The following is a 56,724-nucleotide window of genomic DNA, read 5'->3' as shown; positions in this document are numbered from 1 at the left end:
ATAAGCATGCAGTTCACAACGACGGCCCGCAGGGGGATGGTCGCGATGGCCGTTGCGGTCGGACTGGCCATCGGAGTGGTCGGCTGCGGCGGAGGCGGAGACGATGACAAGAAGCCGGAGGCTTCGGCTTCTGCTTCTGAAAAGGGCGGTTCGGACCCGAGCGCCCAGGAAGGCCAAGCAGAAGCGCCATTGGCGGAGCTGAAGGGGCCAGACGGCCTACTGCTTCAAGTTACCTCCGCTGAGCGCGATTCTGGGGGGTTCGTCACGGTCAGCGGGAATCTCAAGAACGATGGCTCAGAGCGAGTTGTTGTGCCGCCCGTTGTCCGCGGGAACGAGAGGGAGGTCATCCGAAACGGCATGTCCTTGGGTGGTGCCACCCTGGTGGACAGCACGAGTAAGAAGCGCTACTACGTGCTGCGCGACACAGACGGCCGCCCGTTGACCACAACTGGCTTTTCGATCATCAAGGCAGGCGACAGCATTTCTGTCTTCATGCAGTTCCCGTCCCCGCCTGAGGACTCTTCCGAAGTCACCTTCCAACTGCCGACATTCGCCAGCGGCACCATCCAGATCTCCGGCTGAGGCAGAGCATGACTCACAACCGCCTGCTGCTCATCGGAACCGTAGCCGCCCTCCTGGCTGTCAGCCCCGGAGTGGCCCACGCCGACGACGGCCCCAGCGTGCCTCCCGGCACCGAAGCCACCGCTTCGGCCCCCGTCGAGCTCGACCCCAACGACCCCGACCTCAAGCTCCCGGACGGCGCCACCCTCGCGGAGCCGAAGGTCCTCGACATCAAACAGGTCGTCGAAGACCAAAGCGGCGACGAACGCCGCGAGGACACCAACTCCGACGTCAAGTTCGCCCTGCAGGCCGAGGTGCTGTTCGGCAAGGACAGTGCCAAGCTCGGCGGGGAGGCGAAGTCCCGTATCGCCGCCATCGCGGAGGAGATCAAGACGCAGAACGCGACGAGGATCCGCGTCTTCGGCTTCACGGACAACCTCGGCTCGTCCGCCCACGGCGACGTCCTGTCCCGTCAGCGCGCCAACGCCGTACACGGAGTGCTGGTGCAGGAGTTGAGCGACTCCAACGTCACGTACGAGGTCCGTGGCTACGGCGAGCAGTACCCGATCGCCGACAACTCCACGGAGGCCGGCCGCAAGAAGAACCGGAGGGTGGAGATCTCCTTCCCGCGCACGGAGAGCTGATCACTCGGCGCCGAGCTGGTGATCGGCCCAGACGTAGCTCGCGGGCAGCAGGTCGGTGATGGGCACGGTCCGGAGGTCGTCGCCGTTGCCGACGATGACTTTCACCGCCGGGAAGTAGTCGAGAAGGACCTGACGGCACCGACCGCATGGCGGAACCACCCCGCGGTCGCGGTCGCCCACGGCCACGATGGTCTCCAGCTCGTAGGCGCCCTGGGCGGCTGCCGCGCCGATGAGGACCAGTTCGGCACAGGGGCCTCCCGTGAAGTGGTAGGCGTTCACTGCGGTGATGATCCGACCGTCCCGGACCCGCGCCGCGGCTGCCATGGTGTGGTTGTCGCCCCGGCAGCGCGTGCGGGCGACGTGGGCCGCGGCTTGGACGAGTTCGTCGTCGACGGGCTGGCTGTGCGAGGTCATCGTTCTCTCAGAGCAGGTGGTCGGCCTTGCCTGCCTTGATCTCCAGGATCATGGTGCGCAGGGCCTCTCTGCTGTCGGTGAGGGGGGTGTCTTCCTGGCCGGCGAGGGCGATGTAGGCGTTGCCCGCCCTGTCCGTGCCTATGCGGAAGCAGTTGGCTCCCTCGGCGCAGAAGGGCTCTTCCCACGTGATGTCCGTCATCAAAGGCTCCTCAGAGGTCGGTGGCCAGGCTGTGCATATAGTCCCGCGATTCGGTCGATGAGAGTGACGCGCTCTCCATCCAGTCCAGGTGTGCGCGGTACTTGTCCAGCTGTGAAGTCCCGTGGAGGAATTCGGGGCCGTGGGCGGAATCCAGCTCTGCTGTGTCCAGTTGCGGTACGGCTGCCTCCGCGTACGTCAGGGCCTGTCCGGCGCCGGGGAAGGCGCCCGCTTTGAACGGGATGACCCTCACGTCGATGTTCTGGTGATCGGACAGTTCGCAGAGCCGTTCCAGCTGCGCCCGCATGATCTTTGCGCCGCCGAACTCGACCCGTAGAGCGGCCTCATGGACGTACCCCATGTAGGTGATCGGGTTCTCACGGTGCAACGCCTGCTGGCGCTGCATGCGGTGCGCCACGCGTAGCTCGACCTCAGCCGGTGAGAGTACCGGCAGGGAGGCGTTGAACAACGCGCGGGCATACGCATCGGTCTGCAGCAGGCCGGGGACGTGCATGGCCAGACCGGCGCGCACCTTGCGTGCGTTCCACTCCATCTCCGCGATGTCCAGCAGCCCGGCGGGGAGCTGCCCGCGATAGGCCTCCCACCATCCCCGGGTGCGGTCGCCTGCCATGTTCACGAGCGCGCTGATGTACGCCTCGTCGCGGCACTCGTAGTTGCAGGCGAGGGTGCGGAGGCGTTCCGGCGTGATGGTCCGGATCCCGGCTTCGATGTTGGAGATCTTCGTGCGGTCTATGCCGAGCAGGCCGGCTGCGTACTCCGTGGACACCTGCGCTGCGAGCCGCATCTTGCGCAGCTCCGCGCCCAGTCGCTTCTGGCGTTCAGTGGGCGTTGCCCTCGGCGGCATGGGTGGGTACCTCCAGTTGTCGCGGTGTCAGTCTGCCCCTCGCCCACGCCATCGGTCCACCCATAAGGGTGGAAATATCGATGGCTAGGTGGCAAAGTGCCACAGCTTCAGTCTAGCGTCGGCGACGGCTCAACGGAGCCGCAAGCCACCGCCCACGCAAGGGAGTTGTCATGCCCGTACTCGCGAACCTCTGTCACGTCTCCGCGCCCGCCGACCTCCCGCCGGCCCCGCCCGCGCCCGGCACCCTCTCCTACAGCTTCACCCTCCCCGCGGCCCCGCACAGCCCCGCGATCGCCCGTGCCGCGACCCGGATGATCCTGAGGGTGCACGGACTCGACGACGTGACGGACGCGGCGGTACAGACCGTCGGTGAACTGGCGGCCTGCGCCTACCGCTTGGCACCCGCCACCGAGGTGTACGTGTCCCTCCGCTACCGCGACGACTCCCTGCGCGTGATCCTCTACGACGCCCACCCCCGCCACACGCACCCTCGCCTGGCCACGGCCTGCGACGGTCGACGGCGGGCCGCGCTCAGGGTGCTGGCCTGCGTGGTGAAGGCCTGCGGTGGTGACTGGGGGTTCGGTGACGCGCGGGAGCCGGGTGGTGGGACGCGGATGTGGGCCGTCCTGCCGAGGGAGGGCGCGCGCGGTTACACCGCATCGGCCGCAGGCCCAGGCCCTCGGTGAGCGATCTCCTCGACGATCCGGGTGGCCGCCGCGCGGCCTTCGGGGGTGGGCGTGAGCGGATACACGTGCACCGCGCCCTCGCAGACGGTCACGCCGACCCCGGCCCCTTCGGCGAGCGCGCGGCGTCCCAACTCCCGTACGTCGGGAAGGCACAGGTCGCGGGTGCCGACGTACACGTCGACCGGGGCCAGGCCCGCGAGGGGACCGTTGATCGGGCTCAGCCGGGGGTCGGTCGGGTCGTCGCCGTCCGCCCAGACCCGGCCCAACTCGGCCAGCCCGACCGGGGACAGCCAGGGATCGCGGCGTGCGACGGCCGGTATCTCCGGGTTGCCGAGGGTGAGGTCGAGCCAGGGGGCGATCAGTACCAGTCGGCGTGGCTGCGGAAGCCCGACCGCAGGCAGGGTCTGGGCGAAGCCCAGGGCGAGACCGGCACCGGCGGAGTCACCGGCAAGGGTGATCTCGGACGCGGGCGTGGAGCTCAGCAACTCCCGGTAGACCTCCGTGACCAGGGGATACGCCTCGCGGTACGTGTGCTGGGGCGCGAGGCCGTACAGCGGGACCTCGACGCGTACGCCCGCGTCGGCGAGCGCGCCGATCAGCGTCCAGTGCTGCTTGGCGATCTCGCTGACGTACGCCCCGCCGTGCAGGTAGACGACGGCACGGGACGCCTCCCGTCCGCGCGGGGCCACCGTCCGGCACACGAACCCGCCCACCTGCCGGGCGGAGACGTCATGACGCCGGTGCAACGCGGCCGGCGGCTGCGCGGACCCCTTCGGTGCGGCCAGCCGCCGTCGGGCCCGGGAGACACTCGACGAACGCGGCTTCATCCTCAGCCGTGCGTACAGCGCGACCACGCGCATGGCCAGACTCACGGATTCTCCAAGGTGGGATGGGGACACAGGTCTCACTTCGTGACGCGTGGCGCGCCCGCCTTCAGGGTGCCGTCGTCGCCCACCTCCCAGACAGTCACGGCCGCGCCCGACGGGCAGCAACTGGGATCCCCCGACCGGTGCCAGTTCTCGCGGGCCGTGACCCGTCCGTTCGCCAGGTCGATGGCCTCGAAGCTGCTGGCATTACCGCCCTCGTACTTCTGCGGGGTGACCGTGCCCACGAGGCGCAGTCGCCGTTCCTCGCTGGTGAAGACCACGTAGGCCCAGACGAGTCGGCCGCTGCCGGTCTGGCCGCCGGTGTCGCACCCCACGAGCAGGGCGGCCTCGACCCGGGCGTCCCCGACGACATCGCCGTAGACCACGCCATCCGGGTACTGCTCGGCATGGACGGTCCCCCACCTCTCGGACCGCACCGTCGCCTCGCCGGAGGTGAAGCTGATCAGGCCCGGTACGTGACAGTAGTCGCCCGGGACCGCGGTGCGCGCCCAGTCCATCTGCCGCAGGTCCTCGGGAGCACCGCCCAACGCGTCGGCGGCCGGGGACGGGGTCGAGGACGGCGGGTCGGACGTCTCCGTGTACGGGGGCTGGGAGGCGGGGGGTACCTTCGCGTCCGGTTCGGGGGACGAGCACCCCACGCCGAGGGTGAGCACGAGCGCGGTCATGCAGAGCAACGTCCTGTGGTGCACGGGGGCCTCCTGTGCGTACGGCGGGCCGGGCGGGAAGGGAGGGTCCGTGCTACGCGCACGGGGGGTCGTAGGGGCGGTCGGGGAGGTACTGCTTCCACTGGGACTCGGTGATCGGCTCCGACTCGGAGCACAGCCGCCCCAGGACGGCGTCGATGTCCGTACGCCACAACTGCGTGCTGTCGCCCGCGGACACGGCGATCAGGCCCCCGTCGGGGCTGAAGGCGACCCCGGTCGTGGAGTGGCGCTGGTGGGTGGCGAGCAGGGCCACCTCCCGGGGCGCCGACGCGTCGGCGATGTCCCACAGCCGTACGACGCCCTGGTCGTCCGCGCCGGCCAGCAGGGGCCGTACGGGATCCGCCGCGAGGTGGGTCACCTCGCCCGAGTGCCGCTGGGCGGAGCCCCTGGCCCTGGCCTCGCGCGGGTCGGTGATGTCCCAGACGGTGAGCGTGCCCTGCGAGTCCCCGACGTACAGGGTGTTCCCGTCCGGGCTCGTGGCCAGGGCGGTGACACGGTCGGCGGACCGGACCGGGATGACGTCCGTGCGTACGGGGTCGTACCGGCGGCCGGTGCGGCGGAGGTCCCACAGCTGGACGGCTTCGTGGTCCCCGCTGATCACGGCCAGGAGATCACGTTCTCCGGCGAAGGCGAGGGGCGCGGCTCCCGTTGGAACCCCCGAGGGGGACCCGGTACCGGACAGGGTGCCGAGGTCCCGTGGGCGCTCCGGATCGCCGACTTCCCACAGGCGCACGGGACCGAACGGTTCGGCGGCGGCGAGGACCGTACCGTCCGGTCCGTACACGACCGCTTCCGGGTCCTCGGTCTCCGTGAAGCGATCCCGCTCGCGCGGCCGTGCGGGATCGGTCACGTCCCACAGGCCCAGGGGGTGTCCGGCCGCGAGGGTGTGTCCGTCCGGGCTGAAGGCGTACATCTGGCCGCCGCTGCGGAAGGACGGGAGCGTGGCCAGGTGCCGGGGTTCCGCTGCCCCGCCCACCCGGTAGAGGGCGCCCGGCCGGCCGGTGGCGAGGAGACGGCCGTCGGGGCCGAAGGGCTGGGCGGCCAGATGATCGGAGGGCAGGGAGGCGTAGGCCGACGAACTGCGGGAGCCGTGCACGTTCCACACCCGTACGGAGCCCCTGGCCCGGCGTTCCCCGGACGGGTCGCCGGCATTGCCCGAGGCCACGACCGCGAGGGTCCGGCCGTCGGGGGCGAAGGTGAGGGAGGTGACGGAGCCCGCGTGCCCGGCGAGACGGTCGCCCTGGAGGGGACGACCCGGGTCGGACACGTCCCACAACTGGACGGCCCCGCCGCCCGCGGCGACGGCCAGTGTTCTTCCGTCGTCGGTGAAGGCCACCGGAGTGATCCACGAGTTCTGGCCGTTCAGCGCCGTACGCCGTACCGGGTTCCGGGGATCCGAGATGTCCCACAGGGCGGCGTTCCCGTCCTCACCGGCGGTGGCGAGGAGGTGACCGGCGGGACTGAACACCACCGAGGAGGAGGGTGTGTCGAGGGTGCTGAGGGACGACAGCCGTCCGGCCGGGGACAGCCGCATGATGCGCACACGGTCGTCTCCCGCGCCCGTCGCGACCAGCGTTCCGTCCGGGCTCGCGTCGGCGCCGAAACCGAGTCCCGAGGCGAATGCGGAGGAGCGGTCGGCCACTTCGGGCCGGCGCGGGTCGTGGACGTCGAGGACGACCACACGCAGACCGTTCCCCACCGTCAGCAGGGGTGACGTACCGGCGAAGGACAAGTCGTCCACGTTGCTGACGGGCCGCGCCGAGCCCAGCAGCTCGGGCCGCCGCCCGTCCGACACGTCCCACAGGCGCACCCGCCCGGCCGAGTCGCCTGCCGCCAGCAGATCGCCGTCCGCGGTGAAGGCGACCGCGGTGAAGGCGACCGCCCCCGCGCCCTCCCGCTGCCCCGGGAGGGTGGAGACGACACGTCCCGTCAGTGCGTCGAACAGCTCCACGCCACCATCGGAAGCGGCGGCCAGCAGCCGTCCCCGCGGACTGAACGCGACGGCACGTGCGGTGCCGTCGGTGTGCAGCTCCCGTGGCATGCTCCCGCTGCCCAGCAGCGCGCCGACCGCCTGCTCCGTGTGCGACAGCCGGTAGGCCTGCACGAGGAGCTGACGCGCCAGGCCGGGGCGGTCGTACTGGAGGGACGTGGCCTCGGCGACCAACTGGCGGGAGGTGGCGGCTCGTTGGCGTTCCGTCGCCACGTCGCGCTGGCGGTCTGCCGTCAGGCCCAGCCCCGTCGCCGCGGCCAGCAGCGCACCGAGGGTCACGAACGTCGCCGCGACCAGCCGGTTCCGGCGCTTGCGCAGCCGCAGGTGGTGCCCGATCAGCTCGGACTTCGACCGGCCCTGGATCGGTGCGACGAACTCCGCCACGTCCGCGAGGAGCCGGGGATCGTTCGCGGGAACGGAGCCGCGCTCGTCGATCTGGGCGCGCAGCCACCTCAGGTCCACCCACCGGGGCGCCCCGGGCGTAGCGGCCAGGGCCCTGCGCATCTGCTCGCGGGGCAGGGCGTCCGTCCTGGACCAGTCGAAGTCCTGCGCCTGCGGACTCCACTCCAGCCGCCCGTCGGTCCACGCCAGCAGCATGCGCCCGGCGCCCTTGTGCGCCACCCACCAGTCGATCTCGGCGCGGACCCAGGGGGACGCGGCGGCCAGGGGAGAGGCCATCACGACGAGCCAGCCCGAACGGGCCAGCGCGTCCTCGATGTCGCCCCGCAGGTCGGGGCTGGCGCTGAGATGCGTCATGTCCCGGAACACCCGCAGGTGCACGGGTCGGTACCAGGGGCGCCCGAAGTTCTCCATGCCCCGCTGGAACACCGTCGCGACCTCGCGGTCGAGATGCTGGCTGTAGGAGACGAACACGTCGTAGCGCGGGTCGCCGTCCGTCCGCGCCGTGGACCCCGCAGGGCCCGTCACGAGGTGACGCGGGTGGTGCCGGGCGCCAGCCGGTCGCCTTCGCGCAGCCACTCGGTGGTGGCGTCACCGCTGGGGCAGCAGTGGGCGTCGTTGGTGCGGAACCACTTCTCGTGCACGATGATCCGGCCGGGCGCGAACTCCGCGCTCGTGAGCAGCGTGGGATACGCGCCGTCCTTGCGCCGGGGGGTGATCGAGCCGAGGACCGCGAGGTCGTCGCCCACCCGCGCGTACACCACATAGCCCGAGGTGATCTGCGCGTTCATGGTCACCGTGTCACGACAGCCGACGTAGACGGCGGCCTCGTCACGCCCGTCGCCGTCGGTGTCCCCGTACGCGAACCGCTCGCTGCGGAAGACCCGTACCGTCCCCCACGTCGTGGACGTGGCCCTGACCTCGTTCCCGGAGCCGAAGCGCAGGAGCTCCGGTACGCCGCAGAACTCGCCCGGGGTGGGGACCTCCGCCCAGTTCACCTCGCGCAGGTCCTCCGGTGCGGGCCCGACCACCAGCGGGCCGGCCGCCGACCGCGCGGTGGTGGACGGGCTCGGGGACGTCGAGCCGGCCGGGTCCCCGGAGGGCTGCCCGACGGGTGGGGCGGGACTCGGACTGTCGCAGCCGCCCGCCAGGGGCAGCACCGCCAGGAGCAGCGCGGTGAGTACGGCGACGCGCGGAGAGCGTGCAGCCATGAACTCCTCCATTCACGGGTCGGGCGTGGGGCGCCGGGCGGGGTGTCAGGCGCAGGGCGGGTCGTAGGGGCGGTCCGGGAGGTACTGCGCCCACTGGTCGCGGCTGATCGCGGTGGACTCCGCGCACAGCCGCGGGAGAACGGCGGCCGGGTCCACGGTCCACAGCCGCAGGCCGCGGTCCCCGCCGACCGCCAGCAGACCGCCGTCCGGGCTGAAGACCATGCCGGCGCCGGGGTAGAAGCCGCCGTTGCTCAGCGACACCGTCTCGGCGGGGCGTGCGGGGTCGGCCACGTTCCACAGGCGGACGCGGCCGTCCCGGCCGGTGGTGGCCGCGAGTTCGCCGCCGGGGTGGACCGTGATGCCGCCGATGCTGCCGGTGTGCCGGGCGGAGAACCCCTGGCGCACGGGGCGGGTGGGGCGCGAGACGTCCCAGAGGGTGAGGGTGCCGCTCTCGTCGCCCAGCAGCAGTGTGCGGCGGTCGGGGGTGAACGCCAGCGCGGAGGCCGGGCTGCGATCCGTCGGGACCTCGCCCACCCGTGTCGGCGGGGCGTCTCCGGTCACCTTCCAGAGCCGTACGGACCCGCCGTCCTCGGTCGGTGCCGCGAGCAGGTCCCCGTCGGAGCTGAAGGCCAGGGCATGGATGAAGGTGTCCACCCCGTCGAGGGCGCCGAGCCGTTCGGGCCGCTCCCGGTCGGCGACGTTCCACAGTTCCACGGCATCGCCGGACCGGTCGGCCACGGCGAGAAGCGGGAGTTTCGGGTTGACCTCGACGCTGTGCGCACCCCAGGTGCGCCGGGTGTCCGGGACGAGGTCGCGCGGGTGCGCCGGATCGGTGAGGTCCCACGCCTTCACGGGCAGGCCCGAGAACAGGGTCCGCCCGTCGGGGCCGAAGGACGCGGCCTGGCCGGTCACCCGGACGGTCTCCACGGCGGCCGCCGGGCGTGGCGTGCCCGGGCCCTCCACCTGCCACACGGTGGTGGGGTCGCCGCCCGCCGCCAGCAGCCGGCCGTCCGGGCTGAAGGACGGCTCGAAGGATCCGGACGTCGGCAGCACGGTGAACGCGGAGGTCCGCTCGGTGCCCGACACGGCCCACAGACGCACGACGCCGGTCTCCGTGCTCTCCTCGCCGACGGAGGCGAGCGTGTGCCCGTCGGGGCTGAAGGACAGTCCGCTCACCGTCCCCATGTGGCCGGTCATCCGGGCGCCCGGCCGGGGACGCAGCGGATCGGAGACGTCCCACAGGGCGATGGTGCCGTCGCTGTCCCCGGCGGCCAGGGCGGTCGCGTCGGGGGAGAAGGCCACGGCACGGATGCCGTCGCGGCTCTGCGCGTAGAGCTCGGGCCGGGCGACCGGACGGGCCGGGTCCGAGACGTCCCACAGGCGCACCCGGCTGTCCCGGCCCGCCACGGCGAGGGTCTGCCCGTCGGGGCTGAACACCGCGCGCTGCGGGTCGCGTTCCATACCGCCGGGCGGCGCGGTGACCGTGGCGACCGGGCGCGGGCGGCCGGAGCCGGACAGGTCCCACAGCCGCAGCCGCCCGTCCGCGCGTGCCGTGGCCATCAGAGCGCCGTCCGGGCTCGCCGCCACCGAGGCCTCGGGCACCTCCGCGACGGTCCTCGGACGCGCGGGGTCCCCGACGCCGAGGACGGCACCGCCCTTCTCGGTCATGACGACCAGCCGCCCGGAGGAGGTGAGGACCAGGGTGACGATCTCCGTCCGGCCCGCCGGTGCCGGCACCGTGGCGAGCAGGCGGGACCGGCCGTCGTCCCCCGCCTCCAGCAGGCGTACCCGGCCGTCGGCCGAACCGAGTGCCAGCAGAGTGCCGTCCGGGCTGAACGCGACGGCCGTCACCCGCTCCTGCCCCGAGTCGAGCGTCACCGGCCGGTCCATGCGCGAAGGCGCGAACATCCGGACGGTCGCGTCGGCCACCACCAGCACGCCCCGGCCGCTGTACGCGGCCGCGCGGACGGAGCCGCGGGAGGGGACGGCCCGGGGCATCGCCCGGCTCTCCACCAGCGCGCCGAGCGCCTCGGCCGTCGGGGCGAACCGGTAGGCCTGCACCAGCAGTTGGCGGGCCAGGTCGGGGTGGGTGTCACTGATGGACGACGCCTCGGCGACGAGCTGCCGGGACTGCGCGACCAGGGTCTGCGCGCGGGCCCGGTCGCGCTGCTCGTAGGCGGTGATCCCCGCGGCCACGGCGGTCAGGAGCAGCGCGGTGAGGACGGAGACCGTCGCCTGCAACCAGCGGCGGGTCCGCCGGCGCTGGCGTACGTGGTCGCCGATCAGGTCGTCCTTCGACCTGCCCGTGAGAGGGGCGACGAACTGCGCCACGCTGTCGAGCAGGCGCGGATCCGACCTGGTCTGCTCGGGGTCGCGCAGCCAGCGCAGATCGACCCAGCGGGGTTGCTCGGCGAACGCGGTGGCCAGCACCTCGCGCGGCAGCGCGTCGGTCCTCGCCCAGTCGAACGACGCCCGCTCGCGGTCCCAGACCAGGGTGCCGTCGGTCAGCGCGAGGAGCAGGGTGTCCGCCGACCGGTGGGTGAGCCACCAGCCGATCTCCTGGCGCACCCACGGCGAGGCGGCGGCCGACGGGCTCGCCATCACCACCAGCCACCGGGACCGGCGCAGCCCCTGCTCGATGTCCCGCCACAGATGCGGACTCGCCGTCAGATTGGTCTCGTCACGGAACAGCCGCAGGCTGCGCGGCCGGTACCACGGACGGCCGAAGCCCTGCAGGGCGCGCTGCAGGGCCTGCGCGACGTCCCTGTCCCAGGCGTGGCTGTACGAGATGAAGGCGTCGTACTCGACCGCCCGCTCCTCGCGCTCTCCGCCCCGCGCACGGCCGGGCCGTAAGGCGGGCAGCATCAACGGGTACTCATCCGCTCGTCCACTCCCCCGTGCGTCCGTGCCGCGTGGCTCTCGGCCACCTGTCCGTAACGGTCCGTTCCCGTCCTGGGGCGAGGAAGAAACATAGCGGCCAGGGAGATCGGGCGGAGCTGATGTGAGAACAGTTCACTCCTCAGTACGCTGCCGTCGCCGTACCGGCCGGGTTTCCCGCCGGCGCGGGAAGGGCAGTGCAGTCCAGTGCGGTACACGGGCAACGCCGGCGAGAGGACACGAGGGTGACGGTACGTCGGAGGCGGGACGCCGGGGCCGTGTTACGCACGGTGGCGAGGGCGGCCCTGGCCGCGGTGGCGGGCGCGGTCGTCGGCGTCGCCGCCTACTCCATCAGCCGCACGGGCGGGCAGCTCCTCTCCGTCGTGGTCGGCGCGGTGCTCGGCCTGCTCCTGGTCCTCGGGGCCGATCTGTACCGCAGGTCCGTGCAGTTGACGGAGGTCAGGCTCGTACTGCCGGGCAGCGAGATGACGTTCAAGACCAACACGGACATGCGGCAGGCGGCGCAGCGCATGTTCTTCCAGGCCGCGACCCGCGTGGCGACCAGGCCGCTGGACGACGGAAGCGGCAACCTGCGCGAGGCCCTCACCTCCCTCAAGACGCTGTTCGACATGTACCGCGAACCGCTGGAGTCCGGAGACGCCCCGCCCCCACCCGCGGACGGGGACTCCGTCCACGAACTGGTGCTGGACATCCTCAACTTCGAACTCGCGCCGTTCCTTGCCGCCTGGCATCCGCGGCTGCGGGCCTTCGAGGAGGCGCACCCCGGCGAGGACGAGTCGGCCTGGGCCGACAACGCGGAGTTCCGGCAGGCCCTGCGGGAACTCCAGCAGAGCCTGCGGCCGTACGTCATCGGGCTGGGGGAGATCGCCGGCATCCGCGACCCCGAACGCCATCTGAACCGGTCCGGGTGGCGCGACGCCCGCACCACGGCGCCCGTCCCCGTCCCGGGGCAGAGTGCGTCACCCCCGCTATGACGTCCCGTCCCCGTCCCGCACCACCTGCACCTCCACCTCCACCCGCGCCCCCGCCCGCAACCCCCACCCCTCCATCGCCCCCGCCTCCGCCTCCAGCACATGCCGGGCCCGGAGCCGGGGCAGCCCCAGCCGCCCCGGCGGCATGGTGCGAACGGTGAGGACCCGGAGCCGCCGGTCGAGGTAGGCGACGTCGATGGGCATCCGCATGCGGAAGGTGTGGACGCTGTTGGCGGGGGAGAGCAGCAGGGCCCCGTCGAGGGAGTCCCGTCCCAACAGCCCTCTCGTACGGGCCCGGTAGGAGGCGGCGATCTCCAGGGGAACGCGCACGGCGGGCCCCCCGTCACCGTCCCCCCGCACGGTCAGCTCCCCCCGCCCGTCCCGCCAGCGCCCCATCACCGACCGACCCCCTCCGCCCGAGCATCACGTCCCGCTGAAGGTATCTCCCACCGGGCGCCTGGCATCAGTACGTGCGCAGTTGCGAGGCCAGGGCGGCGAGGGCCTGTGCCGTCCCGGCGAGGCTCGCCACGGCGGTCTCCAGCTCCGAGGCGAGACGGGGAGCCATCGGAGCGGCGCCGGCGGAGGCGGGGCCGGCCGGGGTGCCGCGATAGCCGATGGGGCCTTCGTCGTAGCGCTGGTAGTAGCCGGTGAACGCCTGCCCGGTGGGAGTCCCGGCGAAGGCGACCCGGGCCAGCTGGGTCGAGTCCGCGCCGGAGTTGCGGGTGATGTCGAGACGGAAGTGACGGTAGGCAGGAGTGACGGCGCGCAGAAAGAACTCCCGCGTCTCGTGACGCCCGGCGAAGGTCTCACCGGCGCGCGAGTCCAGCGGCTTCCAGGTCTGGCCGTCGTCGGAGCCGTACAGCGTCCAGTCGCGGGGGTCGCGGTCGGGGAAGTCGTTCGCCGCCATCAGGGAGTACGAGGCGACGGCGGCGGGGCCGGCGAGGGTGAAGTCGAGCCGGGCGGTGGCGTCGCCGGCCAGCCATTTGGTGCGGCGGTCGTCGAGGAGGTTCGCGGCCACCTCGCGCCGCGCGGTGTACTCGTCGCTCGCCTTCACGCCGGTCACCACGACGTCGGTCACGGCCGCGTGCAGCACCGCGACTCCGGAATTGCCCCGCTGGTCGCGCCAGTTCACCCGCTCGACGGGCGCCACGCCGCCGTCGTCCACCAGCAGCCGCAGCTCGTGGGAGGTGTGCCACCCGCCGCCCCAGCCCTCCTCCGTGCGGAAGCGGTGCAGGGTGGACGCGGAGAGGTTCTCCGTCTCCTGCTCCGTGAACGGCCGGCGGTCGAGGAGACGGCCCCGGTACTCGTACGCCGTACCGTCCGCCGCGCGGTGACAGCCGTGGAAGTCCGACATGTTCGACTGGAAGCTGATGGCGGACTCCGCTCCGTCCGCCGTACGCCAGCCGAGCTGCCCCGGCAGGGACCGCTCGCCCCGGTCGACGTGGAACAGCAGTCGCGGTGCCGCCTGCCAGGAGGCGGAGGGGGAGTGGGCGAGGCGGCGTTCCGTACGGTAGGAGAACACCGAGTCACGGGCGGCGTCGGCCGTCCGTGCCCGCTCCGAGCGGCCACGCTCCCATACGGGGTCCAGGGTGACCCGGTACAGCCAGAGAGCGCTGCGGGCCTTGGCCGAGGAACGTATCTCCAGGATGTTGGTGCCCGGCTTGAGCAGGTGTCCGGGCACGGCGAAAACGTTGTCCTGCGGAAGGTCACCGCCGCCCGGCACGACGAGATCCTCGGCCAGCGGCTCGCCCTCCAGCAGTACGTCCATCGGGGCGTACCCCAGCGATCCCCCGAGCTTGGAGACCAGCGCGGTGACGGTGAGCGTCGCCTGCGGAACGTCCTCCGGGTCCGCCACCTCGAACCGCAGCCGCACACTCCCGCCCGCGTCCAGCTCCAGCTGCGACCCGGCGGACCGGGCCCGCTGCCGCTCGACCTCGACATTGGCCAGCCGGTCCGGGGTGGCGGAGAAGTCCGCGTAGGTGACGTCGAAACCCATGGGGGTCGCTCCATGTCCTCGGCAACGCAACGGTCAGGGACAGCCGACGCGGCACGGTGTGCGCCGACCGTGCTCACGGACCCTAGTGCGCCTCACCGACAACGCCGTTCGCGGCGACGGGCGTTCGGCCGCCCGACGGGTGTTTGGGTGCCGCTTTGGGCCCACGGGCCCATGCCCTGACATGCGCCTCTCCCTATCCTCGGGCCGTGCCGTGAACCAAACACGGCTCGAATCGGGGGACTTGAGGAGGATCGGGCATGGCCTGGATCGGGGGAGGGGCCGGAGCCCGGCCGGCGCCGGTGGGCGGGAGCGGGGGCGGGCGGCAGGGCATGCCCCGGCCGCTGTCCCGGGCCCTGCTGCTCGTGCACGCGCTGTTCGCGTTCACCGTGCTCGGTGGCGTCGGTCTGCTCCTCACCGCCGCGTCGCTCGACGCGGTCGACGGTGAACTGCTCGCCCAGTTGGGTTACGCCGCCGCTCCCGGTGTGCTCGGCTGGTGGCTGGCCCGGCGCACCTGGCAGGGCGGAGCCGCCGTCTGGCTCGGACTGATCGCCGTACAGGCGTGGCTGGTCCTCGGCTCGATATCCAACCTGGCCGACGGGTCGGCCCGCGGGATCGCCCAACTCCTCCTTCCCCTCCTCGTCCTCTTCCTGCTCACCCGCCCGGACAGCCGCGACTGGTACCGCCTCGCCGCACCCCGCCGGCGTGAACGCCGCCCCTTCTCCCTCGCCCGGATGATCCGCTGGCGCCGGGACGAGGACGGTCAGACGGCGGTGGAGTACGCCGGTCTGATCGCCGTCGTCGCGGCGATCATCGCCGCCCTCGTCCTCACCGGCCTGGGCGGGCAGATCCTCACCGAGGTCCAGGCCCAGGTGTGCCGCGTCACCGGGGCGGCCTGCCCCGCGCCGGGCGGCGGCGGTGACGGTGACGGCCAGGTCACGGCGGAGGACGGCGACCAGGACGGCGACCAGGGCGGTGACCAGGGCGGTGACGGCGCCGGGGACACGGACCCCGGCGACCCAGGCGGCGACGCGGGCGACGCGGACCCCGGTGACCCCGGCGGCGGGACAGGAGACGCGGACTCCGGTGACCCCGGCTCCGGCGACTCCGCCGCCACCCCGCCCGGCGACCCCTCCGTCGTGGACCCCGTGGCCGCCGCGGACGAGATCGACGAGCCGCCCTACGAGGACCCGACCGCCACCGCCGACGACGAGGACGCGGACGGGGGCGGGGGCGACGAGGGGTGCTTCTCCGGTGTCGGTGCGTTCTTCGGCTGCGCGGGGGACCAGCTGGGCCAGGTCGGCACGGGCCTGTTCGTCGACGGCGTCTGGGGTGACCTCACCGGCATCTGGGACGTGGTGACCAACCCCGTCGACACCTGGAACGGCCTGATGGACTACGGCAGTTCCCTCGGCGACACCTGGATGGACGACACCGCCGACGCCCGCGAGATGTGGGACGACGGCGACTACCTCGGCGCGATCCTCGACTGGGGCGGAGCCTCGCTCGGCACCGGCGGAACCGTCCTGTTCGACTCCTTCGTCGGCGACGACGTCGTGGAACAGTGGGACAACGGCAACGAGACCCGGGCCGTCACCACCGTCATCTGGAACGTCGGCTCCCTCTTCATCCCCGGCTACGGCGAAGTGAAGATCGCCGAGAAGATCGGCTCCCTCGGCCGGCTCAGCCGGGTCGTCGACGACGCCACCGAGGCAGCCCAGGACGCCCGGCGAGCGGCCGAGGCGGGCGACCTCGACGCGCTGGAGGACGCCGCCCGCCGCGCCGACGAAGCGGCCGACGAGGCCGAGGACACCGCCCGCCGCAGCGGCTGCACCCTCTCCGCACCCACCCGCGAGGTCCCGTACGGCGACAGCCCGCACCCCGGCCTCGACGGCGGACCCGGCACCGGCACCACCGTGCTCGCCGCCGGCCCCGTGGCGGACGGCCCGTACGTCATCCTGGCGGAGGGCGGCTGTGACGAGGAGGCCAGGGAACAGGCGGAGGAGGCCCGCGCCGCCGAACGCCAGGCCTACCTGGAACGCAAGCGCGCCGAGGAACCGGACCGCGCCCGGGAGGCACTGGAGAACAGGAAGCAGTACCCCGAACCCGCGCACGGCGACCAGAACGACCCGCGCAACTACAACCCGCCCGCCTGGGCCGACGACCTGAACAGCCGCGAGTACGGCGACGCGGACGGCGGCGACGGCTTCTGGGCGAGCCGCGACCGCAACCCCAGCCCCAGCTGGCGCAACGAGTCATGGCTGCGCTACCAGGAACAGGTCACCGGCACCCAGCGCGGCTACGAGTACGTCGTGCCGCACCCGAACCCCGACGTGCCGGACGTCGAGTTCGACGGCTGGGACTCCTCCCGGCAGACCTTCCTGGAGGCCAAGAACGGCTACGACAGCTTCCTGACCTCCGACCGTACGAGCCTCACCCCGTCCGGCACCGAACGGCTGCTGACCGAGGCGCGCCGGCAGGTGAGCGCGGCGAACGGCAAGGGCATCGAGTGGCACTTCTCCAACCAGGAGGTCGCCGACGCGGCCCGGGACGCCTTCGAGGACGCCGGCCTGGACATCGAGGTCGTCCACACCGCTCCCGACCGGATCGCGGGCGACAGGAAACCCGAGGCGTTCGACTGACGGGGCACCGGACGGCCCGCGCCCTAAGGTGGTCGCGGCAGTGGGCGTGGGTGAGAGGCGAGAGAAGAGGGACGGGAGACGGGACATGCGACGCGTGGTGCGGGGCTTCTGGGGGCCCCGGCAGGAGTCGGCGGAGGAACTCGCCGCACGGTGGAGCACGATGCTGGAGCGGTTCGCCGCCCTGCTGCCGGAGGCGGCGGCGGGCGGCGGCCCCGGGGCGGGGCAGTGGCGTACGGCCCCGGCGTCCGGGCCCGCCGAGACCGTACGGGCGGACCGGGCCGCGCTGTTCGGCGCGCTGCGCACGGCCCGTGAGGCGGACCCCTGGGCGGCGGCGAACGGCACCTCGCTGCGGCTGCTCGCCGCCGATCCCGCGCCCGGCTGGAAGGTCGAGGTCGCCGGGCTGGCGGGCGGAACACCCGACTCCCTGCTCCAGTCGCTGATCGCCACCATCACCTCCCCCGACGGGGCCGGCCTCCCCGACGCGGCGCTCCTCACCGCCGTCGCGGAGGCCTGGGACCCGGACCACGGGGACGTCGGCGACCGGGCCGTCACCGCCGCCCTGAAGAAGGAGGCCGGCTTCAGGATCGGCACACCGTCGGTCGGCTGGATCGGCTACCTGTCCGCGGGCAGGGCCGCCCGCGTCCCCGCCGGCCTGACCGCCGACCGCACCGAACTCCCCACCGAGGGGCTGCTCCTGACCCTCGCCTCCCCCGGGGACACCGCGGCCGTCGTCGCGGCGTACAGGGCGCTGAAGGAGTCCGGCGCGCTGGAGCCGCTGCCCCGCCCGATGAACAGGCCCGCCCTGTGACAGCCCGCGCGGGCGAGCCCTTCGACCGGCAACGGGCGCTGTCCGGCATCGAGTCCGCCCTCTCCGCCCCTCTCCCGGACTCCGGCCCCACCGCGAACGAGGGCGAGCCGGTCACGGGGGAGTGGGTGTCGACCCGGGGCGAGGGGTTCCTGCTGTTCCCCCTCTGGGAGAGCGAGACCCTCACGGGGGTGTACGGCCGTGAATGGAACGACGCGGAGACGGCGGCCGAGGCCAACCTGGCCGCACTGGTCACCGCACTGGACGCCCGCTGGGGGCCGCACCGGACGCTGACCATGGGCGAACCGCTGCTCCGGCGCCCGGACGGGGAACCCTTCCGCACGCTCGTCGCCAAGGACTGCAACGGCGACCTGACCCTCTGGGGGCCGCTGCCCGGTCCCGCCCCCCGCTGGGTCGCCGTCTCCCTCAACCAGTCCGACGGCGACGCTCCCCTGATCCTCACCGCACTGGTGACCGACCGGCCGCTCACGTCCGTATGAGGGGGAGGAAGGGACCATGACGACACTCGGCGCGGTCTTCCGACCCCAACTCGCCCCCGAACGGCTCCGTTCCGTCGCGCGCACCGCGGACGAGGCCGGACTCGAGGAGCTCTGGCTGTGGGAGGACTGCTTCCTGGAGGGCGGTATCTCGACCGGGGCCGCCGCGCTCGCCTGGACCGAGCGCGTACGGGTCGGGATCGGGCTGCTCCCCGTGCCACTGCGGAACGTGGCCGTCACCGCGATGGAGGTCGCGAGCCTGCACCGGATGTTCCCCGGGCGCGCGATCCTCGGCGTCGGACACGGGGTGCAGGACTGGATGGGGCAGGTCGGGGCGCGGGCCGAGTCACCGGTGACGCTGCTGCGGGAGTACCTGGTCGCGCTGCGGGCCCTGTTGGGCGGGGAGCGGGTGACGACCGAGGGGCGGTACGTCCGGCTCGACGGTGTCGCCCTCGACTGGCCGCCGCACGGCCCGGCCGCGGTGCTCGCCGGCGCCACCGGCCCCCGTACCGTGCGGCTCACCGGAGAGGCCGCCGACGGGACCATCCTGACCGCCTCCACCTCGCCCGACGGAGTGCGGCGGGCGCGCCGGCTGATCGAGGAGGGGCGGGCCGCGGCCGGCCGGACCGGCACCTCCCACACGGTGGTCGCCTACCTGCTCGCCGCCACCGGAAGCGGCGCACACGAGCGACTGCGGGCCGAGCTGGCCGCGGAAGGGGCCGAGGCGGAAGCGGGCCTCGGGGCGGCCGGGGACGCGAAGGCCGTGGCCGAGGCGGTCCGGCGGCTGGCCGAGGCCGGGGCCGACTCGGTGATCCTCCAGCCGACCGCCGACGAACCCGACCCCGAGGGCTTCGTCCGGTTCGTGGCGGAGGAGGTCCGGCCCCTGGTGCCGTGACCCGCCGGCCGGCCGGCGCCTGCCGTGCCGGTGTCCGCATCGTTATCGGCCGCGGCTGGCCTTCGGGACGCCCTCTCACGTAAGTTCGGACCAAGGTAATTCGCGTAAGCAAAGCTGCGCGGGGTGGTACCGCGCAGTGGAGGGGGCTGCGCGGTGCCCGGACCACAGGAGCCCCGGACGCCGCCCCGGGTCAAGCGGGCGTTGCCGCCGGGGTCACCCGTCAGAGGGATGACCGGAAGGGTGGTCTCTGCGGCGGCGTGTCGTTGTCACCACCTGCACACGGTCCCCTCAACCCTCGGATTTCCCCAGGACATGGCCCGGTTCCGGCCATGCGGGACCCGCGAACGGCCCCTTTCCGGGCCCTCGGGGCGTCGCCGGACGGTTTCGGAGAGTAGTTGTGGCCCGCCAATGCGCGCAGCATCCCTCACGAAGGGTTATGGTGGAAACCCCCCCTCGGGCCGGTCCGTCTCCCCCCCCACGGACCGGCCCGTTTTTTCTTGGCGCACCGACCGCGCCCTCCCCGGACGCCTCCTGGCTAGAGTCCAGGCATGTCGAACGAGCAGCCGGCACCCCAGCAGCAGCCCCCCGGACAGCCCGGACCGCCGGGCGCCTACGGCCCACCCGCCGCGTGCGGCGGACAGGGCCAGCAGGGCCCGTACGCCCAGCAGAGCCCGTACGGCGCCTACGGACACCAGGGCCCGTACGCCGCCCACGGACAGCAGGGCCCGTACGGGCAGCCCCCGCAGCCCGGCGCCCACCCCCATCCCGGCGTCCAGCCGCATCCCGGCGCCCACCCCCATCCCGGCGTCCAGCCGCACGGATGGGCGGCCGGCGTTCCGCCGTACCCCTACGACCCGTCCCAGCCCCTGGGCATGCCCGGCCCCGTGCGCGCCGCGCAGATCGTGATCTTCGCGACGTTCGGGTTCGGCGTGCTGCTCACCGTCGCGGTCGCCGCCACCGCCGGCCCCGAGGAGGCGGGGCGGTTCTTCAGTACGTATCTGATGACTCTGGTGCTGTGCGTCCTGGCGCTCCAGTACCGCAAGGCCGGCAACGGCGTGCGCGTCGCCTCCATCGTGCTGGCCTCGGTGCAGATCCTGTTCGCGCTCAGTGCGACCGCCCAGGGCATCGCCCTGGGCATCGTGCCGCTCGGCTCCGCCGTCGCGGTCATCGCCCTGCTCAGCCAGGGGACGTCCGGGCAGTGGTTCCGGCGGCGGCACATGAACGGCATGCCGCCCCACGCGCCGTAGGGGCGGGCAAACGCACCACCCCGGGCTTTGGGGACCCCCGCCCCGGCAGGGGTACGCTTCGCCCTCGGGGACCGCCATGAGGACAGGGACCGCCCGCGGCCGAGACCGGGCCGCTTGCCGCACGAGGCGGCGGGGCGCCGTGCCTGTCCGATCCGTACGGAGGGGCTGACGATCACGTGAACCTGCGCGACAAGCTGCGCGGCCTGCTGGTCGGGCTGTACGCACGCCGGGTGGAAGGCCACCTGGACACCGCTCAGGTGCCGGAACACATCGGCGTCATCATGGACGGCAACCGCCGGTGGGCGAAGGCCGCGGGTTCCAGCACCGTCCACGGCCACCGGGCCGGCGCCGACAAGATCGAGGAGTTCCTCGGCTGGTGCAGCGAGACGGACGTCAAGGTCGTCACCCTCTGGCTGCTGTCGACCGACAACTTCGACCGGCCCGAGGAAGAACTCGTCCCGCTGCTCGGCATCATCGAGGACGTGGTGCGCCGCCTCGCCGCCGACGGACGCTGGCGGGTCCACCACGTCGGCACGCCCGATCTGCTCCCCTCCGGCATGCAGACCACCCTCAAGGAGGCCGAGGCGGCCACGGCGCAGGTCACCGGAATAGTGGTCAACGTCGCCATCGGGTACGGCGGGCGCCAGGAGATCGCCGACGCCGTACGGTCCATGCTCGTCGACGCCCACGAGAAGGGCACCTCGATGGAGGAGCTCGCCGAGGCCGTCGACGTCGACATGATCGGACGTCACCTCTACACCCGCGCCCAGCCCGACCCGGACCTCGTCATCCGCACCAGCGGCGAGCAGCGGCTGTCCGGGTTCATGCTCTGGCAGACCGCGCATTCCGAGTACTACTTCTGCGAGGTCTTCTGGCCGGCCTTCCGCAAGGTCGACTTCCTGCGGGCACTGCGCGACTACGCCGCCCGCCACCGGCGCTACGGCGGCTGAACCGCTCTCCGCACCGCCCCCCCGGAACCGCCGGTCACGCACTGTTCACCGGCCCGCCGTCATATGCCGTGGCATGGTCGCGCTCGGATGAGGGAATAAGCCAGGCAGGCCGACGCCCGAACCACGGGGGTCGGATCTCAGCGGGCGGCACGGGAGCCGTCCGCCCGGGAGGCCCTTTTGCAGCAGCCCGACCGTGCGGTCACGGCACGGACGAAGCAGCGGAGGGCCGGTTCCCGGCCCGCTGCGCACGGGGATGCGCATGGGGGCCGTCGACCGGCCCAGCTCCGCTCCGTCGCTCCCCGACCTCATCCGAGGGGGTACGTCCTTCCGTGGTGACCAGCGCAAAGCGCCACAAGCCCGACCGGCGCACCTATGTTCTCGACACCAGCGTCCTGCTGGCCGATCCCAACGCTCCGAGCCGCTTCGACGAGCACGAGGTCGTGCTCCCCGTCGTCGTGGTGACGGAACTGGAGGCCAAGCGGAACCACCCCGAACTCGGCTACTTCGCCCGGCAGGCACTCCGCCTGCTGGACGACTACCGGGTCCGGTACGGCCGTCTCGACGCCCCCATCCCGACCGGGGACCTCGGCGGGACGGTGCGGGTCGAGCTCAACCACTCGGACCCCAGTGTGCTGCCCAGCGGCTACCGCCTGGGGGACAACGACTCCCGCATCCTCGCGGTCGCCCGCAACCTGCAGGCCGAGGGGTTCGACGTCACCGTGGTGTCGAAGGACCTCCCGCTCAGGATCAAGGCGTCCTCCGTCGGACTCCTCGCCGAGGAGTACCGCGCGGAACTCGCCATCACGGACTCCTCCGGCTGGACCGGAATGTCCGAACTGACCCTGCCCGGCGAGCAGGTGGACATCCTCTTCGAGGAAGGGCGCGTGTACGTGCCCGAGGCGTCCTCCCTTCCCGTGCACACCGGCCTGACCATCCAGTCCGAGCGCGGCAGGGCGCTGGGACGCGTCACCGCCGACGGCAACGTCCGGCTGGTGCGCGGCGACCGGGACGTGTTCGGCATCAAGGGCCGCAGCGCCGAGCAGCGCATCGCGCTCGACCTGCTGCTCGACCCGGACGTCGGGATCGTGTCCATGGGCGGCCGGGCCGGCACCGGCAAGTCGGCGCTGGCGCTGTGCGCGGGCCTCGAGGCGGTCCTGGAGCGCCGGCAGCACCAGAAGGTGATGGTCTTCCGCCCGCTGTACGCGGTGGGCGGGCAGGAGCTCGGCTATCTGCCCGGTACCGAGGCGGAGAAGATGAGCCCCTGGGCGCAGGCGGTCTTCGACACCCTGTCGGCCGTCACCAGCCGGGAGGTCATCGAGGAGGTCACCGCGCGCGGCATGCTGGAGGTCCTGCCGCTCACCCACATCCGGGGCCGCTCGCTGCACGACGCGTTCGTGATCGTGGACGAGGCGCAGTCGCTGGAACGGAACGTGCTGCTGACCGTTCTGTCCCGGATCGGGGCCAATTCACGGGTCGTTCTGACCCATGATGTCGCCCAGCGGGACAATCTGCGGGTCGGGCGGTACGACGGTGTGGTCGCCGTCGTCGAGAAGCTGAAGGGGCATCCGCTGTTCGCGCACGTCACGCTGACCCGGTCCGAGAGGTCCCAGATCGCCGCCCTTGTGACCGAAATGCTCGAAGACGGTCCGATCTGACCCTCCTCGCGCAACAAGGGTCGGTTACCCAGTAGTTGGCGCCGTCCGGAAAGGCCAAGAGCCTAGCCGGGCGGCGTCGGCGCGTGTGGGCGTTTCCGGGAATCCCGGGAGTCAAACGAGGTGTGAGCTTTCACACGCAACGGAGAATTGCCTTGCGCCGTCCGGTTACGGCAGAGTCTCACTCCTGTCAGGCCCCGCATACGACACAGCGGCACCCCCAGCGGTGCGGCACCGCAGCAGGACACCGTTCCAACTCCATAGCGCCGTCGTATGCCGCCCGAGCACCACGCGGCGCTCCTCCCGCAGGAGTTGCCCACCGGGCCCGTGCCTCCCGTGACCCTAGTTGGGGAGGCCAGTGCCAGGGGCACGATTGCGTCCGCGAGGGTCACCGAAGCGGTCGATGCTGGAAGGAAACCGTGTGAGCCGGATCTCGGTCCGGGGATTCGCAGTGGCCTCGGCCACGGCGGTCACCGCTGTCGGAAGCGTCGTCGGTGTTGCCTCGGGCAGCACCGCGCAGAACAACGACGTGGAGGCGACGGCAGCCGGCACCACGCTGCTCGCGGACATCCCCGCGGGCCAGCAGGCCCAGGTGCAGACCGCGTCCCTGACGCAGCAGGCCGAAACCATGGCCATCGCCGCGGACGCCAGCGCGAAGAAGGACGCGGAGGAGGCTGCCCGCAAGGCCGCCGCCGAGACCGCGGTCGCGAAGAAGGAAGCGGCCGAGAAGGCCGAGAAGGCCAAGCAGGACGCCAAGGAGCGCGCGGAGGCCAAGGCCGCCGCCAGCCGTTCCACGCGTGACGCCTCCAGCTTCCCGCTCCAGTCGTCGTACACCATCGCCGAAGTGCAGGCGATGGCCCGGCAGATCGTGCCCGCGGACCAGTTCCAGTGCTTCAGCAACATCGTGCAGCGCGAGTCGAGCTGGAACTACCGGGCCGACAACCCCACCTCCGACGCCTACGGCCTGGTCCAGGCGCTCCCGGGTTCCAAGATGGCCTCCGCCGGCGCCGACTGGATGACGAACCCCGCCACCCAGATCAAGTGGGGACTGGGCTACATGGACGACCGCTACGGCAGCCCGTGCGGCGCCTGGAACTTCTGGCAGGCCAACCACTGGTACTAGCAGTACCGGGAGCCTCCGCCCCCGCCCCGCTCAACCCCGCCACAGCCCCGCGCCGTCCTACGGTGCGGGGCTGTCGCCCTGTACCGTCTGACCGACGACTCCAGGGGGAGTGGTGGGGAGAAACGGGGGAAGAGGACGGATCATGTCGCGAGTGCCAGGGTGGCTCGGCCGGGTCGGAGCCGGACTGACCGAGGTCAGCAGGCGGCTGGAGGAACGCCGCGCCGAAGTCGCGCGGGACCACCGGGCCGACGACGAGCCCGCCGCGGAGGCGAGCGGCCCGGGCCCCGATCAGGTGCCGCCGCCCGCCGAGTACGCCGCCGCCCCGGCCGTCGCCCCGGTCGCCGCTCCGGCCCGGCCCGACCCGGCGCAGGCCGTGCCGTGGGGAGTACGGGTGGCCGCCGAGGCCGGCTGGCGGCTGCTGGTGCTGGCCGGCACCGTCTGGGTGCTCATGCGGGTCATCAGCGCCGTACAGCTGGTGGTCCTGGCGTTCGTGGCCTCGCTGCTGATCACCGCGCTGCTCCAGCCCACCGTGGCGCGGCTGCGGCGGGTCGGCGTGCCGCGCGGACCGGCCACCGCGCTGACCGCGCTGTTCGGGTTCGTCGTCATCGGTCTCATCGGGTGGTTCGTGACCTGGCAGGTCATGGAGAACATCGACCACCTCTCCAACCAGATCCAGGGCGGCATCGACGGGCTGCGCAAGTGGCTGCTCAACAGCCCCTTCCACGTCACCGACAAGCAGATCAACGAGATCGCCAGGAACCTGCGGGAGGCGGTCGGCGCCAACACCGAGCAGATCACCTCGGCGGGCCTGGAGGGCGTGACGGTCGTCGTCGAGGCGCTCACCGGCATACTGCTGGCCGTCTTCTCGACGCTGTTCCTGCTCTACGACGGCAAGCGGATCTGGGAGTGGTCGCTCAAGCTGGTCCCCGCCGCGGCCCGTCCGGGTGTCGCCGGTGCCGGACCGGTGGCCTGGCGGACGCTGACGGCGTACGTGCGCGGCACGGTGATAGTGGCTCTGATCGACGCGATCTTCATCGGCCTCGGCATCTACTTCCTCGACGTGCCGATGGCGGTGCCGCTCGCCGTCTTCATCTTCCTGTTCTCGTTCATCCCGCTGGTGGGCGCGGTGGTGTCGGGCGCGCTGGCGGTGGTCGTCGGGCTCGTCACCCAGGGCGTGTTCACGGGTGTGATGGTGCTCGTGGTGGTGCTGGCGGTGCAGCAGATCGAGGGGCACATCCTCCAGCCGTTCATCCTGGGCCGGGCGGTGCGGGTCCATCCGCTCGCGGTGGTCCTCGCGGTCGCCTCCGGCGGCATGATCGCGGGCATCGGGGGTGCGGTGGTGGCGGTGCCGCTGGTCGCGGTGACCAACACGGTGGTCGGCTACCTGCGGGCGTTCAGCCACGAGGCGGCGGTGATCCGCTCCCCGCGGCCGCGCGGCGCGACGGCGATGTCCGAACCGGACGCGCCGGCACCGGCGGCGGCACCGGCGCGGGAAAACCACGAGGAACCCCCCGACGGCCCATAGCGCCCCCCGCCCCGCAGCCCGGGCCTGCCGCCCCCGCGGCCACCCGCCCCGCATCGGCGAGCAGCCGCCCCCCGCCGCAGCTGCGGGCAGTCGTGCCGCTGGGGCGGCACGGGTGGGCGCAGCGGCACCTGGCAGGCGCCGGGAGCGGTGTCGGTGCGGGCCGGGGGGGTGTCACGCAGCCCGGCGTCAACGGGGTGCGTGACACCCCCCCGTGCCGCCCAGGGGCACGACTGCCCGCGGAGTGCGCGGCGTGCGCGGAGCTACGCCGTGAGCGCTGCCTCCGCGTCGAGGGTGGCGGCGACCGCCTGGATCACCGCGGCGATCTTGAACGCCTCCTGGATGACCTCACGCTCCACCCCCGCCTTGCGCAGCACCTGCTCGTGCGAGTCGAGGCACATGCCGCAGCCGTTGATCGAGGAGACCGCGAAGGACCAGAACTCGAAGTCGACCTTGTCGACCCCCGGGTTGCCGATGACGTTCATCCGCAGCCCGGCCCGCAGGTTCCCGTACTCGTGGTCCGACAGCAGATGACGCGTGCGGTAGAAGACGTTGTTCATCGCCATCACCGCGGCAGCGGCCTTCGCGGCCGTGTACGCCTCCGGCGACAGCTTCGCCTTCGCCTCCGGCTCCAGCTCGCGCAGCACGATCGGCGAGCGCGAGGCGATCGCCGTCGACAGCACCGTGCCCCACAACTGCTGGGCCGGCAGGTCGGAGTTGCCGATGACCGAGCCCAGGTTGAGCTTCAGGTCCTTGGCGTAGTCCGGTATACGGGACTTCAGGGAGTCGAGGGACATGTCAGGTCACTCCCCGGCCAGCAGCGCGACCGGGTCCAGGGTCTCGTCGCCCTTGGACCAGTTGCACGGGCAGAGCTCGTCGGTCTGCAGGGCGTCCAGCACCCGCAGGACCTCCTTCGGGTTCCGGCCGACGGACCCGGCGGTCACCATGGCGAACTGGATCTCGTTGTTCTGGTCCACGATGAACACCGCGCGCTTGGCGAAGCCGTCCTCGCCCTCGATGCCGAGGTCGCGCATCAGTTCGTGCTTGGAGTCCGCCATCATCGGGAACGGCAGGTCGCGCAGGTCGTCGTGGTCCTTGCGCCAGGCGTGGTGGACGAACTCCGAGTCACCGGAGAAGCCGAGGACCTGGGCGTCCCGGTCGGCGAACTCCTCGTTCAGCTTGCCGAACGCGGCGATCTCGGTCGGGCACACGAAGGTGAAGTCCTTGGGCCACGCGAACACGATCTTCCACTTGCCCTCATAGGTCTTGTGGTTGATCGTCTCGAACTCCTTGCCCTTCTCCAGCGAGACACAGGCGGTCAGTTCGAACTCGGGGAACTTGTCACCGACAGTGAGCACAGGCCCTCCTTGCAGCGAGGAAATGCCCGGATCGCGGGTATTTCCCATGGGTTGGACCTTGTTGATGTTGGCACAGGCGGGATTGATTCCTGAAATAGCTACACTCGGTCGTGTTGATCGGAGGAAGCAATCAGTGACCGTGGGTAACGGGCGTCGGCAGCCGAGCCTTGCCCAACTCCGGGCGTTCGCCGCGGTGGCCGAGCACCTGCACTTCCGGGACGCCGCGGCGGCGACCGGGACGAGCCAGCCGGCGCTGTCGGGCGCGCTGTCCGCACTGGAGAAGACGCTCGGCGTCACGCTCGTGGAGCGTACGACGCGCAAGGTGCTGCTCTCCCCGGCCGGTGAGCGGCTCGCCGTCCGCGCCAAGGCCGTACTGGCGGAGGTCGGGGCGCTGATGGAGGAGGCGGACGCGCTGCGGGCGCCCTTCACCGGGGCGCTGCGCCTCGGGGTGATCCCCACCGTGGCGCCGTATGTACTGCCCACCGTGCTGCGGCTGGTCCACGACCGCTATCCGCGACTCGACCTGCAGGTCCACGAGGAGCAGACCGCCCACCTGCTGGACGGGCTGGCCCGCGGCCGGCTGGACCTGCTGCTGCTCGCCGTCCCGCTCGGCGTTCCCGGAGTCATCGAACTTCCGCTGTTCGACGAGGACTTCGTGCTCGTCACCCCGGCCGGCCACTGGCTGGGCGGGCGGCGGGGCATCCCCCGTGAGGTGCTGCGCGAGCTGAACCTGCTGCTGCTCGACGAGGGGCACTGCCTGCGCGACCAGGCCCTGGAGATCTGCCGCGAGGCCGGCCGGGCGGGGGGCGCGGCCACCACCACGGCGGCCGGACTGTCCACGCTGGTGCAGCTGGTCGCGGGCGGCCTCGGGGTGACGCTGCTGCCGCGCACCGCCGTCGACGTGGAGACCACCCGCTCCGGCCGCCTGCTCACCGGCTGCTTCACCGACCCGGCCCCCACCCGCCGCATCGCCCTCGCCATGCGCACGGGCGCGGCGAGGGCGGCGGAGTACGAGCAGCTGGCGACGGCCCTGCGCGAGGTCCTGCGGGACCTGCCGGTGCGGACGGTGGGAGGCTGAGCGCACCGGCCGCACCCACCGCCCGCGCCCCTGCTCCGCCCGCGTCCCTACTCCGTGCGCAGCCCGTCCGGGCGCATCATGCGCAGCAGCGGGGGCAGGCTCAGCAGGGTCACCACGAGGACGACGCCCGCGCCGATGCCGGTCATCCGCAGGACGCTCGGCCAGTCCACACCGACCGGTGTCGAGGTCATCCGCAGCAGCACCGCGCCCAGGGTGATGCCGACCGCCGAGGCCACCAGCAGTCCCAGGCCGATCGGGATCGCCGTCTGCCACAGCACCGACAGGCTGAGCGTGCGCCGCCGGGTGCCGAAGGCGACCAGGGCGGACAGCAGCTTGCGGCGTTCGCGCAGCTGCTCCAGCTGGGAGACCAGCAGACTCGCCCCGATGAGCGCCAGCACGGCGGCGGCGCCGACGAACAGGCCCGTGCGGATGGTGTCGTAGCGCTCGGAGCGTTCGGTCGCGGACCAGGTCATCGGATACGCCAGCGGGTCGACCGCGGCCGCCGCGTTGCGCACGTGCTCACGGGCGAGGGGCACCGAGTCGTCGACCGACAGATACAGCTCCCCCTCGACCGCCTTCGCCAGGCCCGCGGGCATCGCGCCCCGGGTCAGCAGGAAGCCGCCCCGCTCGTTCCCGGTCGGGTCCTTGATGGAGTCGGCCTCCTTCAGCTCCTCGGGGACGGTCCACGTGATGTCCTCCGAGCCTTCCTCGTCGTACCACGGCTGGTACAGCTTCTGGCCGGGCCTGCTCAGCGAGGGCGTGTCCGTGTCGTACTCGCCGCCCCGGACCGCGAACACGTCGCCGTCCGCGCACGAGGGCAGTTCCGCCACCTTGCGCAGGGTCGCGCAGTCACCGATGGTCAGCTGGGCGCCGCGCGGCTCCTCCTGTTCCTCGGGCCCGTCGAGGAAGTACCCCTCGGACAGCGGGTAGACCGCCTGGACGCCCTTGGCCGCCTCGAGCTTCGCCGTGGCGGCGTCGATGTCCGTGCCCTTGGGCAGGTGAATCTGCATCTGCGCCAGCGACACGTCGAAGCCGGTCTCCTCGGTGTAGTCGCTCTCCACTCCGGCGAACAGCATCTGCAGCGCGATCGCGCCGGCCACGGCCACGGCGATGCCGTTGACCATGCGGGCCGCCGCGCCGCTGGTCAACTGAAGGCGGCGCACCGCCAGTTGCCAGGAGACGCTGCCCGAGCCGAGCCGGGCGACGACCGTTTCCACGATCCACGGCAGCAGCGCGGTGACGCCGACCAGCAGGCAGATGACACCGCCGGTGACCAGGTAGCCGTTGAACTCGCCGTTCTCCCGGCCCTGACCGAGCATCGGGAAGAGCATGATGATGCCGGCCAGCGGGAACAGCAGCCGCCACCACAGCCGTCGGCGGGCCGGCCGCGCCGTGCGGACCACGCCCAGCGGTTCGATGACCACCCCGCGCAGCGCCAGCAGGGTCACCAGCACCGCGGCCCCGGGGACCGCGACCGCGACCAGCAGGGCCAGCAGCGGCGAGGGGTTCAGATAGCTCGGGAAGACGCTGACCCGGAACACCTCTACGGAGGCGGCGAACTCCCGCCCCGCCAGGAAGAACCCGGTGCCGAACACCAGCCCCAGCAGCGCCCCGCCGAGCGCCTCGCCCGCGGCGATCCGCCGGGTCATACCGCCGTCGGAACCGACCAGCCGCAGCGCGGCCAGCCTGCGGTCGCGCCGCTCGCCGCCGAACCGTACGGCCGCGGCGATGAAGACGCCGACCGGCATCAGCAGCACCACGAAGACGACCAGGACCAGCAGCATGAGGACCGGGTCCATCTCCTCCTGCGTCGGGTCGGGGTTCCCGAAGGAGTCGATACGGCCCACCGGCCCGTCGCCGGTCCGGTCCGCGAGGCCCTCGGCGCCCGCGTAGTAGGCGAGTTCCTGGGAGCCGATCAGTCCCTGCTCGCCGATCGTCCCCACAATCTCGTACGGCAGCCGCTCCCGCAGCAGCTCGCCGCCGTCGGAGTCGAGGAGTTCCCGCAGCGCGGGGGAGACCATCATGGTGCCCGTCGCGGGGAACTCGCGCAGGCCGGGCGGGAGCGGGGCCTTGTCGCCCTCCGGCTCCAGCAGCCGGCCGCGGATGCCCCGGCCGTCGAACTCCGTGTCGGTGTCCGCGGTCACCAGGGTGTCGTCGGCGCGCTCGATCTCCTCACCGAAGGTGTAGTTGAGCCGCGCCTCCTCCCGCCGGTCCCGCTCCGCCAGCGCACCGGGCAGGGCGGTGGTGAGCAGCAGCAGCGCCACGCCCAGTCCGACACCGACGGCGGTGAGCAGCGCCCGGATCCAGCCCTCCCGTCCGCCGGCGAAGGCGAACCGCAGGCCCATGCCGAGGTCCCGCGCCCACTGGCGTGACGCGCTCATACGGCGCGCTCCATGTCCCGTGACCTGCCGTCGCGCACGACGATCTCGCGGTCGGAGTACGCGGCCACCCGCGCCTCGTGGGTGACGAGGACGACGGCGGCGTTGGCGGACCGGGCGGCCTCGGTGAGCAGTTCCATCACCCGCTCGCCGTTGAGGGAGTCCAGCGCGCCGGTCGGCTCGTCGGCGAACAGCAGCCGCGGGTCGGTGACCAGCGCCCGGGCCACGGCGACCCGCTGCCCCTGGCCGCCGGAGACCTCGCCGGGCCGCTTCCTGCGGACGTCGTCGACCTCGAGGCGCTCCATCCAGGTCAGCGCGGCCCGCTCGGCCTCCTTGCGGGAGGTGCCGTTCAGCCGCAGCGGCAGGGCGACGTTCTCCACGCAGGTGAGCTCCGGCACGAGCTGCCCGAACTGGAAGACGAAGCCGAACTCCGAGCGCCGCAGCGCGCTGCGCTCGCCGTCGCTCATGGCGGTCAGCTCACGCCCGTCGTAGGTGATTGACCCGGAGTCGGGGGTGACGATCCCGGCGAGGCAGTGCAGCAGCGTCGACTTGCCCGAGCCGGAGGGGCCCATCACGGCGACGACCTCGCCGGGGTGGATGGAGAAGCCGGCGCCGTCGAGCGCCGTGGTCGGGCCGTACACCTTGCGCAGGTCCCGCGCGGCGAGCAGGGAACCGGGGGGAACGGTCGTGGTCATCGGGCCACCGCCTCACGGAGCTTGTCGAGACGCGCCGCGGTCAGCTCCAGCCAGCGCAGATCGGCCTCGAGGTGGAACAGGGCGTGGTCGCAGATGAGCTGGTCGGCGAGGTCGCCCTTGCGCTTGCGGTCGGTGAGGATCCGCATGCCGCGCAGATGCTCCGAGCGCTGTGTGTCGAGGATGTCGGCGGCGTCGCGGCTGGTGAGCAGTGCCAGGACGACCTTGGTGTAGAGGGTCGACTGGAGGTACGGCTCCGGCTTCTCCGGAGTGGCGAGCCAGCGCTCGACATCGGTGATGCCGGCCTCGGTGATCGCGTACCGCTTCCGCTCGGGGCCGCCGCCGGCCTCGATGCCGTCGACTTCGACGAGCCCGTTCTTCAGCAGCCGGGACATCGTCGAGTAGACCTGGCCGTAGTGCAGCGGCCGGTCGTGACCGAACTTCTCGTCGAAGGCCCGCTTCAGGTCGTAACCGTGCCGCGGACCGGACTCCAGGAGCCCCAGGAGGGTGTGACCGATGGACATGCGGAGCACTCTACACACCGTGTATACGCGGTATGTATACACGGAGTGTGGAGAGGGTGGCGGGGGGGTACGGACCCCCAGGTGGGGGCCGAATGTCACGGTTCCGCTACCGAGGCGGGAGGCCGTTCAGGCAGGCGGGTGCCCGGAGGTGGAACCCCCGGGCGGACGGCCGCGGCGCGGCAGGGGTCCCGCCTCGCCGGGCAACCGCCCGGCCTCCGCGAGGGCGCGTCGCAACAGGAACTCGATCTGCGCGTTGGCGGAGCGCAGCTCGTCGTTCGCCCAGCGCGCCAGCGCCTCGTACACCGCCGGGTCGAGCCGCAGCAGCACCTGCTTGCGCTGCGGCCGACCCTGGGGAGCCGGGCTCCCGGACGAGGCGGTCACTGGTAGAGCGTCCCGGTGTTGAGGACCGGCTGCGCCGAGCGGTCACCGCACAGCACGACCATCAGGTTGGACACCATCGCCGCCTTCCGCTCCGGGTCGAGCTCCACGATGTCCTGCTCCTGGATCCGGGCCAGTGCCGACTCGACCATGCCCACGGCGCCCTCCACGATCTGCTGCCGCGCCGCCACGACCGCGCCGGCCTGCTGCCGCTGGAGCATCGCCGAGGCGATCTCGGGTGCGTAGGCGAGGTGGGTGAAGCGGGACTCGATGATCTGCACCCCGGCCGCGTCCACCCGCGCCCGCAGTTCGACGGCGAGCTTCTCGGTGATCTCCTCGGCGTCGCCGCGCAGGGACAGGCCGTCCTCGTCATGGGCGTCGTAGGGGTACTCGATGGCGATGTGCCGCACGGCCGCCTCGGTCTGCGTGGAGACGAACTCGATGTAGTCGTCCACCTCGAAGGTGGCCTGCGCGGTGTCCTCCACCCGCCACACCACGACCGCGGCCAGCTCGATGGGGTTGCCGTAGGCGTCGTTCACCTTCAGCACGGCGGTCTCGTGGTTGCGCACGCGGGTGGAGATCTTGGTGCGGGAGGTGAAGGGGTTCACCCAGCGCAGGCCGTCCTGCCGGATCGTGCCCCGGTAGCGGCCGAAGAGCTGGACCACCCGGGCCTCGCCCGGCGCCACCATGTTCAGCCCGCACATCGCGACGAACGCGGCGAGCGCGATCAGGATGCCGCCGGTGATCAGGGCGGCCTTGCCGCCGGTCGAGTCGACCGCTGTCGCGACGATGATCAGCGCCGTGCCGATGAGCAGCCCGATCAGTCCGAGTATCAGCGCCAGCCCGCCGCCGATGCTGTGCGCCGGAACCTCCCGCACGCGCGGGGCCGGCATCTCCGGGACATCGGCCGTGACCTGCGGGTCGTGTGTGGACATGGGTGGTTCCCCCGTTTCTCCGGGCGCTCCGCGCGGCATCCGTACCGCTAGCGCCTGCCTATCCAAGTGATATCACTTTACCCTGTCATGGCAACCTCACACACCTCCCGCACGTCGATTCCTGTGGGGCGGGTGCTGATTGTCACGTCCGTAACGACCGCATCAGCCGCCCTTTGTCATAGCTCCCGGTGTTAGCTTTCTGAGCTGACCTGAGCGGCGAACCTGTGTGGCAACCGAGCACACATGAACGAAGCGGAGCGGAACGGGCGTATGGGACGAGCGGAAGAAAGACGCGCACGACAGCGCGGCGGACGCCGTGCGGCACCCGGGGGCCGCAGCTCGTCGGGCGCGACCGGCCGCAGCGGCATACGCCGGCTCTTCACCTGGAAGAAGATCCTCGGCACGTTCTTCGGCCTCTGCCTGCTCGGCATGGGCGCCTTCATCGTGCTGTACATGGTGATCGACATCCCGGAGGGGAACGCCGAGGCGGAGTCGCAGGGCAACGTCTACAAGTACCGCGACGGCTCGATCATGGCCCGCAGCGGCTTCAACCGCGAGATCGTCGACCTGGCCAGGGTCCCCAAGGACGTCCAGCGCACCTTCGTCGCCGCCGAGAACAAGACCTTCTACAAGGACTCCGGCGTCGACATCAAGGGCACCGCGCGCGGTCTGTTCAACACCCTCTCCGGCAAGGGCGCGCAGGGCGGTTCGACGATCACCCAGCAGTACGTCAAGAACTACTACCTGACGCAGGAACAGACCGTCACCCGCAAGATGAAGGAACTGGTCATCTCCCTGAAGCTGGACCGGGAGAAGTCCAAGGACTACATCCTCGCCGGCTACATCAACACCAGCTACTACGGCCGTGGCGCCTACGGAATCCAGGCCGCCGCACAGGCCTACTACCGCGTCGACGCCGAGGACCTGACCGTCGAGCAGGGCGCCTACCTCGCCGCGCTGCTCCAGGCGCCGAGCCAGTACGACTGGGCGGTCGCCGGCGAGACCGGCAAGAAACTCGTCCAGGAGCGCTGGAACTACGTCCTGGACAACATGGTCGAGCAGGAGTGGCTGAGCGCGGCGGACCGCCGGGGCATGGAGTTCCCCGTGCCCAAGGAGCCCAAGGCCGCCCCCGGCATGGAGGGTCAGACCGGCTATCTGGTGGAGGCGGCCAACAACGCGGTCAAGCGCCAGTTCGTCGAGCAGGGCATCGCCGAGGACGTGAAGCAGGCCGACGCCCTGCTGGACCTCGGCGGCTACACCATCACGCTCAACGCCGACAAGAAGAAGCAGGCCGCGCTGGAGAAGGCGGTCAAGGCCAAGCTCACCAGCAGGCTCGACCCGGAGAAGCGCGACGTCGACGCCGACGTCCAGGCCGGTGCCGTCTCCGTGGACCCCGGGACGGGCGCGGTCGTGGCGATGTACGGCGGTGTGGACTACGTCAAGCACTTCACCAACAACGCCACCCGCGACGACTACCAGCCGGCCTCCACCTTCAAGCCGGTGATCCTCGCCGCCGCCGTGGACCAGGACGCCGAGACCCAGGACGGCGTGCCGATCACGGCCGACACGATCTACGACGGTACGAGCAAGCGCCCCGTGAAGGACGGCGACCGCGAGGTCGGCTTCGCGCCCCCCAACGAGGACGACGTCGACTACGGCGACATCACCGTCCAGGAGGCGATGAACAAGTCCGTCAACTCGGTCTTCGCCCAGATGGGCATCGACGTCGGCATGACCGAGGTCGTGAAGGTCGCGGGCGAGCTCGGCATGGAGACCGAGGGCATGGAGGCCGTGCCCGCGCAGACCCTGGGCAGTATGGGCGCCAGCCCGCTGGAGATGGCGGGCGTCTACGCCACCCTCGCCAACCACGGCAAGAAGGTCACCCCGGCCGTCGTGAAGTCGGTCGAGCACAACGACCGCAGCGTCGAGTTCCCCGACCCGGTCGGCGAGCGGGTCATCAGCCGTACGGCCGCCGACACGGTGACCTCCGTGCTCACCGGCGTGGTCGACGACGGTACGGCCCGGCGGTCCGTGCGGGAGAACCCGCTGCGCGGCGGCCAGCAGGTCGCCGGCAAGACGGGTACGTCCGACAACAACAAGTCGGCCTGGTTCACCGGCTACACACCGGAACTGGTCACCTCGGTCGGCCTGTTCGGCGAGGACGCCGAGAACCAGAACCAGGTGCCGATGTACAAGGCGGGCGGCGTCGACCACCGCGTCAACGGCGGCGGCTTCCCCGCCGAGATCTGGGCCGCGTACACCTTCGGCGTCATGGACGGGGTCAGCAGGTTCGACCTGGACACCAAGCAGGGCGCGGAGGTGGGGCCGACCCGGACGCCGTCGGCCAGCCAGTCGCCCTCGGGGACCCCGAGCCAGGAGCCGACGACCGAGGAGCCCACCACCGAGGCGCCGCCGGAGACCTCGTCCGCGCCGCCGTCGTCGGAGCCGCCGACCCAGACGCCGTCGAGTGAGCCGCCGACGAAGACGCCCTCCGGCTCGCCGACCTTCGGCATCCCGGGCGACCCGGACGATCCGGACGACCCGCAGTTCGGCGAGGACCAGTAGACGGCGCGCGAGAGGGGCGCCCGGTGACCGCACCGGGCGCCCCTCACACGCGTACGACGGCTCAGCCGTGGTTCAGCTCGAACCACACCACCTTGCCCGTGCTCAGCCGGGTCGCGCCCCAGCGGCGGGCCAGCCGGTTCACCAGGTACAGCCCGCGCCCGCCCTCGTCCGTGGCCCGCGCCTGCCGCAGCCGCGGCAGCTGCGGCACGTCGTCACCCACCTCGCAGCGCAGCACGTCCGTGCGCAGCAGCCGCAGCGTGACCGGCCGCGTCGCGTACCGCACCGCGTTGGTCACCACCTCGCTGACCAGCAGCTCCACGGAGTCGCTCAGCTCCTCCATGCCCCAGCGGGACAGCGCCCGCCGGGCGAGGCGGCGGGCCCGGCCGGGGGCCGCGTCCTCCGGCTCCAGGAACCAGTACGCCACATCGCTCGGCGCGATCCCGTCGAAGCGGGCGGCGAGCAGCGCGATGTCGTCGTCCCGGTCGCCCGGACCGAGCATGTCCAGCACCTCGTCGCAGAGCGCCTCCAGCGGCGGCGGATGGTCCGGCCCGGTGAGCTGCGCGGTCGCGGCGAGCTTCTCCCGCAGCTGCTCGATGCCGGTCCACACGTCCCGCAGCCGCGACTCGACCAGGCCGTCGGTGTACAGCAGCAGGGTCGCCCCGGCGGGCGCGTCCAGCTCCACCGCCTCGAAGTCCACCCCGCCCACACCGATCGGGGCGCCCGCGGGCACCCGCAGCACCTCGGCCCGGCCGCCCAGCTCCAGCAGGATCGGCGGCGGATGACCGGCGTTGGCGATGGTGATGCGGTGCGACACCGGGTCGTACACCGCGTAGAGGCAGGTCGCCATGCGGTCCACGCCGAGCCGCTGCGCCTGCTCGTCGAGGTGGTGCAGCACCTCCTGCGGGGGCAGGTCGAGCCCGGCCAGGGTCTGCGCGGTGGTGCGCAGCTGGCCCATGATCGCCGCGGACGTCATGGAGTGCCCCATCACGTCACCGACCACCAGCGCCACCCGGCTGCCCGGCAGCGGGATCGCGTCGTACCAGTCGCCGCCCACCCGCGCGGTCTCCGCGGCCGGCAGATAGCGCGACGCCAGCCGTACGCCGGTGCAGCGCGGCAGGTTCTCCGGCAGCATCGTGCGCTGCAGCTCGTCCGCGATGTACGCCTCCCGCCCGTACAGCACCGCCTTGTCGATGCCGAGGGCGCTGTGCGTGGCGAGCTGTGCCGCGACCAGCAGGTCGTCGGCCTCGAACGGGATCCGCTCCGGCCGGCGCAGGAACAGGGCCGCGCCGATCACCCGGCGCCGGCCGCGCAGCGGCGCGAGGATCGCCCGCTGCCCGTCCGGCACGGTGGACGCGCCGTCCTCGCCGAGGAGTTCGGGCAGCGCGGCCCGCGCGGCCGGCGCGTCCGTGAAGACCGGACGCACCCCGCGCAGCACCTCGGCGAGCGCGCTGCCGGGCCGCACCGTGCACAGCTCCTCGCCGACCGAGTCCAGCTCCGACGGCTCCGGCGGCGCGGCGACCGGCATGAAACCGCTCTCGGTGTCCCGTTCGGCCGGGATCCGGTCGCTGCGGCGCAGCCGCAGCACCAGCGGGCCGGTGGGCCGCTCGTCGCCGACCGGCAGCGGATCGCGCAGATAGACCAGGATCGCGTCGGAGAAGGTGGGCACGGTGGCCCGGCACAGCCCCATCACGATCTCGTCCAGGTCGATGCCGCGGGCGATCCGCCGGGTCGCGGCGCCCACGAAGCGCAGCCGGTCGCCGTCCCGCCGCATCGGCGTCGGCCGCCCGGGCCGGGTCACCTGCCCGGTACGGCGCTCCTGGCCGTCCGGCGCCTGCCCCGCCCGGTCCTGCCCTCCGGCAGGCTGCACCGGGATGCCCTCGGGCGCGGGACGCGGCCGGTGCGTGTCCGCCCCGGCGCCCTGCCCGGCGCCCGGCTGGGAGTGCTCGGAGCCGGGTTCCGCGCCGGCGTCCTGGCCGGTGCCGCCCGGCGTCACCGTCCCGGGCGACGTGGCGCCCGGCGGCCCCGGGGACGCGGCCCCGGACGCGGTCGGCTCACCGCCGGAGCGGCCCTGTACCGGTAAGGCGGACCCCGTGCCCGGCACACGGGCCGGTGGCGGGGTACGCAGGAGCGCCCCGCGGGGATCCGCGGGGTCCACGCCCGGCTGCGGGCGTTCGAAGGAGGTCGGCTGCTCCGTCACGCGTGTCGAGTCCATCCGTCCGGCGCACGCCGTGCGCGCGGTTCGTCCCGCCGAAACTCCGATACCCGGAACAGATGCCCCCGGAACGGATTTCGCGTGTGGTCAGAGGTTGTTGCTGTGCCGCCGGCCGGCCGTCCCCGGCCGGTGCCGGTGTTTCCGTACCCCTCGCTCACGTCCTGCCGCCCCTCGGTGACGTTCGGTCAAGCCCAGCGCGCGCTCCGGTAGTTGCTGCCCCGCGCCTTGCGGACGACGATCCTACGTTTCCCGCCCGGGGGCGCAGCAAGGGTCTCACGAGGACACATGCGCGGGAGTGCGGTCCCAGTCCCGTGGAAGCGACGGTACCGTCCAGGACGGATCCGGGCGCCAGTTCTCCCACCCGTCCGAGAACGGCGGCCCCCAGGCGTCGATCACCTCGGCCGCGGCCCGCCCGGCCGCCCGCACCCGCTCGGCCAGCGCGGAGTCCACCAGACCGTCCCGCCGCGCCTGGGCGAACTCGTCCTCGTCCTGCCATTGCCGGCCGCCGTCCGGGTCCACGGAGATGTCCAGGAAGTGATCCTCGGAGTCCACCCCGCCCGCCCAGCGCGCCAGCGGCTCCTCCAGGTTGACGTACCAGTTCTTGAACCGCCAGCCCGGCTCCCAGAACAGCCACACCGACCAGGGGTCGCCGGGCCGGGCGAGCTTCAGCACCCCGGTGCCGGACCAGTGGCCGCGCAGCACCGTGCGCGGTCTGGTGTACCGGGTGGCGAGGGGCTCCTGGTGCACGGGCGTGCCGTCGGCGAGGACCGGCCGCACGCACTCGGTGCCGGGCGCCAGCCAGACGGCGAGCAGTTCCGGATCGTCGCGTACGACCGTGACGGGGCGCGCGATGTGGATGCGCGCGCCGCCGTTCTCCCGGTAACGCCACAGGATCCGTGTCCCGGGCTCCCAGTGGCCGGACGTGCCGTCCGCCCGGTCGCCCCTCGTCGCTCCACCCTCTGTCATGGGCAGATATTAGATGCCCCGGGCACACGGTGCCGCGCCGCCCGTCACGGTTCACTCCGGCTGTCACGTCGACTCCGGCGCGGACCTCTAGGGGCGGGTCATGCGCAGGACGTCCAGCGCCTCGTCGAGCTGGGCGACGGTGAGGTCGCCGCGTTCGACGTAGCCGCCCTCCAGCACCACCTGCCGGATGGTCTTCCGCTCCGCGAGGGACTTCTTGGCGACCTTGGCGGCCTCCTCGTAGCCGATGTACTTGTTGAGCGGGGTGACCACGGACGGCGAGGACTCGGCGTACTCCCGGGCCCGTTCCCGGTCGGCGGTGATCCCGTCGACGGTGCGGTCGGCGAGGAGCCGGGAGACGTTCGCGAGCAGCCGCACCGACTCCAGGACGTTCTTGGCGATGACCGGGAGCATCACGTTGAGCTCGAAGTTGCCGGAGGCGCCGGCCGTGGCGACGGTCGCGTCGTTGCCGGTGACCTGCGCGCACACCATGAGCACGGCCTCCGGGATCACCGGGTTGACCTTGCCGGGCATGATCGAGGAGCCGGGCTGGAGATCGGGCAGGGCGATCTCCGCGAGCCCGGTGCGCGGACCCGACGCCATCCACCGCAGATCGTTCGCGATCTTGGTGAGCCCGACGGCGATGGTGCGCAGCTGCCCGCTGGTCTCCACGATGCCGTCCCGGGCGCCCTGCGCCTCGAAGTGGTCCCGCGCCTCGGTCAGCGGCAGCCCGGTCGCGCGGGCGACCTCCTCGATGACGGCGGCGGAGAACCCCGGCGGGGTGTTGATGCCGGTGCCGACGGCGGTCCCGCCCAGCGGCAGCTCGGCGAGGCGGGGCAGGGAGGCGTTCAGCCGCTCGATCCCGTACCGCACCTGGGCCGCGTACCCGCCGAACTCCTGACCGAGCGTCACGGGCGTGGCGTCCATCAGGTGCGTACGCCCGGACTTCACCACGTCGGCGAACTCCTCGGCCTTGCGTTCGAGAGCGGCGGCGAGGTGGTCGAGGGCGGGGATCAGGTCCCGGGTGACGGCGGCGGTCGCGGCGATGTGGATGGACGACGGGAAGACGTCGTTGGACGACTGGGAGGCGTTGACGTGGTCGTTGGGGTGCACGTCCCGGCCCAGCCGCTCGGTGGCGAGCGTGGCGAGGACCTCGTTGGTGTTCATGTTGGACGAGGTCCCGGAGCCGGTCTGGAACACGTCGACGGGGAAGTGCGCGTCCCACCGCCCCCCGGCGACCTCACCGGCCGCCTCGCGGATCGCCTCGGCGATGTCCTTGTCCAGCACCCCGAGCCGGGCGTTGACCTCGGCGGCGGCGCCCTTGATGTGGGCCAGGGCCTCGATGTGGGCGCGCTCCAGGCGCTGCCCGGAGACGGGGAAGTTCTCCACGGCGCGCTGGGTCTGCGCGCGCCACTTGGCGTCGGCGGGGACCCTCACCTCTCCCATGGAGTCGTGCTCGACGCGGTAGTCGCGGTCGTCGTCCGTGGTCGTCATCGTCGTACCTCCGAAGATGCACAGCAGGGTCCCGGACGAGCGTATTCCCGGCGGACGTCCTCCGCCCCGCCGCGACGGGCACGGCGGGGCGGAGCACGGCGGGGCGGAGCACCCGTGGGGGGCGTCAGCCGTTCTGCAGGCTCACGTCGTCCAGGACGAAGCTGGTCTGCAGGCTGTAGTCCTCGGTGGCGGTGAACGTCAGGGTGACCGTCTGTCCGGCGTACGCCGACAGGTCGACCGACCGCTGCACGTAGCCGCTGCCGGCGTTCACGTTGGACAGCGTGGCGAGGGTGGTGGCGCCGGCCTTCACGGTGAGCCTGTCGTACGCGCGCGAGCCGGACTCGTCGGTGTCGATGTGCAGCCAGAAGTCCAGGGACGCCTGGGTGCAGCCGGGCGGAACGGTCACCGTCTGGCCGATCGACTCGGTGCTCGTGGACCCGTTCCCGGCCAGCCAGGCGAACCGGGTCCCGCCGTGCGGCGACCGGCCCGAGTGGGCGCCGATGGTGCCGGTGTTCCCGGTCCACGGCGAGGTCCCGCTCTCGAACCCGCCGTTGCCGACGGCGCCGGCGGTGTCGCAGTCGCCCCCGGTGCCGGTGTCGACGGCCCGCTGCCAGAGGGTGTACGCGATGCCGTCGGCCGCGCGGTCGAGGCCGGTGGTGTTGATGTTGGCGAGGGTGTCGCAGGAGCGGTGGTAGCAGGGGTCGTACGCGGATCCGGCGGTCCCGCCCCACTTGGCGGCCTGCGCGGAGGTCTTGCGGGCGCCCGCGCCCATGGCGTACCCGGAGGTCGGGATGCCGTACTGCTCGAAGGAGTAGTCGTCACTGCGTCCGGCGCCCTCGGTGTTCTCCTCGGGACGGAGGCCCAGCGAGTCCCAGTACGCCTTCATCGGCGCGGCGGCGGCGGAGGTGATGTGGTTGATGAAGTACCCGCCGTTGGTGGAGGCGACCATGTCGAAGTTGTAGTAGGCCTTGATCTTCGCGCGCTCGGCCGAGGACAGCGAACGCACGTAGAAGTCGGACCCGTTGAGCCCCTGCTCCTCGTCGGTCCACCAGGCGAAGCGGACCCGGTTGCGCATGGCGGGGTTCTGCTGTGCGAGCGTCAGGGCGTTCTCGAGCAGGGCGGCGGAACCGGAGCCGTTGTCGTTCATGCCCGGTCCGGCGGAGACGCCGTCGAGGTGGGCGCCGAACATGTACACGTTGTTCGCGTCGCCGTGCGGCCACTCGGCGATCAGGTTGGGGCCGGCGCCGCTGGTGCAGCCGGAGGTGCACGGCTGCTCGGTGACGGTGTAGCCGGCGGCCTGCAGTCTGCCCTTCACGTAGGCGACGGAGTCGTCGTAACCCTGGCCGGTCGACCGGCGGTTGCCGCCGTTGCGCCCGGCGATGGCGCTCAGCTCATTGAGGTGCGCCTTCACCTTGTCGACGTCGACGTCGGGTGCGGCGGTGGGGGCGGGGGCGGTCGGTGCGGAGTCGGCGGCCGCGGCGGGGAGCGTTCCGCAGCCCAGCACGACGGCGAGTGCGGCGCCCGCCATGGCGAATCTTCGTTTCACCTGGTCTCCTCCGGCGAGGATGGACATGGCATGTGCATGTCTGAGCACGGAGAAGACTCACGGCGATGGTTGAGCGAGTCAACAGAAGGGACAGGGCGGAGCCCACGTTGTCCGAAAGCAGCACACGAGGTCCGCTATGCGGACGGGCTGAGATCAGCCCGTCCGGCGTTCGAGGACGAGGCCCGAAGGGCCGAAAGGGGGTCCGGGGGCGCAGCGCCCCCGGGGACGGGAAGGGGCGGCGGGGGCGGAAAAGCTACAGCCCGGGCCCCCGCACCGGAATCGACGTGAACGTCGGCACCTGCGGCGCGGGATCCTGGAAGAAGTCGTTCCCCTTGTCGTCCACGACGATGAACGCGGGGAAGTCCTCCACCTCGATCTTCCACACCGCCTCCATCCCGAGCTCCTCGTACTCGACGACCTCGACCTTCTTGATGCAGTCCTGCGCCAGCCGCGCCGCCGGCCCGCCGATGGACCCGAGGTAGAACCCCCCGTGCGCACCGCACGCGTCCGTGACCTGCTTGCTCCGGTTCCCCTTCGCCAGCATCACCTTGGACCCGCCCGCCGCCTGGAACTGCTCCACGTACGAGTCCATCCGCCCGGCCGTCGTCGGCCCGAACGACCCCGACGCGTACCCCTCCGGCGTCTTCGCCGGCCCGGCGTAGTACACCGGGTGGTCCTTCAGGTACTGCGGCATCTCCTCACCCGCGTCCAGCCGCTCCTTGATCTTCGCGTGCGCGATGTCCCGCGCCACGACCAGCGGCCCGGTCAGCGAGAGCCGGGTCTTGACGGGGTGCTTGGACAGCTCGGCCAGGATGTCGTCCATCGGCTGGTTGAGGTCGACCTCGACGACGTCACCGTCCGACGACTCCAGCTGCTCGTCCGTCGTCTCCGGCAGGAACCGCGCCGGATCCGTCTCCAGCTGTTCCAGGAACACGCCCTCGGCGGTGATCTTCGCGACCGCCTGCCGGTCCGCCGAGCACGACACCGCGATCGCGACCGGGCAGGACGCCCCGTGCCGCGGCAGCCGGACCACCCGCACGTCGTGGCAGAAGTACTTGCCCCCGAACTGCGCCCCGATACCGATCTTCTGCGTCAGCTCGAAGACCTTCTCCTCCAGCTCCTTGTCCCGGAAGCCGTTCCCGAGCGGGGAACCCTCGCTCGGGATCTCGTCCAGGTAGTGCGCGGAGGCGTACTTCGCGGTCTTCAGCGCGTACTCGGCCGACGTACCGCCGACCACGATAGCCAGGTGGTACGGCGGGCAGGCGGCCGTGCCCAGCGAACGGATCTTCTCCTCCAGGAACTTCATCATGGAGGCCTCGTTCAGGACGGCCTTCGTCTCCTGGTACAGGAAGCTCTTGTTGGCCGAACCGCCGCCCTTGGCCATGAACAGGAACTTGTACGCGTCACCGTCCGTCGCGTACAGCTCTATCTGCGCGGGGAGGTTGGAGCCGGTGTTCTTCTCCTCCCACATGGTGAGCGGAGCCATCTGCGAATAGCGCAGGTTGAGGTTCTTGTACGCGTCGTAGATGCCCCTGCTCAGGGCCTCCTCGTCACGCCCCGCCGTCAGCACGTTCTGCCCGCGCTTGCCCATGACGATCGCCGTACCGGTGTCCTGGCACATGGGCAGCACGCCCGCCGCCGCGATGTTCGCGTTCTTCAGCAGGTCCAGGGCGACGAACTTGTCGTTGCCCGACGCCTCCGGGTCGTCGATGATCCGGCGCAGCTGCGCCAGGTGCGCGGGGCGCAGGTAGTGCTGGATGTCGCGGATGGCCTCCTCCGCGAGCTTGCGCAGCGCCTCCGGCTCCACCTTGAGGAACGTCCGGCCGTCGGCCTCGAAGGTGGACACACCTTCGGAGGTCACCAGCCGGTACGGGGTGGTGTCCTCTCCCATGGGGAGCAGATCGGCGTACTCGAACTCAGGCATCTCGCCCATTCCTCACTCGACAGAAGACCGCCCGCCTCCGTCGGCGGGCGGGCACCAGCCTAGGACCTGCCGTCGGCGGCGGACTTGTGAGGTTGTCCTCAGTTGTCCGCCCCAGAGGGTAGTCGCGATCTATCGCGTTTGGGTAGGCTGCTGCCGTGGACCTTCAGAAGCACGCCCAGCAGCCGGACACGGCACCGCGGACGGCCGAGCTGCGCGCCTCCGACGCCGACCGGGACCGTATCGCCGACATCCTGCGCGAGGCCCTCGCCGAGGGCCGTCTGAGCGCCGACGAGCACGCGGAGCGCGTCGAGGGCGTGCTGGCCGCCAAGACGGTGGGGGAACTGGATGTGTTCATCCAGGACCTGCCCATAGCCCACCAGCGCGGAGCGGCCCGCGCCGCCGCCCCGCACCGCCCGACCGCGGGCGCCATCCCGATGGAGCCCGATGACAACGTGGTCGCGGTGTTCAGCGCCGCCGGCCGCAAGGGCCGCTGGCGGACCGGCCGCCGCATCCACGCGTACGCGATCTTCGGCAGCGTCGAGATCGACCTCAGCGAGGCCATGTTCGACCACCAGCAGGTGATGATCAAGGCCTTCTCCGTCTTCGGCAGCGTCGAGATCCGCGTCCCGGAGAACGTGTCGCTGCGCGGCACGGGCGGCGGCGTGCTCGGCTCCTTCGAGGTGGACACCCTGGACGCGGCCGACGAGCAGGCCCCGGTGGTCTTCGTCGACGGCTGGGCGATCCTGGGCAGCGTCGAGGCGCGGCCCCGGCGCGGCAAGCTCGTCGCGGACATCCTCGACCGGGTGCACCGCAAGGTCGACAAGAGCCTGCGCAAGCATCTCGGCCACTGACTCCGGGACGGGCGGAGCCCGCCGGGAACTCAGTGCATAGGCTCGCGCACATCGGGTAAGCCTTGCTGCATCGTGTCTCGCTTGCGAAGCCGTCGTCAGGAGTAGACCGTGCTGCAACCGCCGCATTCGTCCCTGCAGGTAGCCGCCGTTCCGGACCGGCGAGTGGCAGCGCGGGACAGGGACCAGGACGCGCCCTGGCACACCGAGGCGGTGTGCCGGCGCGACGAGGCGGGGCTGTTCTTCGCACCGTCGAAGGAGCCCACCGCCGCCCGGCTCTCCCGCGAGGAGGCGGCCAAGCGGGTCTGCGCCCGCTGTCCGGTCATGGTCGAGTGCCGCGAACACGCCCTGCTCCAGCCCGAGCCCTACGGCGTCTGGGGCGGCCTCACCGCCGCCGAACGCCGCGTGGTCCTCGCCCGCCGCAGGCGCCGCGACATGGAACTGAAGAAGACCACCCGCCAGAACCGCATACCCGCCGCGGGCTGACCCGCTCACGAGGAAGAGGCGCCCCCTCCGCACAGGGGACGCCCGTTTGAACACCGTGCCCGTCGAGTGCGCCCGGCCGTGTACGCGCCGGGTCCCGGTGAGCGCCGGGCAACGGCAGCCGACCAGGGGCGCGGGGCGTGACACATGCGGCTGGCGCCGCTCCGGCGGGGCGGGGCGAGGAGCGGGCCCGGCGCCGCGGCATCTGCGCCTCCGTCGCGTGGGCGCGACCGGCCCACCCCCACTGCCGCCCCGGCGGAGTCCTACTTGGCGCGGTCGAAGTCAACCGCGCTGTACGCCCGCAGCTTGCTCAACCGATGCTCGGAATCGATCCTCCGCACCGTCCCCGACTTCGACCGCATCACGATCGAGTCCGTCGTGGCCGTCTCCGACCGGTACCGCACCCCACGCAGCAGCTCACCATCGGTGATCCCCGTCGCCACGAAGAACACGTTGTCCCCGGTGACCAGGTCCTCCGTGGTCAGCACCCGGTCCAGGTCGTGCCCCGCGTCGACCGCCCGCTGCCGCTCCTCGTCGTCCTTCGGCCACAGCTTGCCCTGGATGGTGCCGCCCAGGCACTTCACCGCACAGGCCGAGATGATGCCCTCGGGCGTCCCGCCGACCCCCAGCAGCAGGTCGATGCCGGTGCCCTCGCGCAGCGCGAGGATCGAGCCCGCCACATCGCCGTCGGAGATCAGCTTGATGCGCGCGCCGGTCTCCCGGATCTCCTTGATGATGCCCTCGTGCCGCGGCCGGTCCAGGATCACCACGGTGACGTCCTCGGGGGTGACCCGCTTCGCCTTGGCGACCCGCCGGATGTTCACGTTCACCGGCGCGTTGATGTCGACGAAGTCGGCCGCCTCCGGGCCGGTGACCAGCTTGTCCATGTAGAACACGGCCGAGGGGTCGAACATCGAGCCGCGCTCGGCGGCGGCCAGCACGGCGATGGCGTTCGTCATGCCCTTGGCGGTCAGCGTGGTGCCGTCGATCGGGTCGACGGCGATGTCGCACTCCGGTCCGGTCCCGTCGCCCACGCGCTCCCCGTTGAAGAGCATCGGGGCCTCGTCCTTCTCGCCCTCGCCGATGACGACGACGCCGTTCATCGAGACGGTGGACACGAGCGTGCGCATGGCGCGTACCGCGGCCCCGTCGGCGCCGTTCTTGTCGCCGCGCCCTACCCAGCGGCCCGCGGCCATCGCCGCGGCCTCGGTGACCCGTACGAGCTCCAGGGCGAGGTTGCGGTCGGGGGCCTCGGAGGGGACATCGAGCTCGGACGGCAAATGATGGTGTTCGGTCATCGGAGCGCACCTTTCTGTACGACGACGGCCGGATGAGGGTGTGGGCCAAGACTCTATCGCCAGGCAGACAAAATGAGCAGGGGCCCCCACGGATGAGCGCTCCGGGCACCTGCGACGATAGGGGGCGTGGCAGGAACGAACAGCATGCAGAAAACGGCCCGGGACATGATCCTCTCCCTGGCCGTCATCGTGCTCGTGGCGGGAGTGGTCTGGCTGTTCAACTCCCAGGAGGACGGTCCCCCGGACCTCAAGCGGGTCGACTACCGGGTCGACCTGCTCACCGCCCGCCGGGCCGCCCCCTACCCCGTGGCCGCCCCCGTCGGCCTGCCGGAGGCGTGGAAGCCCACCTCCGTGCGCTTCCGGGGCGCCGAGGCCGACGCCTGGCACCTCGGCTACCACGCCCCGAACGGGCAGTACGTGGCGGTCGAGCAGTCCACGGACAAGCGGGCGAAGTTCATCGACGAGAAGACGCAGGGCGCGGAGAAGACCGGCACCACCCAGCAGATCGACGGCAGGACGTGGACGCGTTACGAGGGCGACCACTACGACGCGCTGGTCCTGGAGGGCACCGAGGGCTCCACCACCCTGGTGACCGGCACCGGGTCGATCGGGCAGCTGACGAAGATGGCCGAGGCGCTGCGCACCGAGTGAGCGGGGAAGCGCGCACGGCGTGAGCGGGAACCGCGCATCGAGTGAGCGGGCAGACGAAAGGGGCGGGGCTTCGCCGGATCGGCCGATCCGGCGAAGCCCCGCCCCCTTTGCGCCGTACGGGCGGCCGGGGTCAGACCGTGGTGACGACCTGCTCGAACTCCAGGCGCGGGCTGCGCGGGTACCAGGCGTCGGGGCCGGGGCGGCCGATGTTGACGACCATCAGCGGGGTGTGGTCGTCGTCCAGGAACTCCTTGCGGACGCCCTCGAAGTCGAGACCGGTCATCGGCCCGGCGGCCAGGCCGGCGGCGCGGACGCCGACGATGAAGTAGCCGGCCTGGAGGGTGGCGTTCAGCGCGGCGGAGCTCTCCCGCACCGGGCGCTCGCCGAAGACGGCGTCCTTGGCCTGCGGGAAGTGCGGGAAGAGCTGCGGCAGCTCCTCGTGGAACTCGTTGTCCGCGGACAGGATCGCCACCAGCGGGGCGGTGGCCGTCTTGGCCCGGTTGCCCTCGGCCATGTGCTGGACCAGACGCTCACGGGCCTCGGGGGAGCGGACCAGCGTGACGCGCAGCGGCGACTGGTTCATGGCGGTGGGGCCGTACTTGACCAGGTCGTGGATCGCCCGCACCTGCTCGTCGGTCACCGGTTCGTCGGTGAACGTGTTGGCGGTGCGCGCCTCGCGGAACAGCAGGTCCTGGGCGGCGGCGTCGAGAACGAGAGACATACGTGAACCTCTTGCGGGGGTACGTCGGTCCGGGCTCCGTGCAGGGGCCATGGACCTGTTGGCGGACTCGACCGTACGCCCATGAAGTTCAACGCTCAACTAAATCCGGAACGGGGTGATCCATTTCACGGATCAGCCTTCGCCACCGCCCTCCTCCTCGGCCTCCTCCGCCAGCGCCGCGTCCAGCCGGGCCCGCGCCCCCTCCAGCCAGCGCCGGCACACCCTGGCCAGCTCCTCCCCCCGCTCCCAGAGCGCGAGGGACTCCTCCAGCGTCGTACCGCCCGCCTCCAGCCGCCGTACGACCTCGATCAGCTCGTCCCGCGCCTGCTCGTACCCGAGCGCCTCGGCCGCCACCTGCTCGGATTCCGTCTCCGTCTTGCCGGTCATGCGCCCACCCTAAACATCGACTCGGACAGTGAACTCGCCCTCGGACACCCGCGCCCGCAACGCCTCCCCGGCCTCCACCTCGCCCGGAGCGCGCACCGCGTGCCCGTCCGGCCGCTGGAGCACCGCGTACCCGCGCTTCAGCGTCGCGGCGGGGGAGAGGGCCACCACGCGCGCGTGCGTGTGCGTCAGCTCGGAGTCGGCCCGGTCCAGCTGGTGCCGCAGCGAGCGGCGCCCCCGTTCCAGCAGCGCCGTGACCTCCTCCGCGCGGGCGTCGATCATCCGGTGCGGGTCCTGTATCGAGGGCCTGGCCAGTGCGTGCGCCAGCCCGCGCTCCTCCCGGTCCACCAGCGCCCCCACACAGCGCCGCGCGCGGTCGCGCAGCATCCGTACCCGCTCGAACTCCTCGCCCACGTCCGGCACCACCTTCTTCGCGGCGTCGGTCGGCGTCGAGGCGCGCAGGTCGGCGACATGGTCGAGCAGCGGATTGTCCGGCTCGTGCCCGATCGCCGAGACCACCGGCGTACGGCACGCCGCCACCGCCCGCACCAGCTGCTCGTCGGAGAACGGCAGCAGGTCCTCCACGCTGCCGCCGCCGCGCGCGACGACGATCACGTCCACCTCGTCGATCGCGTCCAGCTCCTTCACCGCCTGGACCACCTGCGGCACCGCGTGCACCCCCTGCACCGGCACGTTGCGCACCTCGAAGCGCACGGCCGGCCAGCGGTGCCGCGCGTTCTCCAGCACGTCCCGCTCGGCCGCCGAGGCCCGCCCGCACACCAGACCGATCAGCTGCGGCAGGAACGGCAGCGGCTTCTTGCGCTCCGGAGCGAACAGCCCCTCCCGCGCGAGGGACTTCTTCAGCTGCTCCAGCCGCGCCAGCAGCTCCCCGACCCCCACCGGCCGGATCTCGGCGGCGCGCAGCGACAGCTGCCCGCGCGGCGCGTACCACTCCGGCTTGCAGTGCACCACCACCCGCGCGCCCTCGCTCACGACGTCCGCGACCGCGTCGAACACCTGCCGGTAGCAGGTCACGCCCACGGAGATGTCGTACGACGGGTCGCGCAGCGTCAGGAACACCACCCCGGCGCCCGGCCGCCGCGACAGCTGGGTGATCTGCCCCTCCACCCACACCGCGCCGAGCCGGTCGATCCACCCGCCGATGAGCCGCGACACCTCCCCGACCGGGATGGGAGCCTCCGCAGACGTGTTGACAGCCATGCCGCGAGAGTAGTGCGCCCCACTGACAACACACCGTGACCGGACCCCCGGGACGTGGCCCTTACGATGGGAGGCATGACCGCTTCGCCTGGCCGCCGTGTCCTGCTCGCCGCCCCCCGTGGCTACTGCGCGGGTGTGGACCGCGCCGTGATCGCCGTCGAGAAGGCCCTGGAGCAGTACGGGGCCCCCGTCTACGTCCGGCACGAGATCGTGCACAACAAGTACGTCGTGCAGACCCTGGAGAAGAAGGGCGCGATCTTCGTCGAACAGACGGAGGAGGTCCCCCCGGGCAACATCGTGATGTTCTCCGCGCACGGCGTCGCCCCCGTCGTCCACGAGGAGGCCGAGCGCGGCCGGCTCGCCACCATCGACGCCACCTGCCCGCTGGTCACCAAGGTCCACAAGGAAGCCGTCCGCTTCGCCAACGACGACTACGACATCCTCCTGATCGGCCACGAGGGCCACGAGGAGGTCATCGGCACCTCCGGCGAGGCCCCCGACCACATCCAGCTCGTCGACGGACCGGGCGACGTGGCCAAGGTCGAGGTCCGCGACCCGTCCAAGGTCGTCTGGCTCTCCCAGACCACGTTGAGCGTCGACGAGACCATGGAGACCGTCGACGCCCTCAAGGAGAAGTTCCCCCAGCTGATCTCCCCGCCCAGCGACGACATCTGCTACGCCACGCAGAACCGCCAGCTCGCGGTCAAGCAGATGGGCGCCGAGGCCGACCTGGTGATCGTGGTCGGCTCCCGCAACTCCTCCAACTCCAAGCGCCTGGTCGAGGTCGCCAAGCTGGCCGGCGCCCGCGCCTCGTACCTGGTCGACTTCGCCGACGAGATCGACGAGGCCTGGCTGGAGGGCGTCTCCACGGTCGGCGTGACCTCGGGCGCCTCGGTGCCGGAGATCCTGGTCGAGCAGGTCCTCGCATGGCTGTCGCAGCGCGGCTTCGAGGACGTCGAGATCGTCAAGGCGGCCGAGGAGTCCATCATCTTCTCCCTGCCCAAGGAGCTCCGCCGCGATCTGCGCGAGGAGGCCGCCGCCCTGGTGGCCGAGCGCGGCGGCACGGGCACCGGCGAGGATTCCGCTTCCGCGCGGTGACGTCCGCGTCCGCGCGGTGACGTCCGTACGACGGACGCCGGCGGTCACGGAGGGCGACAGGGCGACCCCGTGACCGTCCGTCGTACGTCGTAACGTGGAGGCATGCAGATCTTCGGCGTGGACATCGGCGGATCCGGGATCAAGGGCGCCCCGGTCGACCTGGACAAGGGGGACCTGGCGCAGGAGCGCTGCAAGGTCCTCACCCCGCACCCGGCCACGCCGGACGCGGTGGCCGACGGCGTGAAGCAGGTCGTCGACCACTTCGGCTGGACCGGCCCGGTCGGCGTCACCTTCCCCGGAGTGGTCACCGGCGGCACCACGGTCCGCACCGCGGCCAACGTCGACAAGAGCTGGGTCGACACCGACGCGCGCGTGCTGCTCGGCGACCGCCTGGGCGGCCTCCCGGTGACGGTGGTGAACGACGCGGACGCGGCGGGCGTCGCCGAGATGCACTTCGGCGCCGGACGCCACCACCGGGGCACGGTCATCCTGCTCACCTTCGGCACCGGGATCGGCAGCGCCCTGTTCGTGGACGGCGTCCTCGTCCCCAACAGCGAGCTCGGCCACCTGGAGCTGCACGGCCACGAGGCGGAGAAGCGCGCCTCCAGCAAGGCCAAGGAGGACCACGACCTGTCGTGGGAGGAGTGGGGGCACCGGGTGCGGAAGTACCTGGCCCACGTGGAGATGCTGTTCTCGCCCGAGCTGTTCATCATCGGCGGCGGCGTCAGCCGCAAGTCCCACAAGTTCCTGGACCACATCACGGGCATCAGGGCCGAGGTCGTCCCGGCGCAGCTGCAGAACAACGCGGGCATCGTCGGAGCGGCGATGCGCGCGGCGACGGGCGCGTAGCGGGCGGCGTACGGCCGGGGCGGGCCGCCTACGGCCGGGCGGGCCGCTTGCGCGCCGCGCCTGCGGCGGCCGGCCGGTCGGCCTCCCGCACCCGGCGCGCCGCACGCACCGTGTGCACCCTGCGCACGAGCACGATCACGCCCGCGACGAGCGTCCCGCCGTAGAGCCACCCCGCCTGGGTGGCGAGGCCCGTCACCATGCCCATCACCCGGTCGAGGGCGCCTCCGCCGCCGGTGTCGGCGACCGGGACCAGCCCCACGGCGAAGGCGATCGGCAGCACCACGGGCGCGATGAGCACATCCCCGCCGCGCACCCACAGCGCGGTCAGCACGCACACCGGCAGGAACAGCACGCCGTACACCGTCTGGGACGCCCCGAACAGCGTCTCGGTCAGCAGCCCGAACGCGAGCATCACCAGCCCGCAGAACAGACCGCCGCCCAGTCCGGTGAGCCGCGGGTTGGGCAGCCGACGAGCGGCCGGCGCGGAAGCGGGCCGCCGCTGCGGCACCCGGGCGGGCCGGGCCGCCCGCGGTGACCGTACGACTCCCCCTCCCGCCGCCCGCCCGGCCTGCGGAGGCAGCGAAGACCTCCCCGGCCGGGACGGGCCGGGCGGTCCGGGCGCCGCTTCACGTCGCGGTCCGTGCTGCGTGGGTCGCGTCCTGTGTTGCTCCACCGGACCAACTTAGGTCGTTTTATGTGCCGAACGGCCTGTCAGACACGCCGGTGACCGGTAATGGGCCATGTGGTCAGGCGTTCGACACACCGGCCGGACGCGCACGCCCACGCCGTAGACTGGTGGACCGCCCCACACAGCCCGTAGGGCGAGTCCACCCTCCCCTCCATCCTCACGTACGGGAAGTCGCAACGTGTCGCTCACGATCGGAATCGTCGGTCTGCCGAATGTCGGCAAGTCGACCCTGTTCAACGCCCTGACCAAGAACGACGTGCTGGCGGCCAACTACCCGTTCGCCACGATCGAGCCGAACGTCGGCGTGGTCGGCGTCCCCGACCCCCGCCTGACCAAGCTGGCGGAGATCTTCTCCTCCCAGCGCGTCCTCCCGGCCACCGTCGACTTCGTCGACATCGCGGGCATCGTGCGCGGCGCGTCGGAGGGCGAGGGCCTGGGCAACAAGTTCCTCGCGAACATCCGCGAGTCCGACGCCATCTGCCAGGTCATCCGAGCCTTCAAGGACGAGAACGTCGTCCACGTCGACGGCAAGGTCTCGCCGAAGGACGACATCGAGACGATCAACACCGAGCTGATCCTCGCCGACCTCCAGACCATCGAGAAGGTCCTGCCCCGCCTCCAGAAGGAGTCGCGGATCAAGAAGGACATCGCACCCAAGGTCAAGGCGGTCGAGGAGGCCAAGGAGATCCTGGAGAAGGGCGACACCCTCTTCTCCCAGGGCATCGTCCAGGGCACCGAGCGCGCGGAGCTCCTCCACGACCTGCACCTCCTCACCACCAAGCCCTTCCTCTACGTCTTCAACGTCGACGAGGACGAGCTGACCGACGAGGACTTCAAGAACGAGCAGCGCGCCCTGGTCGCCCCCGCCGAGGCGATCTTCCTCAACGCCAAGCTGGAGGCGGACCTCGCCGAACTGGACGAGGACGAGGCCCTCGAACTCCTCCAGTCCGTCGGCCAGGAGGAACCCGGCCTCGCCACCCTCGCCCACGTCGGCTTCCGCACCCTCGGCCTGCAGACCTACCTGACGGCCGGCCCCAAGGAATCCCGCGCCTGGACCATCAAGAAGGGCGCCACCGCCCCCGAGGCCGCCGGCGTCATCCACACCGACTTCCAGAAGGGCTTCATCAAGGCCGAGGTCATCTCCTTCGACGACCTGGTCGAAACCGGCTCGGTCACGGAGGCCCGCGCCAAGGGCAAGGCCCGCATGGAGGGCAAGGACTACGTCATGCAGGACGGGGACGTGGTGGAGTTCCGCTTCAATGTTTAATTGAAAGTTAAACCACTTTCTTAGGTTTCGGAAACTGCAGTTCAGAAGGGGTTCGCCTTTGAGGTGGACCCCTTTTCTGATAGTCGGAAGGTGCTTACTGAGCTTGAACTCGTGGTGTCGCCTTCGGTGATCAGGGGTTGATGGTCAGCCCCGTCTCGGTAAGACAGCCGTCTATGAGGTGGTTGCGGTACTGGATGTGGCGGAGACCGCGCCGGATGCGCTGGACGAGGTGTTCGGGGGTGCTGAAGGCGACGTTGGAGAGCCAGCCGCGTCGCAGAAGCGACCAGATGCCTTCGACAGGGTTGAGGTCGGGTGCGTAGGGCGGGAGGTAGTAGATGGTCAGCCAGTCCCGGGCTGCCGCCCATTCCCGCAGGCCGGCGGCCCTGTGGACGTTCAGATTGTCCCAGATGAGTACGATCGGGCCACCGAGTTGCTGGTGTGCTGCGATCAGCAGGTCCCGGTAGTCGCGCCAGGAAAAGCTCTTCCGGCCGTCGCGGTTGCCGTCATCGCGGCGGGGCCGGTAGATCAGCCGGGACCGGTGGCCGGGCTTGTAACAGGTCAACGCTGCGATGGAGATGCGTCTGCGGGATCGGCCGCGAACTCGCACCCACTGGGGTGCGGCCGCGCTGTGACCAGGTCCTGGCCTGCGGCGGCGTCATGGAGAATCCGGCTTCGTCCTCGAAGATCAGCCAAGCTCCACGGGCCGCCGCGAGTCTTCCGCGCAGGGCCACACCTCCTTGACCCACCCGGCCACCGCCTCGTCGTCCCGCTCCATCGCCCGTCGGGCCGGGAAGCTGGGGAGTGGGCGGGCTGGCGAGGCACTGGGATGGGCTTCACGCAAGCGCTCGGGAACGTTGATCGCCACAACATCCAGAAGCGCGCGGATGCCAAGCGCTACGCGTTCGGGGTCCTCGGCGTCGGAAGCCTGATTCTTACCCAGCTTCGGCACCAGCACGGTGAGGACCTGGCACTGGACGAGTAGCGGCTTCCTCGATCCTGAAGCGCTCTGCCGCTCAATGGGGCGGCAGAGCGCTTTGGTATGTCGGCGCAGAAGCCTGCGCCGACATACCGTTGGATCGCCCTGTTCTCGGTCGAGGCCGCAGGCACCGAAGGTCTCGAAGCTCCACGACCTTTGGCCAGCGCAGCGTTGATCGTGCCGTTCAAACTCTGGGAGGCCGGTCGCCCGTCAGCTGCTCGTAGGTGCGGCGGGATCTACCCGAGCGATCTTGAAGAGGGCCACAGTCCCCAAGAACGGCGACGGGCCGCCGGTAGGAGAATAGTCGTCCCTCGTCGCGGAGTAGAGAGCAAGCCCCTTCGCGGCAAGCTCCTCCAGGATGGCCGCGATACTTCGCTGTGCGTCCCGTACCGAGGAACGAGAGAACTCGATGTCTCCTGAGATGTCGCTCCAGTCCCGGAGGTTGGACGGCGCCGTCAGATCACGGGTGGCTAGACGATGCGGATGACGGGGGCGGGTTTGATGTCCTGGGCGTCGATGAGGGTGCGGATGTCGTCCGGGTCCGAAGTCCAGATGATGGCCCCGAGGCTGGCTGCCATGGTCACGACGGTGGCGTCGACGATGTCGGAGGTGCCGGCCTTGCCACAGAGAATGCCTGCGGTCTTGGCGGTTTCGAGGCCGACGGGTACGACGTGGCACCCGGCGAGGAACTTGCCGAGTCTGACCTGGCGGCGGGAGTCCCGCCATGCCTGGCTGACGACGACGGACGGGACGTGGATGTCCCGGCCGTCGTCCAGGGCCAGACTGTGGCGGGCCCACATGCGTCGGTCGTCGTTATCGATGGCGATGAGTACCCCGGCGTCGTACAGGTAGGGGATGTTCACGCGGCCGAGGCTCCCGAGCTGCTGAGGTACTCGGCGTCGGCGGCGGCCAGGTCCGCGCGGGCGGCGGCGAGCTCTTCCGGGGTGAAGGCGCCGTGTTCCGCCTGCCACTCCTGGATGACGGCCCGGCCAGCCCGCAAGCGCAGCTCGCGTTCGGCTGCTCCGGCGACGAGGCGGGAGAGTGGGATGCCTTCTTCCTCGGCGGCTCCGGCCAGGGCTTCGGCCAGGGCTTCGTCGAGAGTGATAGTCACCTTCTTGGTAGCCATATAGCAACCATAGCGCGGTATGGCCTTCGGTGCTGATACACCGATCACGTGCTGACGAGCGCGGAAGGTGCGAGCGCATCCGGCGAGGAGGGGCCTCGCCGACTCGATGGCCTGCGGGGCTGCGGGTGGGACTGGTCCACATTCGCCTAAAAGGGCGGATTGGTGATGAATATCGTGCTCGGCTGTGGGGTGACGGTGCACGGTTTCGAGCACGGGCCAGGCGACGGATAGGGGCTTGGGTGGCGAGCGTTTTTCAGAGGTGCAAGAGGGACGTCCGGAACCGGAATTTTCCCTGTGAACCGGGTGGTAGGCGCGGGCGTCAGCGGGAGAGGTCGTTTCCCCGTCGGGTGGGCTCGGATGGTGCGGACGCTTTTGCCGACAAGGTCGAGAACGACAAGAAGGCCGACGTTCGCTTCGATCCTGCGCGAGGGCTTGTGCCGTTGCGGTCCTGGGCCCAGGAGTGGCTGGAGCGGATGGCGTCCCGCTGTGTGGTGTAGGGGATCTCCGCGGTTGAGTGCGCGGGTTCTGCTCCCTGGGGTGCACCGTCTGCCGGTGTCTGCTCCCTGCTCAACTGGCAGGCCACCGTGCAACTGTCCGGAGTGAACGGGCAGTTCGACCCCAGGGGGTGCACGGTGGCCTTGTCCCAGCATGACCTACTTCGCCTGCTTGAGTAACTACGTTCGGCAGATGGTCTTGAACTCGTCCGCGAGGTCGCCGAGCGGCTGCTGCAGGAACTGATCGAGGCCGAGGCCACCACGAAGATCGGCGCCGAGTGGGGCGAACACACCGACACCCGCACCACCTGGCGCAATGGGCACCGGGAGAAGACGGTGACCACGCAGGCCGGCGACCTCGAGCTCGCGATCCCGAAGCTGCGGGCCGGGAGCTTCTTCCCCAGCCTCCTCGAGCGCCGGCGGCGCATCGACCAGGCCCTCTACGCGGTCGTCATGGAGGCCTACGTCCATGGCGTCTCCACCCGCTCCGTCGACGACCTCGTCAAAGCCCTCGGATCCGACACCGGGATCTCCAAGAGCGAGGTCTCCCGGATCTGCGCGGACCTCGACGAACAGCTCGACGCCTTCCGGACCCGCCCGCTGGACCACATCCGCTTCCCCTACCTGTTCCTCGACGCCACCTACGTCAAGGCCCGCGTCGACCACCGCATCGTCTCCCAGGCGATCGTCATCGCCACCGGCGTCACCCAGGACGGCGGCCGCGAAGTCGTCGGGGTCATGGTCGGCGACAGCGAGACCGAAGCCTTCTGGACCCAGTTCCTGCGTTCCTTGCGAGAACGCGGCCTGAGTGGCGTCCGCCT

The 56,724-nt window shown here is 71.6% G+C and carries 51 protein-coding genes and 2 pseudogenes; 22 read left to right on the top strand and 31 right to left on the bottom strand.

The features are described from left to right. On the top strand, positions 1 to 582 hold the full coding sequence (locus tag ACZ434_RS04960; RefSeq protein WP_468452885.1) for a hypothetical protein: 582 nt from the start codon (positions 1 to 3) through the stop codon (positions 580 to 582). A gap of 8 nt (positions 583 to 590) precedes the next feature. Continuing rightward, on the top strand, positions 591 to 1,205 hold the full coding sequence (locus ACZ434_RS04955; protein ID WP_468451925.1) for an OmpA family protein: 615 nt from the start codon (positions 591 to 593) through the stop codon (positions 1,203 to 1,205). On the opposite strand, the gene ACZ434_RS04950 is transcribed toward ACZ434_RS04955, so the two are convergent. Genes ACZ434_RS04950 through ACZ434_RS04940 form a run of 3 tightly spaced genes read right to left on the bottom strand, consistent with a single transcriptional unit; the run spans position 1,206 to position 2,680 of the window. Next, positions 1,206 to 1,619: a cytidine deaminase family protein gene (locus ACZ434_RS04950; RefSeq protein ID WP_468451923.1), complete on the bottom strand. Its 414-nt coding sequence runs from the start codon at positions 1,617 to 1,619 to the stop codon at positions 1,206 to 1,208. A gap of 7 nt (positions 1,620 to 1,626) precedes the next feature. Then, positions 1,627 to 1,818 carry a hypothetical protein gene (locus ACZ434_RS04945; RefSeq protein ID WP_468451921.1) on the bottom strand — a complete coding sequence of 64 codons (192 nt, stop codon included), beginning with the start codon at positions 1,816 to 1,818 and terminating at the stop codon, positions 1,627 to 1,629. 10 nt (positions 1,819 to 1,828) lie between these two features. Further along, positions 1,829 to 2,680, bottom strand: coding sequence for a helix-turn-helix domain-containing protein (locus ACZ434_RS04940; protein WP_468451919.1), 852 nt, complete (start codon positions 2,678 to 2,680; stop codon positions 1,829 to 1,831). Between the two features lie 170 nt (positions 2,681 to 2,850). Between ACZ434_RS04940 and ACZ434_RS04935 the strand changes: the two genes are divergently transcribed. Next, positions 2,851 to 3,366: an ATP-binding protein gene (locus ACZ434_RS04935; protein WP_468451917.1), complete on the top strand. Its 516-nt coding sequence runs from the start codon at positions 2,851 to 2,853 to the stop codon at positions 3,364 to 3,366. Here the strand turns inward: ACZ434_RS04935 and ACZ434_RS04930 are convergent. The 5 genes from ACZ434_RS04930 to ACZ434_RS04910 form a co-directional block, all read right to left on the bottom strand. Continuing rightward, entirely contained in the window at positions 3,330 to 4,238 is a 909-nt protein-coding gene (locus ACZ434_RS04930; RefSeq protein WP_468451915.1) for an alpha/beta hydrolase fold domain-containing protein, read from the bottom strand. The two genes, ACZ434_RS04935 and ACZ434_RS04930, sit on opposite strands and share 37 nt — an antisense overlap. A gap of 32 nt (positions 4,239 to 4,270) precedes the next feature. After that, on the bottom strand, positions 4,271 to 4,918 hold the full coding sequence (locus ACZ434_RS04925; RefSeq protein WP_468451913.1) for a hypothetical protein: 648 nt from the start codon (positions 4,916 to 4,918) through the stop codon (positions 4,271 to 4,273). Positions 4,919 to 4,991: 73 nt separating this feature from the next. Beyond that, positions 4,992 to 7,874, bottom strand: a complete 2,883-nt coding sequence (locus ACZ434_RS04920) for a TIR domain-containing protein (RefSeq protein WP_468451911.1) — start codon at positions 7,872 to 7,874, stop codon at positions 4,992 to 4,994. After that, complete coding sequence (locus ACZ434_RS04915; RefSeq protein ID WP_468451909.1) at positions 7,871 to 8,557, bottom strand: hypothetical protein; 687 nt, start codon at positions 8,555 to 8,557, stop codon at positions 7,871 to 7,873. Before ACZ434_RS04915 ends, ACZ434_RS04920 begins: the two co-directional genes overlap by 4 nt. 45 nt (positions 8,558 to 8,602) lie before the next feature. Then, positions 8,603 to 11,422 (bottom strand): TIR domain-containing protein, encoded by a 2,820-nt coding sequence (locus ACZ434_RS04910; RefSeq protein ID WP_468451907.1) that lies wholly within the window; start codon positions 11,420 to 11,422, stop codon positions 8,603 to 8,605. A gap of 290 nt (positions 11,423 to 11,712) precedes the next feature. Here ACZ434_RS04910 and ACZ434_RS04905 point away from each other — a divergent pair, with 290 nt between their 5' ends. After that, a complete protein-coding gene (locus ACZ434_RS04905; RefSeq protein WP_468451905.1) occupies positions 11,713 to 12,429 on the top strand; it encodes a hypothetical protein in 717 nt (238 codons plus the stop codon). Here the strand turns inward: ACZ434_RS04905 and ACZ434_RS04900 are convergent. Together ACZ434_RS04900 and ACZ434_RS04895 are read right to left on the bottom strand one after the other, a co-directional pair. Beyond that, entirely contained in the window at positions 12,424 to 12,822 is a 399-nt protein-coding gene (locus ACZ434_RS04900; RefSeq protein WP_468451903.1) for a DUF192 domain-containing protein, read from the bottom strand. The two genes, ACZ434_RS04905 and ACZ434_RS04900, sit on opposite strands and share 6 nt — an antisense overlap. Positions 12,823 to 12,889: 67 nt before the next feature. Then, positions 12,890 to 14,422, bottom strand: coding sequence for a discoidin domain-containing protein (locus ACZ434_RS04895; protein ID WP_468451901.1), 1,533 nt, complete (start codon positions 14,420 to 14,422; stop codon positions 12,890 to 12,892). 257 nt (positions 14,423 to 14,679) lie between these two features. On the opposite strand from ACZ434_RS04895, the gene ACZ434_RS04890 reads away from it, so the two are divergent. The 9 genes from ACZ434_RS04890 (at position 14,680) to ACZ434_RS04850 (ending at position 25,755) form a co-directional block, all read left to right on the top strand. Beyond that, complete coding sequence (locus ACZ434_RS04890; protein ID WP_468451899.1) at positions 14,680 to 17,061, top strand: Tox-REase-5 domain-containing protein; 2,382 nt, start codon at positions 14,680 to 14,682, stop codon at positions 17,059 to 17,061. An 85-nt stretch (positions 17,062 to 17,146) separates the two neighbouring features. Then, positions 17,147 to 17,869 carry a hypothetical protein gene (locus ACZ434_RS04885; RefSeq protein ID WP_468451897.1) on the top strand — a complete coding sequence of 241 codons (723 nt, stop codon included), beginning with the start codon at positions 17,147 to 17,149 and terminating at the stop codon, positions 17,867 to 17,869. After that, the gene (locus tag ACZ434_RS04880) at positions 17,866 to 18,366 is read left to right on the top strand and encodes a hypothetical protein (RefSeq protein WP_468451895.1); all 501 of its coding nucleotides are present in this window, start codon (positions 17,866 to 17,868) and stop codon (positions 18,364 to 18,366) included. Before ACZ434_RS04885 ends, ACZ434_RS04880 begins: the two co-directional genes overlap by 4 nt. A gap of 16 nt (positions 18,367 to 18,382) precedes the next feature. After that, positions 18,383 to 19,258, top strand: coding sequence for an LLM class flavin-dependent oxidoreductase (locus ACZ434_RS04875; RefSeq protein WP_468451893.1), 876 nt, complete (start codon positions 18,383 to 18,385; stop codon positions 19,256 to 19,258). Positions 19,259 to 19,806: 548 nt separating this feature from the next. Beyond that, on the top strand, positions 19,807 to 20,505 hold the full coding sequence (locus tag ACZ434_RS04870; RefSeq protein ID WP_468451891.1) for a hypothetical protein: 699 nt from the start codon (positions 19,807 to 19,809) through the stop codon (positions 20,503 to 20,505). Between the two features lie 176 nt (positions 20,506 to 20,681). Continuing rightward, a complete protein-coding gene (locus ACZ434_RS04865; protein ID WP_468451889.1) occupies positions 20,682 to 21,455 on the top strand; it encodes an isoprenyl transferase in 774 nt (257 codons plus the stop codon). Positions 21,456 to 21,784: 329 nt separating this feature from the next. Beyond that, the gene (locus tag ACZ434_RS04860; protein WP_468451887.1) at positions 21,785 to 23,110 is read left to right on the top strand and encodes a PhoH family protein; all 1,326 of its coding nucleotides are present in this window, start codon (positions 21,785 to 21,787) and stop codon (positions 23,108 to 23,110) included. A gap of 418 nt (positions 23,111 to 23,528) precedes the next feature. Beyond that, positions 23,529 to 24,230 (top strand): aggregation-promoting factor C-terminal-like domain-containing protein, encoded by a 702-nt coding sequence (locus ACZ434_RS04855; RefSeq protein ID WP_468451885.1) that lies wholly within the window; start codon positions 23,529 to 23,531, stop codon positions 24,228 to 24,230. A gap of 142 nt (positions 24,231 to 24,372) precedes the next feature. Continuing rightward, the gene (locus tag ACZ434_RS04850) at positions 24,373 to 25,755 is read left to right on the top strand and encodes an AI-2E family transporter (RefSeq protein WP_468451883.1); all 1,383 of its coding nucleotides are present in this window, start codon (positions 24,373 to 24,375) and stop codon (positions 25,753 to 25,755) included. A 260-nt stretch (positions 25,756 to 26,015) separates the two neighbouring features. Here the strand turns inward: ACZ434_RS04850 and ACZ434_RS04845 are convergent, their stop codons facing one another. Both ACZ434_RS04845 and ACZ434_RS04840 read right to left on the bottom strand, forming a co-directional pair. Beyond that, on the bottom strand, positions 26,016 to 26,549 hold the full coding sequence (locus ACZ434_RS04845) for an alkyl hydroperoxide reductase (RefSeq protein WP_468451881.1): 534 nt from the start codon (positions 26,547 to 26,549) through the stop codon (positions 26,016 to 26,018). 6 nt (positions 26,550 to 26,555) lie between these two features. Further along, positions 26,556 to 27,110 carry a peroxiredoxin gene (locus tag ACZ434_RS04840; protein ID WP_468451879.1) on the bottom strand — a complete coding sequence of 185 codons (555 nt, stop codon included), beginning with the start codon at positions 27,108 to 27,110 and terminating at the stop codon, positions 26,556 to 26,558. A 133-nt stretch (positions 27,111 to 27,243) separates the two neighbouring features. Between ACZ434_RS04840 and ACZ434_RS04835 the strand changes: the two genes are divergently transcribed. Beyond that, positions 27,244 to 28,188 carry a LysR substrate-binding domain-containing protein gene (locus ACZ434_RS04835; protein ID WP_468451877.1) on the top strand — a complete coding sequence of 315 codons (945 nt, stop codon included), beginning with the start codon at positions 27,244 to 27,246 and terminating at the stop codon, positions 28,186 to 28,188. 47 nt (positions 28,189 to 28,235) lie between these two features. Here the strand turns inward: ACZ434_RS04835 and ACZ434_RS04830 are convergent, their stop codons facing one another. From ACZ434_RS04830 to ACZ434_RS04810, 5 genes are all read right to left on the bottom strand, one after another. Then, positions 28,236 to 30,569, bottom strand: coding sequence for an ABC transporter permease (locus ACZ434_RS04830; RefSeq protein ID WP_468451875.1), 2,334 nt, complete (start codon positions 30,567 to 30,569; stop codon positions 28,236 to 28,238). After that, on the bottom strand, positions 30,566 to 31,261 hold the full coding sequence (locus ACZ434_RS04825) for an ABC transporter ATP-binding protein (RefSeq protein WP_468451873.1): 696 nt from the start codon (positions 31,259 to 31,261) through the stop codon (positions 30,566 to 30,568). Before ACZ434_RS04825 ends, ACZ434_RS04830 begins: the two co-directional genes overlap by 4 nt. Then, on the bottom strand, positions 31,258 to 31,782 hold the full coding sequence (locus ACZ434_RS04820; RefSeq protein ID WP_004926339.1) for a PadR family transcriptional regulator: 525 nt from the start codon (positions 31,780 to 31,782) through the stop codon (positions 31,258 to 31,260). The genes ACZ434_RS04825 and ACZ434_RS04820 overlap by 4 nt, the downstream gene beginning before the upstream one ends. A 126-nt stretch (positions 31,783 to 31,908) precedes the next feature. Next, complete coding sequence (locus tag ACZ434_RS04815; protein ID WP_468451871.1) at positions 31,909 to 32,163, bottom strand: type II toxin-antitoxin system antitoxin; 255 nt, start codon at positions 32,161 to 32,163, stop codon at positions 31,909 to 31,911. Continuing rightward, on the bottom strand, positions 32,160 to 33,095 hold the full coding sequence (locus tag ACZ434_RS04810) for an SPFH domain-containing protein (RefSeq protein WP_468451869.1): 936 nt from the start codon (positions 33,093 to 33,095) through the stop codon (positions 32,160 to 32,162). The genes ACZ434_RS04815 and ACZ434_RS04810 overlap by 4 nt, the downstream gene beginning before the upstream one ends. Before the next feature lie 270 nt (positions 33,096 to 33,365). Here ACZ434_RS04810 and ACZ434_RS04805 point away from each other — a divergent pair, with 270 nt between their 5' ends. Then, positions 33,366 to 35,660: a transglycosylase domain-containing protein gene (locus tag ACZ434_RS04805; RefSeq protein ID WP_468451867.1), complete on the top strand. Its 2,295-nt coding sequence runs from the start codon at positions 33,366 to 33,368 to the stop codon at positions 35,658 to 35,660. 61 nt (positions 35,661 to 35,721) lie between these two features. Here ACZ434_RS04805 and ACZ434_RS04800 read toward each other — a convergent pair whose 3' ends face one another. The 5 genes from ACZ434_RS04800 to ACZ434_RS04780 all read right to left on the bottom strand — a co-directional run bounded on the left by ACZ434_RS04800 (position 35,722) and on the right by ACZ434_RS04780 (position 43,808). Beyond that, on the bottom strand, positions 35,722 to 37,872 hold the full coding sequence (locus ACZ434_RS04800) for a SpoIIE family protein phosphatase (RefSeq protein WP_468451865.1): 2,151 nt from the start codon (positions 37,870 to 37,872) through the stop codon (positions 35,722 to 35,724). Between the two features lie 273 nt (positions 37,873 to 38,145). Continuing rightward, positions 38,146 to 38,838: a cytidylyl-2-hydroxypropylphosphonate hydrolase gene (gene fomD / locus ACZ434_RS04795; protein WP_468451863.1), complete on the bottom strand. Its 693-nt coding sequence runs from the start codon at positions 38,836 to 38,838 to the stop codon at positions 38,146 to 38,148. Positions 38,839 to 38,925: 87 nt separating this feature from the next. Then, positions 38,926 to 40,329: a class II fumarate hydratase gene (locus ACZ434_RS04790; RefSeq protein ID WP_468451861.1), complete on the bottom strand. Its 1,404-nt coding sequence runs from the start codon at positions 40,327 to 40,329 to the stop codon at positions 38,926 to 38,928. Between the two features lie 124 nt (positions 40,330 to 40,453). Then, positions 40,454 to 41,857, bottom strand: coding sequence for a M28 family metallopeptidase (locus ACZ434_RS04785; RefSeq protein WP_468452883.1), 1,404 nt, complete (start codon positions 41,855 to 41,857; stop codon positions 40,454 to 40,456). A 271-nt stretch (positions 41,858 to 42,128) separates the two neighbouring features. After that, a complete protein-coding gene (locus ACZ434_RS04780; RefSeq protein WP_468451859.1) occupies positions 42,129 to 43,808 on the bottom strand; it encodes a fumarate hydratase in 1,680 nt (559 codons plus the stop codon). A 146-nt stretch (positions 43,809 to 43,954) separates the two neighbouring features. Between ACZ434_RS04780 and ACZ434_RS04775 the strand changes: the two genes are divergently transcribed. Beyond that, the gene (locus ACZ434_RS04775) at positions 43,955 to 44,650 is read left to right on the top strand and encodes a DUF1707 SHOCT-like domain-containing protein (RefSeq protein ID WP_468451857.1); all 696 of its coding nucleotides are present in this window, start codon (positions 43,955 to 43,957) and stop codon (positions 44,648 to 44,650) included. 108 nt (positions 44,651 to 44,758) lie between these two features. Further along, a complete protein-coding gene (locus tag ACZ434_RS04770) occupies positions 44,759 to 45,133 on the top strand; it encodes a WhiB family transcriptional regulator (protein WP_468451855.1) in 375 nt (124 codons plus the stop codon). Between the two features lie 260 nt (positions 45,134 to 45,393). Here the strand turns inward: ACZ434_RS04770 and glpX are convergent, their stop codons facing one another. Further along, the gene (gene glpX / locus ACZ434_RS04765) at positions 45,394 to 46,428 is read right to left on the bottom strand and encodes a class II fructose-bisphosphatase (RefSeq protein WP_384711898.1); all 1,035 of its coding nucleotides are present in this window, start codon (positions 46,426 to 46,428) and stop codon (positions 45,394 to 45,396) included. A 144-nt stretch (positions 46,429 to 46,572) separates the two neighbouring features. Here glpX and ACZ434_RS04760 point away from each other — a divergent pair, with 144 nt between their 5' ends. After that, positions 46,573 to 47,079, top strand: a complete 507-nt coding sequence (locus ACZ434_RS04760) for a DUF4245 domain-containing protein (protein WP_468451852.1) — start codon at positions 46,573 to 46,575, stop codon at positions 47,077 to 47,079. A 130-nt stretch (positions 47,080 to 47,209) separates the two neighbouring features. Here the strand turns inward: ACZ434_RS04760 and ACZ434_RS04755 are convergent, their stop codons facing one another. The 3 genes from ACZ434_RS04755 to xseA all read right to left on the bottom strand — a co-directional run bounded on the left by ACZ434_RS04755 (position 47,210) and on the right by xseA (position 49,405). Further along, entirely contained in the window at positions 47,210 to 47,800 is a 591-nt protein-coding gene (locus ACZ434_RS04755) for a malonic semialdehyde reductase (protein ID WP_468451850.1), read from the bottom strand. Between the two features lie 132 nt (positions 47,801 to 47,932). Next, on the bottom strand, positions 47,933 to 48,187 hold the full coding sequence (locus ACZ434_RS04750) for an exodeoxyribonuclease VII small subunit (RefSeq protein ID WP_468451848.1): 255 nt from the start codon (positions 48,185 to 48,187) through the stop codon (positions 47,933 to 47,935). A gap of 9 nt (positions 48,188 to 48,196) precedes the next feature. Further along, positions 48,197 to 49,405 carry an exodeoxyribonuclease VII large subunit gene (xseA, locus tag ACZ434_RS04745; protein ID WP_468451846.1) on the bottom strand — a complete coding sequence of 403 codons (1,209 nt, stop codon included), beginning with the start codon at positions 49,403 to 49,405 and terminating at the stop codon, positions 48,197 to 48,199. Positions 49,406 to 49,471: 66 nt separating this feature from the next. Between xseA and ACZ434_RS04740 the strand changes: the two genes are divergently transcribed. Further along, positions 49,472 to 50,503 carry a 4-hydroxy-3-methylbut-2-enyl diphosphate reductase gene (locus tag ACZ434_RS04740; RefSeq protein ID WP_468452881.1) on the top strand — a complete coding sequence of 344 codons (1,032 nt, stop codon included), beginning with the start codon at positions 49,472 to 49,474 and terminating at the stop codon, positions 50,501 to 50,503. Between the two features lie 102 nt (positions 50,504 to 50,605). Next, the gene (gene ppgK / locus ACZ434_RS04735; protein WP_468451844.1) at positions 50,606 to 51,352 is read left to right on the top strand and encodes a polyphosphate--glucose phosphotransferase; all 747 of its coding nucleotides are present in this window, start codon (positions 50,606 to 50,608) and stop codon (positions 51,350 to 51,352) included. A gap of 28 nt (positions 51,353 to 51,380) precedes the next feature. On the opposite strand, the gene ACZ434_RS04730 is transcribed toward ppgK, so the two are convergent. After that, a complete protein-coding gene (locus ACZ434_RS04730) occupies positions 51,381 to 51,860 on the bottom strand; it encodes a DUF6542 domain-containing protein (RefSeq protein WP_468451842.1) in 480 nt (159 codons plus the stop codon). Between the two features lie 358 nt (positions 51,861 to 52,218). On the opposite strand from ACZ434_RS04730, the gene ychF reads away from it, so the two are divergent. After that, a complete protein-coding gene (gene ychF / locus ACZ434_RS04725) occupies positions 52,219 to 53,307 on the top strand; it encodes a redox-regulated ATPase YchF (protein WP_468451840.1) in 1,089 nt (362 codons plus the stop codon). Positions 53,308 to 53,437: 130 nt separating this feature from the next. Here the strand turns inward: ychF and ACZ434_RS04720 are convergent. The 4 genes and pseudogenes from ACZ434_RS04720 to ACZ434_RS04705 all read right to left on the bottom strand — a co-directional run. Next, positions 53,438 to 54,062: pseudogene (locus ACZ434_RS04720) on the bottom strand (IS630 family transposase); the annotation flags it as partial. Further along, entirely contained in the window at positions 53,993 to 54,262 is a 270-nt protein-coding gene (locus tag ACZ434_RS04715) for a hypothetical protein (RefSeq protein WP_468451838.1), read from the bottom strand. The pseudogene ACZ434_RS04720 and the gene ACZ434_RS04715, both read right to left, overlap by 70 nt. 491 nt (positions 54,263 to 54,753) lie before the next feature. Beyond that, on the bottom strand, positions 54,754 to 55,146 hold the full coding sequence (locus tag ACZ434_RS04710; RefSeq protein ID WP_468451836.1) for a PIN domain-containing protein: 393 nt from the start codon (positions 55,144 to 55,146) through the stop codon (positions 54,754 to 54,756). After that, the gene (locus ACZ434_RS04705) at positions 55,143 to 55,409 is read right to left on the bottom strand and encodes a hypothetical protein (RefSeq protein ID WP_468451834.1); all 267 of its coding nucleotides are present in this window, start codon (positions 55,407 to 55,409) and stop codon (positions 55,143 to 55,145) included. Before ACZ434_RS04705 ends, ACZ434_RS04710 begins: the two co-directional genes overlap by 4 nt. Positions 55,410 to 56,041: 632 nt before the next feature. Here ACZ434_RS04705 and ACZ434_RS04700 point away from each other — a divergent pair. After that, positions 56,042 to 56,724, top strand: a pseudogene (locus ACZ434_RS04700) (IS256 family transposase); the annotation flags it as partial.

The organism is Streptomyces sp. NPDC030893 (genome assembly GCF_055571535.1).
This window is presented reverse-complemented; position numbering and strand designations above follow the sequence as displayed.

Coding starts and splice junctions, on each gene's coding strand:
- xseA (WP_468451846.1), bottom strand. CDS start 49,405: ATGGCTGTCAACACGTCTGCGGAGGCTCCCATCCCGGTCGGGGAGGTG.
- ACZ434_RS04940 (WP_468451919.1), bottom strand. CDS start 2,680: ATGCCGCCGAGGGCAACGCCCACTGAACGCCAGAAGCGACTGGGCGCG.
- ACZ434_RS04890 (WP_468451899.1), top strand. CDS start 14,680: ATGGCCTGGATCGGGGGAGGGGCCGGAGCCCGGCCGGCGCCGGTGGGC.
- ACZ434_RS04850 (WP_468451883.1), top strand. CDS start 24,373: ATGTCGCGAGTGCCAGGGTGGCTCGGCCGGGTCGGAGCCGGACTGACC.
- ACZ434_RS04740 (WP_468452881.1), top strand. CDS start 49,472: ATGGGAGGCATGACCGCTTCGCCTGGCCGCCGTGTCCTGCTCGCCGCC.
- ACZ434_RS04805 (WP_468451867.1), top strand. CDS start 33,366: ATGGGACGAGCGGAAGAAAGACGCGCACGACAGCGCGGCGGACGCCGT.
- ACZ434_RS04910 (WP_468451907.1), bottom strand. CDS start 11,422: ATGCTGCCCGCCTTACGGCCCGGCCGTGCGCGGGGCGGAGAGCGCGAG.
- ACZ434_RS04830 (WP_468451875.1), bottom strand. CDS start 30,569: ATGAGCGCGTCACGCCAGTGGGCGCGGGACCTCGGCATGGGCCTGCGG.
- ACZ434_RS04845 (WP_468451881.1), bottom strand. CDS start 26,549: ATGTCCCTCGACTCCCTGAAGTCCCGTATACCGGACTACGCCAAGGAC.
- ACZ434_RS04885 (WP_468451897.1), top strand. CDS start 17,147: ATGCGACGCGTGGTGCGGGGCTTCTGGGGGCCCCGGCAGGAGTCGGCG.
- ACZ434_RS04810 (WP_468451869.1), bottom strand. CDS start 33,095: ATGTCCACACACGACCCGCAGGTCACGGCCGATGTCCCGGAGATGCCG.
- ACZ434_RS04780 (WP_468451859.1), bottom strand. CDS start 43,808: ATGGGCGAGATGCCTGAGTTCGAGTACGCCGATCTGCTCCCCATGGGA.
- ACZ434_RS04915 (WP_468451909.1), bottom strand. CDS start 8,557: ATGGCTGCACGCTCTCCGCGCGTCGCCGTACTCACCGCGCTGCTCCTG.
- ACZ434_RS04785 (WP_468452883.1), bottom strand. CDS start 41,857: ATGGCGGGCGCCGCACTCGCCGTCGTGCTGGGCTGCGGAACGCTCCCC.
- ACZ434_RS04900 (WP_468451903.1), bottom strand. CDS start 12,822: ATGGGGCGCTGGCGGGACGGGCGGGGGGAGCTGACCGTGCGGGGGGAC.
- ACZ434_RS04870 (WP_468451891.1), top strand. CDS start 19,807: ATGTCGAACGAGCAGCCGGCACCCCAGCAGCAGCCCCCCGGACAGCCC.
- ACZ434_RS04895 (WP_468451901.1), bottom strand. CDS start 14,422: ATGGGTTTCGACGTCACCTACGCGGACTTCTCCGCCACCCCGGACCGG.
- ACZ434_RS04820 (WP_004926339.1), bottom strand. CDS start 31,782: ATGTCCATCGGTCACACCCTCCTGGGGCTCCTGGAGTCCGGTCCGCGG.
- ACZ434_RS04790 (WP_468451861.1), bottom strand. CDS start 40,329: ATGACGACCACGGACGACGACCGCGACTACCGCGTCGAGCACGACTCC.
- ACZ434_RS04750 (WP_468451848.1), bottom strand. CDS start 48,187: ATGACCGGCAAGACGGAGACGGAATCCGAGCAGGTGGCGGCCGAGGCG.
- ACZ434_RS04825 (WP_468451873.1), bottom strand. CDS start 31,261: ATGACCACGACCGTTCCCCCCGGTTCCCTGCTCGCCGCGCGGGACCTG.
- ACZ434_RS04800 (WP_468451865.1), bottom strand. CDS start 37,872: ATGGACTCGACACGCGTGACGGAGCAGCCGACCTCCTTCGAACGCCCG.
- ACZ434_RS04760 (WP_468451852.1), top strand. CDS start 46,573: ATGCAGAAAACGGCCCGGGACATGATCCTCTCCCTGGCCGTCATCGTG.
- ACZ434_RS04935 (WP_468451917.1), top strand. CDS start 2,851: ATGCCCGTACTCGCGAACCTCTGTCACGTCTCCGCGCCCGCCGACCTC.
- ACZ434_RS04755 (WP_468451850.1), bottom strand. CDS start 47,800: ATGTCTCTCGTTCTCGACGCCGCCGCCCAGGACCTGCTGTTCCGCGAG.
- ACZ434_RS04925 (WP_468451913.1), bottom strand. CDS start 4,918: ATGACCGCGCTCGTGCTCACCCTCGGCGTGGGGTGCTCGTCCCCCGAA.
- ppgK (WP_468451844.1), top strand. CDS start 50,606: ATGCAGATCTTCGGCGTGGACATCGGCGGATCCGGGATCAAGGGCGCC.
- ACZ434_RS04955 (WP_468451925.1), top strand. CDS start 591: ATGACTCACAACCGCCTGCTGCTCATCGGAACCGTAGCCGCCCTCCTG.
- ACZ434_RS04875 (WP_468451893.1), top strand. CDS start 18,383: ATGACGACACTCGGCGCGGTCTTCCGACCCCAACTCGCCCCCGAACGG.
- glpX (WP_384711898.1), bottom strand. CDS start 46,428: ATGACCGAACACCATCATTTGCCGTCCGAGCTCGATGTCCCCTCCGAG.
- ACZ434_RS04945 (WP_468451921.1), bottom strand. CDS start 1,818: ATGACGGACATCACGTGGGAAGAGCCCTTCTGCGCCGAGGGAGCCAAC.
- ACZ434_RS04705 (WP_468451834.1), bottom strand. CDS start 55,409: ATGGCTACCAAGAAGGTGACTATCACTCTCGACGAAGCCCTGGCCGAA.
- fomD (WP_468451863.1), bottom strand. CDS start 38,838: ATGACAGAGGGTGGAGCGACGAGGGGCGACCGGGCGGACGGCACGTCC.
- ACZ434_RS04950 (WP_468451923.1), bottom strand. CDS start 1,619: ATGACCTCGCACAGCCAGCCCGTCGACGACGAACTCGTCCAAGCCGCG.